Origin of the sequence: Niabella beijingensis (assembly GCF_020034665.1) — a bacterium.
Classification (GTDB): domain Bacteria; phylum Bacteroidota; class Bacteroidia; order Chitinophagales; family Chitinophagaceae; genus Niabella; species Niabella beijingensis.
Genome location: NZ_JAIQDI010000001.1, coordinates 3,567,394 through 3,625,064, shown reverse-complemented (window position 1 = coordinate 3,625,064; position 57,671 = coordinate 3,567,394). Strand labels below are relative to the sequence as shown.

Sequence of the window (57,671 nt, the reverse complement as noted above, 5' to 3'; positions counted from 1 at the left end):
CATTTAAACAGACTAAAAACATTTTTATCGCGATAAAATGAGACATTCAGATATCCCTTTAAGATCGCGTCTATTTTTCTGGACATAAGACAGGTTATAACCACATTCTCCCCATTGTTCATTACGATTTCGGCGTAATAATAATATTCCACTGCCATCATTGGAATACCGTTATCCATGTTTGCCGACTTACAGACGATGATCTTTGAAATATCTTTACCCGTGTAAACCTGCTCCCTACTCGATCGTAAAACAATGATCTGATCAGGCTTCAATTCAATCGCTTCTCCTTTATTTTTTAAATAATAGAGGATATGAAGATACACGGCAGGCAGCGTGGTTAACAAATAATAAAGAATGAATATACTCCAAAGGGTTGCGTCCGCATTAAAACAGATCCCTATCAGGAATACCAGGATCCCGGTAATTAATATAAATCCGCATGTACTAAAATGCGTTTTAGGAGTTTGTCGGAGTTTCACTTTCTGCTATCCTTTCTGTTTTTATACTGCGTTAAATTTAAAGTAAAAAAAGTACGCTGCCTAAACCAATGTCATGTGTTCAACTCCTGCCTGCTTTTTACTACTTTTGAATTCTCCAATCCATTTCTGTATGATAAAAAAATATATGCTATATGGCCTGATTTGCTGCTCAGTGCTCCGCATTCATGCCCAAACCATTATCCACAAAGACCCCGTAATCGAAAAAATGGTGCAAGAGGTTTCTGCCGACTCGTTAAAATCATACATTACCGCACTGATGCAATTCAACACCCGCCATACTTTGAGCAGGCTTTCTGAAAACAAAGAAGGCATCGGTGCAGCACAGCAATGGGTGCTTCATAAATTCCGGCAATTTGCCGGCGACGGGAAAAGGCTCTCTTCTTTTATCGATACCATCACCTACAATCCCGATGGCAAACGGGTAGACAACTCCTTTGTGTTGGGGAACGTGGTGGCGGTTTTAAAAGGGACCGATCCGCAGGACCACCGGGTATTTATGATCACCGGCCACCTCGACAGCCGGCGCAGCGATGTAATGGACCGGACGGGTAGTGCACCCGGAGCCAATGATGATGGCAGCGGGGTAGCAGCTGTAATAGAGTGCGCCAGGATCATGAGCCGGCAGCCTTTCCCGGCAACAGTGGTTTTTGTGGCTACCTCCGGTGAAGAGCAGGGACTGCTGGGTGCCAGGTTCCTGGCCAGCAGTTTGCAGGAAAAAAAGTGGCAGCTGGAAGCGTTGCTCAACAATGATATCATCGGGAGCAATAACAGCAACGAAACCCGGGTGATCAACAATACCCAGGTACGCGTTTTCAGCGAAGGCATCCCTTTGGGTACGGATCCCGCGAGATTTGCAAAGATCCGGTCTCTTGGCCTGGAAAATGATGGTGCCCCGCGGCAACTGGCGCGCTACTTCAAAGAAGTGGGTGAACGTTATGTAGACAACATGACGGTAAAGCTTGTTTACCGCAACGACCGGTTCCTCCGCAATGGCGACCACAGTCCGTTTGTTGAGAAGGGTTATACCGCCGTGCGCATCACTGAAATGAATGAGAACTTTGAACACCAGCACCAGGACCTGCGAACCGAGAACGGTACGCAATATGGCGACCTGCCGGAATTTATGGACTTTGAGTACCTGAGAAAAAATACGGCACTCAATCTGGTTACACTGGCCAACCTTGCAAAAGCACCGCTGGTGCCAAAGAACGTCATATACGTTACAAAAGGGCTGGAAAATTCCACTACGGTAAAATGGGATCCTGTTGCTAACGGCTCCGGCTACTATCTGTTGCTGCGGGAAACCAGCAGTGCCCGGTGGGAAAAAAAGATCTTTACCACCAGCACCGCCATCACTATCCCTTACTCAAAAGACAATTATTTCTTCGCCATTCAATCCGTCAGCCAGAACGGTAATGAAAGTCTGCCGGTATTGCCCGGTGTGCCTGCGGCCAAATAAAAGGGCTGTATCAAAAGCCTGTGCAATCGGCGGGACAGAAAAGAAAACACCGCTTTTTTTAATCTGTAATCCGGTCATTGCTCCTCTGCGGGATTATCCAAAAAGCAGCTGGAATTATTAATCCATATAAAGAAAATCACACCAATACATTCAGCAGCAATACACCCAGCAGTCCGGCCACTCCGATAATGGATTCCATAACAGTCCAGGTTTTAAACGTATCAGCAACGCTAAGCCCCAGGTATTCCTTGAACATCCAGAAGCCGGTGTCATTCACATGAGAACACATGAGACTGCCCGCGCCAATGGAAAGCACCATCAGCTCCGGTTTTACATGCAGCGTAGCGATCAGCGGCTGTACGATACCTGCTGCGGTAAGACCCGCAACTGTAGCGGACCCTACCGCAATACGGATAAGTGTGGCCACCAGCCAGCCCAGCAGCAGGGGCGTCATGGAGGATTGCATAAAGAACAGCGAAATGGCGTCTCCCGTTTTACTCTGGATCAGCACTTCCTTTAATGCCCCGCCTGCGGCCACGATAAGGATGATCGAAGCAACCGCCGGAACAGCACCACCTGTCCGGTCCATCAACGTTTTTACAGGGATCTTCCGGAACAGTCCTAAAAACAACAGGGCACAGATAATAGCAATGAACATGGCGATCGCCGGCTCACCGGCAAAAAGTATCAGGGCGCCCAAACGGCTTTTTTCCATATGAAGCAGGGTGCAAATAGTGGCAGCAGCCATTAACAATACCGGGATCAGCGCCGTGAAAAGACTGATACCAAAACCCGGCAGGGGAACATCCATGGCCTGCTCACTGCCTACCATACCCGCAGGCGGCGTCGCTTTTATTTTTTTTAAAAGCCCCGGGAAGCATATACCGGCGAGGATAAGGGTCGGGATTGCGATGCAGATACCGTAGACCAATGTTCTGCCAAGATCCGCCTTAAAAAGGGCCGCGATAGCCGTAGGACCGGGATGGGGCGGTAAAAAACCGTGCGTAATGGAAAGTGGTGCCGCCATTGCTATTGCCAGCGGTACCAACGGGGCGCCGGTTTGCCGGGCAATGATGAACACAAGCGGTATCAGCACCACGAAACCTGCATTATAAAACAACGCCAGCCCTACAGCAAAACCAGTGACCGCCAGTGCGATCTTCGCCCTTGCCGGGCCAAAGAAACGGAGCAGTCCGCCGCAGATCTGTTGCGTGGCACCGGTTTCCGTAAGCAGTGCCCCCAGCAACACCCCAAACCCCAGCACTAATAATACAGATCCCATCGTATCCCCTACTCCCTTGTTCAGGGCAAGGGCCAGCTGCACAGGCTCCATCCCGTTACAAAGACCGATCAAGAGCGTCACCAGGATCAGGGAGATGAATGCATTAAGTTTAACAACAGTGATCAGCAGCAACAACAACAGGATTCCAAATACGAGAATTATCAGGGCCATGGCAAGTATTTTACCGAAAATACGCTAAAATATTTTTCCCGGGATACGACACCGGTGGTACAGGATACGACAGAAGCCGGACAAGATCTCATTTTGCTGTTCAGCACCTGCAGTCAGACAGCTGCTTTGTTTTATCCAATCAAGAAAAACCGGATATATCCGTCCATCAGAACCATTTATAAAAAGCCGTTGCGGGTAAGCACTGCATTGACCTGATCAAGTTCCTCTTTAAGATCCGACAAGGGGATCGCATAACAATCAGCTTCGTCTTTCGCCGGTTCTTCCAGCGCCGCGAACTGGCTTTCCAACAGTTTTACAGGCATAAAATGCCCTTTACGTGTTGCCAATAGCTGATGTATCTGTTCAAAAGTTCCTTTAAGATAGATAAACACCATTACAGCGCTGTTGTGCCGCAATACATCCCTGTAGCGCTTTCTCAGTGCAGAACAGGCAGCTACGGCAGTAACACCTTCTTCATTGATCTCTGCCATTTCATTACCGATCCGCTCCAGCCACTCCCAGCGGTCTTCGTCTGTGAGCGGAATGCCATTCCGCATTTTCTCGATGTTACCGGGAGGATGCAGGTCATCCCCGTCTATAAAGCGGTATCCCCTTGCTGCGGCCAGCGCCTTTCCTACCGTTGTTTTACCACTCCCTGAAACACCCATTATAATGATACGCTGATCCTGCATACCGCTAAGTTACGCCACCACTCCGAAAATCCGCTTCCGGGTACATAGACGCGATCATTTAAATACGGTTCTTTTCTTCTTCAGCGCTCTGTTCTACTTTTTTATCTTTTATTTTTTTACCGGCATTCAGGATATAGTTCACCGAGATACCAACAGCACGGGTAGGCCGCTTCTGGTAAAAATCGATCCGGACACCGTTAAAAGTAGTTAGGGATTTTTCCCGGAACGTATTGAATATATCGGTAAGCATTACCCGCACACGCAGTTTGTTATCAAAGAATTTTTTGCCTGCGGACACATCGGTTATAAACAAAGAGGCATTTTTTGTATTGCCTGCCACATACGGGGAACTGTAAATAGCGGAAAGTGTAAAATCAATATTGCTTTTCAGCGTAAAAACCTGATAGGTATTCAGGTTCAGGGTCGTTTGAGCAAGCTCAAAATCATTGATGATATAGGCCGTATAAAAAACACCGGCATAAGTATTAGCGGTCCACCATTTTGTGATTTTTACCGGGGCATATAATGAAGCCCCATACGTTACCCGGTGATCAAAGTTCCGCGTCTGGTACTCGATCACTCCATTTTCCTGCGGGTTGGCAAATTCGGCAATGATATTACTGGTACGTTGGTACTGAAGGCTGGCCATATAACCTTTCCAGAAATTATACCCCAGTTTAAAATTATTCGAATATTCAGGCAGCAGGTCGGGGTTACCAACCACCACACTGTAATCGCCGATGCGCAGCCGGAAGGGATTCAGGTCGCCGAACTGTGGCCTTCGGATCCTGCGGCTATAACTAAAGGAGAGGGAAGCCGGAACAGATTTACGGTTCAGATTCTGTAATATAAATGCAGAGGGGAACAGGTTGAGGTATCTCCGGGAAAATTGCTGGCCGGATGTAACATTATTTCCTTTCATATAGGTCTCTTCTGCCCTTACACCCAGCTTGATACTGGTGCGTTGTACAGAGCGCTCTGCTGCCGCATATCCCATTAACAGATTCTCATCATAGATAAACTGATTACTTGCCGCCGGATCTGCCGTCCAGCCCTGATCGCCCGGGTATTCAGTTGTAACGGTGTTGTCCCTTCGCGTTGCTACATATTTCACTCCGGTCTGCAACTTGATACGGGAACTGAATTGTTTTACATAGTCCGCCTGGCCACTGTAAATTTCCGTACTGCTGGGGTACTGGTTCCGGTAAACGGTATCGCGAAGCGGATCTGTGTAAGCAGATGTAACATCCATGTCCTCTGTCTTCTTTCCTCTTACATAATCTGCCAGCAGTTTAAACATCGAGCCCAGCGTGTCCAGTTTATAACTATAGTTAAGGGTTGCCGTTGTTAATGCCGGGATGCGCCGCCAGTTGGTCACTGAATAACCGGTTACAGGAATGCCGGCACTGTCCTTTAAAACGATGCCGGTCTTAAAATACCGCCGCAGGTTCACCAGGGTGGAGCCTCCCTGAAAGCTCACGGATTGCTTATCGGAAATATCATATACAAGTCCTGCCAGGTAACTGCTTTGCCGGTTCCTGTTGATACGATCGGTTACGCCATCATAAGAAGAACCATCCTTATAATCATTAATGGTACGCGCATAATATACCTGTTCCTCCTTTGAAAGAAATCCGTTCCCGAAAAGGTATAACTTTTTTATTTTATACTGTGCTGTAATACCGGAAGACATGTACGGTTTTCCTTTCTGTGGCTTGTAAACCACCGAGGCCTGACCGGTAAAACCCTCGTCCCTGGCCTTTTTCAGAACAATATGTATGATCCCCCCGGTGCCGGAAGCTTCATATTCTGCGGGAGGGTTAGCGATCACTTCGATTTTTTTGATATTTTCCGACCGGATGGTACGGAGGTATTCTGCCAGATCAGCTGCGGACATCCGCTGTGTCACATCATTGATCATAACGGTTACCGTCCCGGTACCATTTATTCGGATTGCCCCGTTGGGGTCTACCCATATACCTGGTGTTTTTTGCAACACTTCCAGTGCATTATTCCCATCCGCCAGCGGTGAACCCTCCACATTGACAATGTACCGGTCGGCGCGCCGTTCCACAAAAGGCCTCGCTGCTTCCACGGTTACCATACGCATTGCTGTTTTATCGTTTTGCAGTACCAGGGGCGGTATTTGCAGGGTATCTGAAAACTGAAACGTAGTTACCGAAGGCAGGTATCCTATGGATGATGCCTGCAATTTATAAACCATCCCTTCTTCAAATGTATACCGGACACTGAAGCTGCCGTCCTTCTCCCCCGAAGTACCTGAAACATTTTTGTCCTCCTCCAGCAGCATGATAGATGCATAGGGCACGGGCCGGTCATCTGCATCCACGATCCGCCCTTTCAGTTCCCTGGTACGCGTCCGGGCTGCCCGGTTCTGTTCCCTTAACTCTGTACTTCCGATCACGATCATACCGGCATCGCGATTGGCATAGAACAATCCGTTCGGTTGCAGCAGGCTGTCCAGAATCTGCCCAACCGGTTGCTGGCTGACATCAATATTCACCTTTATTGAATCCTGGACGATTTCATCACTGTAAATGATATTATAACCGCTGCGCTGCTGAATTGCATCGAGTACGGATTTGAGTGGCTGATCGAATGCAGTGATCGAGATCTTTTTATCCTGTGGGTATGCAGTTGCCGCCAGCACAGTTATGATAACAATAAAGAGGCCCCTCCTTAACAACTTCATGAAGTTTAATTACACTTTATACGCCGGTTTTTCAGAATTGTTACAAACCACTGTTTACCGGATCTTCACTTTTTTATTTTCGATTTTATAGCTGAAGGGATATGCCAGCCGGAGCGCCTCCAGCCCTTCAGTCAGACTCTCATTGATCAGCATACCGCTGAACCGTTTCGCTTTCAGCGTTTCATTTTCTATTGCTATCGTTACTCCATATTTTTTTTCAAGCTGCAATGCGATCGCCTCCAGTTTTTCCTTTTTAAACACCAGCGAATCGTCTTTCCAGTGCATCTGCCGAACGAGGGCCTGATCAACGGAGTCGATACTAAAATGTACAGCGCCTGAACCTGTATTAGGCGCCAGCAACCACTGATTCGGCTTCAATAAAACCTTATCGGTTTGCTCACCTCTTCTTGATACTTCGATAGCACCTCTCAGCAAAACCACTTTCACGTCCGGATTGGTTTTGTAAGCATTCACATTAAACGCCGTTCCTTTTACCTCCACCACCAGGGGGCCGGCCAGCACCTGTAGCGGCACTTTCTTATTCTCGGTCACATCAAAAAAAGCCTCCCCCTGCAGGATGATCTTCCGTTTCTCATCACCAAAGTCCGTATTGTATTCCAGCAGGGAATGATAGTTCAGCGTTACCTGCGTTCCATCGGGCAACGTCGTATACAATTTTTCATTGGTGGTTTGCAATACGATCATCGGGTCATCTTTTAATGGTTTGAAATAATAACGGATCGCCAGTCCTATACCTGCTGCCAGGATCAATACAGCCGCTATCCTGAAAAAAGGCGGCTGTAAAAAAGAAGGCCGTCTGGTCTTCAGCTCCGGCGCCGTTTCGATGCGCGCCCAGATCGCCTTTAGTTTTCCTTCCATCCCTTCTACGGCGATGCGCTGCCGGCTGCTGTTTCCAATCGCTTCAGCAAGCTGGCGGTACCGGTCATTCTCTTTCACACAAATCAGAAACTGTGCTTCCTCATCCGGCGAAAGTTCATTTCTCATCTTTTTCGATAACAAGGTTAAAAATGTTTCCCTGTCCATATTATTATTGCTTCATTTAAAAGGACAAAAAATTGGTTGGTTCTACTTACCGGTTCTAAAAAAATAATGAAAAAAGTTTTTCCCGCAGATGGCCGTCGCGTTGCGGATGGTATCCCAGATAATCACTCAACGCCGCCGCGAGGCTTTTAACCGCCTTGTAAAGCTGGCTCTCAACGGTCCGCACTGAGACCGATAGGATCGCCGCCACTTCTTTTGCTTTCAGCCCCTCTTCCCGGATCAGCCGGAAGATCAGCTGCCGTTGTACGGGCAACCGGTCAATAGCATTACTGATCATCACCTCCAGTTCTTTGTACTCGGCACCGTCACTCCGGCAACCTTCCGGAAGCTCTGCGGTATCCGGACCGGTTCTTATTGTTTTTGAAGATCGCCGCAGGAAGTTCAGGCATCCATTTTTGACAGCAACAAAAAGATATACCTCCGGTGCTTTAACGGCAGCAAGCCGCTCACGCTTCTGCCAGATATTTACGAATACCGTAGAAACCACTTCTTCGGCAGGTTCGGGTTGTTTGGTGTACTGCACTGCAAACTGCACCAGCCGTTCGTAGAAGTCGTAAAACAGCCGGTTAAAAGCCTCCTTTTGTCCCAGGCTTATTTCCCGGAACAAAAGCTGAATAGATGATTGTTGCATGCGTATATACAGACACTAAAAATAGAGCATATACTTACTGGACGATAACTATTATTTCAAACCATCCGCTGACTGAGCTGTTTGTTGTTTTTTAGTACAAATGATCCGGGTGGTTATGGAGACCTGCCCTTTCCGTTCAGGGCCTCCAAATGTCAGCTGTTGAAACGCAGTTCTGTCAGGGAGCCGGCACTGGTCAGATCGGTCCTTTTTATATAATAATAGCAGACCGGCGCTGTTGTACACAATCCAGGTATCCTTCAAAATAAACAGGGATACTGTCTTCAACACCATTTTTCAACCGGTTACGCACCTGGTTAAATGCCAGGATCCCGCTTTCAAATTCCGGCTGCCCGGTAATCAGTATCGGCTGGTTCAGTTTCTGGTACCAGTAATAGGTACCACCAACATTACTGCGGGCTACTTCAAAAAGATAGGCCCCCGCTCCTTCGATGATCTTTTGCTGCTGGGAACTGGTCATTTCGCCATAAAATCCGCTCGCATCATTCAGCAGGTCTTCCAGTATGGCCAGGCTTTTGACAGAATAATCGAGCCCCGGGTACCGTGGCGCATATTTTCGGAGAAAGGCTGCAGCCTGCTCCCGGAGCTCCTTTTCCTGGCCGGTAAGGCCGGTATCTGGTGTTTTTATGGCAGGGTCCTTTTTATTTGTGCCATTAAAAAAATCAAAAAAACGCATAGGTTGAAGTTTATGCCCGCTGAATAAAGTCAGGTAATAAAAGTAGCAATAAATTTCAGAAAAACGGCTTTCCTCTGATCCGGTTTTTTCCCGTTGAACGATTTCTGGCAGAAGAAAAAACACCCTGAATCACTTTTAAAGTGACTTGTTTTTTATTGAAAAAAATAATAAAAAATACACATATTGTTAAAAAATTTCAATTTTTTTATCGATTCGGGTGGCTATTGTCTAAATAAGAAGATTTTTTATTAATTTACACAGCTCGATTGCCCACTCTGTATTGAAAAGCCAAACTTATTTATTAAAAATCGTTTGTTAAAAACATGACAGAAAAAAAAGGATTATACGACCCTTCGTTTGAACGTGATGCCTGTGGTATTGGTTTTGTTGCCAACATAAAAGGCAATAAGAACCACCAGACCATTTCGGATGCGCTTACGGTCCTGGAGAACATGGATCACAGGGGCGCCTGCGGCTACGAGCCCAATACAGGGGACGGTGCGGGGATAATGATTCAGATCCCGCATGAACTTTTTTATGACGAGTGTCTTCAGATGGGTATCTCCCTTCCGGCAGTTGAAGAGTACGCAGTAGGCATGGTCTTTTTCCCGAAAGAGGTAAAAGCCCGGGAAGAATGCCGCGATATTTTTACCCGCGCGGCGGAAAAAATGCACATGAAGGTCATCCGCTGGCGCAATGTGCCGGTGAATCCGGATGGCATTGGTTCTTCCGCACTTTCTGTAGAACCGGACATTGAGCAGGTATTCCTTCAGCGGCCGGACAATATCAAGACAGCCGAAGAGTTTGAGCGCAAGCTTTTTGTGCTGCGCAAATATGCCACACACCTGACCACCAATGCGGTAAAAAAGGATCCGATCGGTTTTTATATCAGCTCGCTTTCCTGCAGAACAGTCATTTATAAAGGACAGTTTACCAGTTTCCAGGTACGTACTTATTATAAAGATCTTACAGACAACAGGACGGTAAGTGCTTTCGGGCTGGTACACTCCCGCTTTGCTACTAATACCTTCCCATCCTGGCGACTGGCACAGCCGTTCCGCTTTATTGCCCATAATGGTGAAATCAATACCCTGCAGGGAAACCTGAACTGGTTACGCTCCAGCGAGAACAGTTTTGATTCGCCCCTGTTCACACAGGAAGAGATGGATATGCTGGTGCCTATTGTAAGCAATGACCAGAGTGACTCTGCTTGTCTGGACAATATGATCGAACTACTGGCCCTTACCGGCCGTTCCCTGCCGCATGTAATGATGATGCTGATCCCCGAAGCATGGGATGGCAATGAGGATATGGACCCTGTTAAAAAAGCTTTTTACGAGTTTCATGCCTGTCTGATGGAGCCCTGGGACGGCCCGGCTTCCATTTCCTTTACCGACGGCAAGATCATTGGTGCTACGCTCGACCGGAACGGTTTACGTCCCTCTCGCTATTGTGTTACCAGCGACGGAAGGGTGATTATGGCCTCAGAAACCGGTGCACTCCCTGTGGATCAAAGTCTTGTAATCGAAAAAGGGCGCCTGCAGCCGGGTAAGATGTTTGTGGTGGATATGGAACAGGGACGGATCATCAGCGATGAGGAACTGAAACAGGAGATCTGTTCTCAAAAACCTTATGGCGACTGGCTGAATAAGCACAAGATCCGACTGAATGAACTGCCCGAACCAAGGGTGATGTTCACCAATCTGAGCGAAGACCAGATTTTCCGGTATCAGAAATCATTCGGGTATACTTCGGAAGATGTTGAAAATATTATTGCGCCCATGGCTGTTACGGGCAAGGAGCCCATCGGTGCCATGGGTGTGGATACCCCGCTGGCGGTACTGAGCGATCAGCCCCAGCACCTGAGCTCTTATTTCAAACAGCTGTTTGCACAGGTAACCAATCCGCCCATCGACCCGATCCGGGAACGCATGGTTATGTCGCTGGCCACATTTGTTGGCGACAACGGAAGCCTGCTGGTAGAAGATGAAATGGATTGCCATGTGGTAGCGCTCAAGCAGCCGGTGCTGAATAATTTCGAATTAGAGACCTTACGGAGCATCGATACCGGCACCTTCCAGGCCAAGACCCTCCAATGTTATTTCAGGGCAGATGGGAAACCGGGCTCCCTGGAAAAAGGGCTTGACCGTATCTGCTCTTATGCAGAAGACGCGGTGAATGACGGCTTTGAGGTATTGGTGCTCCAGGACCGGGCTATCGACAGTCAGCACGCCCCGATCCCCTCACTGCTGGCTATAGCAGCGGTGCATCATCATCTTATCCGGAGAGGTCTCCGGGGCAAGGTAGGCCTGGTGGTGGAAGCCGGAGATGTTTGGGAAGTACATCATTTTGCCTGCTTGCTGGGCTTTGGTGCCACTGCCATCAACCCATACCTGGCATTCTCCACGATCCGTAATCTGAAAGAAAGCGGAAAACTGAAGACCACTCTTTCCGTTGATGAATTAAATAAGAATTATATCAAAGCGGTTAGCGACGGTTTACTAAAGGTCTTTTCCAAAATGGGGATCTCCACCCTGCAATCTTACCAGGGAGCACAGATCTTTGAGATCATTGGTCTGAACCAGGCCGTAGTAAGAAAATACTTTACGGGAACTACTTCCCGGATCGAAGGAATGGGACTGGATGAAATTGCACGCGAGGCGGTGACCAAACATCATTTTGGATTCAGCCAGAAACCTTCACCCGTAGACCAGTTGCCCACCGGTGGTTTCTACCAGTGGAAACGGAAAGGGGAAGCACATCTTTTCAATCCGCAGACGATTCACCTGTTGCAGTATTCAACAAAAATGAATGACTACAACATTTTTAAGAAATATACGAAGCTGGTAAATGATCAGACCACAAAGGCGATCACGCTCCGGGGACTGCTCGATTTCAAACGGACACGGAAACCGATCTCCATTGACGAGGTAGAGCCCGCAGCGGATATTTATAAACGCTTTGCCACAGGAGCCATGAGCTTTGGTTCCATCAGCTGGGAAGCGCATACGACGCTGGCTGTTGCCATGAACCGCCTGGGTGGTAAAAGCAATACCGGTGAAGGTGGTGAAGATGAAGCACGTTACACACCGCTTGAAAATGGCGACAGCATGCGCAGTGCCATCAAACAGGTGGCCAGTGCCCGTTTTGGGGTAACCAGTCTTTACCTGACTGAAGCCGATGAACTGCAGATCAAAATGGCCCAGGGTGCCAAGCCCGGTGAAGGCGGACAGCTTCCCGGTGATAAAGTGGATGACTGGATCGGCAAGACCCGTCATGCGACACCGGGAGTAGGGTTGATCTCACCTCCCCCGCACCATGATATTTACTCTATTGAAGACCTGGCGCAGCTGATATTCGATCTGAAGAATGCCAACCGGCATGCCCGCATCAATGTAAAGCTGGTGAGCAAGGCCGGAGTAGGTACTATTGCCGCAGGAGTTACCAAGGCCAAGGCCGATGTGGTGCTGATTGCGGGTCATGACGGAGGTACCGGTGCATCGCCGATGAGCTCGATCCGGCACGCCGGATTACCCTGGGAACTGGGTGTGGCTGAAGCACAGCAAACCCTGGTTAAAAATAAACTGAGAAGCCGCGTAGTGCTGCAGACCGACGGCCAGATGCGCACCGGGCGGGATATTGTTATTGCCGCGATGCTGGGCGCTGAGGAATGGGGTGTGGCAACTGCTGCATTGATCGTGGAAGGCTGTATCATGATGCGTAAATGCCATCTGAACACCTGTCCTGTTGGTGTGGCTACACAGGATCCCGAATTGAGAAAACGGTTTACCGGAAACCCGGATCATGTGGTAAATTTCTTTAAGTTCCTTACGGAAGACATGCGCGAGGTAATGGCAGAACTGGGCTACCGGACCGTAGAAGAAATGATCGGACAATCAAATGATCTGAAAGTACGCGAAGGAATCACCCACTGGAAATATAAAAATCTTGATTTATCACCCATCCTTTACCGGCAGAAAGAAGAAGAGGGTATTGGCCTGTATCATTCTGAGGAGCAGGATCATGGTATTAAATCGGTGCTTGACTGGAAATTTGTGGAAGCCGCAAAACCGGCAATTGAAAACGGAACCGCGATCAAAGCAGCTTTTGATATTGTAAATACAGATCGTGCAGCAGGAACCATCCTCTCGCACGAGATCACCAAAAAATACCGTTCAGAAGGTCTGCCGGAAGATACGGTACATCTTAAGCTGAAAGGAACCGCAGGACAGAGTTTTGGCGCTTTCTGCAACAAAGGTATTACACTTGAACTGGAAGGCGACGCCAATGATTATTTTGGTAAAGGGCTTAGTGGTGCAAAACTGATCACCTATCCGGATGCCAAAGCAGGCTTTGTGGCCGAGGAAAACAGCATCATTGGCAATGTGGCATTTTATGGTGCCACCAGCGGTGAAGGCTTTATCCGCGGCAAAGCCGGCGAACGTTTTGCAGTTCGGAACTCCGGTGCTACTGTAGTGGTAGAAGGCGTTGGTGATCACGGCTGTGAATACATGACAGGAGGCCGGGCAGTTATCCTCGGCAATACCGGCCGCAATTTTGCTGCTGGTATGAGCGGGGGTCTCGCATATGTATATGATGCCAGCCAGAAATTTGCGGATAATTGCAATAAAGAAATGGTGGAGCTGGACCCTGTAAATGATGTGGATGCTCAATTCCTGAACCAGTATATCACCAGGCATTACCAGTACACCAGCAGCCCGGTGGCCAAATTCATTCTGGATGATTTTGAAAACCAGCTGAAGAACTTTGTAAAGGTGTTCCCTTCGGAATACAAAAAAGTTTTACTGGCAAAAGAAGAGCAAAAACAATTGGCATAACTGTAGAAATTTTAAATCTCATCCCGATAGCTATCGGGACTCAAATATCAAATTGAATGGGTAAACCAACAGGATTTTTAGAGTTTTCGAGAGAAACTCCCCAAAAGAAAGCAGTAACAGAGCGTGTTCAGCACTATAAAGAATTTGTTGAATTATTTCCTGAAGATAAACTAAACAACCAGGCCGCAAGATGTATGGACTGTGGTGTTCCTTTTTGCCACAGTGGTTGTCCGCTGGGTAATGTGATCCCGGAATTCAATGATGCCGTTTATCGTAAAGAATACAAGGAGGCATACGATATTTTAAGTTCGACCAATAATTTTCCGGAGTTCACCGGGAGGATATGCCCCGCACCCTGTGAATCGGCCTGTGTGCTGGGCATCAATCAGCCGCCGATCGCTATTGAAGAGATCGAAAAGCACATCATTGAAATCGCGTTTGATCGCGGTTTTGTTTCCAAAAAAGGCCCCAATATCCGTACTGGTAAAAAAGTAGCGGTAGTGGGCAGCGGCCCCTCTGGTCTTGCTGCAGCTGCTCAGTTGAACTATGCAGGACATAATGTAACAGTTTTTGAGCGGGATGAGAAACCCGGTGGGCTCCTCCGGTATGGCATTCCGGATTTCAAACTGGAGAAATGGGTGATCGACCGTCGTATCGAAGTAATGCAGGAAGAAGGTATTGAGTTCCGTTGCCACTCCAACGTGGGTAAGAATGTAAGTGTTCATGACCTGCTGCGCAATTATGATGCAGTGGTCTTGTGCGGTGGTAGCACAGTTCCCCGTAATCTTCCCATTCCGGGCCGCGAATTAAAAGGGGTGCATTTCGCCATGGATTTCCTGAAACAGAATAATAAACGCGTGGACGGAAAGGATTTTCTGGCGCACAGCGACATAGAAAGCAATATTTTAACAGGGGAAGTACTGGCGACAGGAAAGAATGTTGTGGTAATCGGAGGAGGTGATACCGGAAGCGATTGTGTAGGAACCAGCAACCGGCACAGAGCGGTTTCCGTAACACAATTTGAGTTATTACCCATGCCCCCTACAGAACGGACAGATATCATGCCCTGGCCCTCCTACCCCATGCTGCTGAAAACAACTACCAGTCATGAGGAAGGTGCCAACCGTCATTGGTCCATTGCCACCAAGGAATTTAAAGGCGATGACAATGGAAATCTTAAATCACTTGTTGTTGTTGATCTGGAATGGAAGACCCCTGAACCCGGAAAGCCTGCCCAGTTTACAGAGATCCCAGGCTCGGAGCGTGAAATGCCTTGTGAACTGGCATTACTGGCAATGGGATTTGTACACCCCCAACACCAGGGGCTGCTGGAAGAACTGGATACAGAGTTGGACAACAGGGGAAATGTAAAAGCCACCGAACAGGAATACAAGACCAATATACCCAAAGTATTTACTGCCGGTGATATGAGAAGGGGCCAAAGCCTGGTTGTATGGGCGATCAGTGAAGGGCGCGAATGCGCCCGGAAAGTAGACGAATTCCTGATGGGCCATTCCATTCTGGAGTCTAAGGAACAATCCGTTTTGATGTCTTTTGAATAAAAGCAGTTTATAAATAGATAAAGCCGGCTCGATTGGGCCGGCTTTTATTTTTGCCAGATTTATTGTAAAAAGATGGGGCAACTATTGGCGCTCACCAGATATGCAGCCTGCGCCGTTATAGAGCTTTTTACCGTATATTTTGTTGCCAGACTTCTCCTGGCCCCTGAAAGGCCCTCGAGGAATGAATACGCACCATGCAGTTCAATGAACCGAAATTGTTATGCCAATAAAAGGTATTCGATCTGTTGCGTTGATGGTGTTATTCTACTTAATGTCCCATCTGCTTAAAGCACCATCAGCAGCCTTTGCAGCCTTGCTGTAACGGCTCCCAGCACCTCGAAAATCGAGGATCATTAATTTAAGGGGGAGTGGACACATAACAAAAACCCCTCCCAAGCGGGAGGGGTTTATATTTGTTATAGCAAAAAGTTACTATTTTTTGCGAAGATTCGGATGAGGAGGAGCCACAGTGTTGGGTCCATCTTCACCAGGAGCTGCTGCACGGATATCTACAGTGTCGCAGTCGCCACCTTCCTGACCAGAAGAGAAGATAAATCTGTCTCCGCTGATGCCTTCTTTTTCCTGTAAGTGAGTGATCACTTTATTTACGTGATCCCAGCTTAACTGCTGTTGACGTTTTGTAGCAGCGCAGTAGCCAACCACAACAACTTTACAGTTCGGGTTTGCTCTCAGCTTGGAAGCTACAGTAGCTAAAGTAGCAGTAGCATCGTCAGACAGTTTGTTAGAGTTTGCATTGAAATGTACGCTGGGCAGAGCACCTAATTGTGTAGCACAGTCGTCATTTTTAACAACACCACACTCAGGGCCAGGGCAGGGACATTTACCAACACCATCTGCATCAACCGGCTGACAAATAGTTGGAGTGATCAGTTCTTTATCTTTACAATCAGGAACGCCATCACCATCTGTATCGCGGCTTACACCATGTGTATCAACCGGGCAACCAGCAGGAGTTTGCTCTTGGTCGAATTGGTCAGTTACACCGTCTCCATCAGAATCAGGAAGAACGATTTCAGGTACACGACGCAGTTCACCGTAAGCATAGTTCAGCGGGTTCAACCAGTACAGGGGCTCAACTCTTTTGGATTTGTTACCCAGGTTAAAGTTCAGACCTACAGTCAGGTAGTTGAAGAAATCTTTGTCGGAAGACAACACACCTGTAGTTCCTGGGACACCTTGCTCTGTCCAGCGCTGGCCATCTAACAGGTCAGAAGCTTTCAGATTAAAGATTACGCGATCTTCAATTGCCAGGTTTACACGGGGAGAAAGTCTGAAGGCGATACCAGCACCTGCTGTTGCAGAAGGAGTGATATAACCAGCAAATGTTTTGCTCCATTTTACACTTGGATCTCTTTCAGCAGGAGACTCATAAGAATCGTCAAACAGATCTTTTAAACGATCCAGTTCATCTTTTTTGTTCGGCTGATCTTGAGTTCCACCAGAGAAGGAATAGGGACTGTTACCATTCAGCGCGTTCACAGTAGTTCTAAAAGTATTAACACCACCACCGATCAGTGCATAGATCGTAGCACCAGTCTGCGCTTTATAGAAACGAATATTGCCTAAATTAAACAGCGCCTGTAAAGAAAGATCCTGAGATTTTGTGCGATAGTTGTTATAGATACGATCAGTGTACCCTGCTGCTGCCCACGGATTTCCAGTACCAGCTCCGGGTCGATAGCTATTCGGGCTGGAAGGTCTCCAGTTCAGGCCAGCAGCGCTACCATAAACATACTCTAATCTCAAAGACATTACATGTCCCAGAGACTTACGGATATGTCCACCAAAACCATAAGATTTTAAAAAGCGTGCATCTACATCACCGTTTACAGTGAAAGATCCACCTTTAATACCGATTTCCCACATGTCTTTCGGTTTAGCGGGATAATCGCTTGTACCAACCATGAAATCATTATGCTGTTGCAGTTTTTTGCCAGAATAATAATTCGAGTCAGTAACAGAATAAGTACCGTACAGCGGATGAGGCGCTGTGTACGGATGCGAAGGGCTTACCTGGGCAAACCCTGTAGACGCAATCAGGCAGCCTAGACCTGCCAATAATGTGTACTTTTTGCTTGTCATAACTAAGGATTAAGATTTAAAAACGATTTCCTAAAATGAATAGCAAATTTAGAGCCATTTCTTAAATAAACAAATTTTTAACCAAAAAAAATAATAATTTTTTCACTGTTTCTTCTTTATTTTCAATTAAAAATGAGTGCTTTAAATCCTCCTTATTTGGCGGATTTAGCCTTATTTTGCCCCTAATTATGTGTTGACAATGAAGCTTCCCACATCCCTTATAAAAGTTGAGTTAGAAAACTTCGAAGAGCGTTTTAACCAGTCTGTCAAGAGCAATACGCCCCTTTTGGACCGGATTATGCGCTATATTGTTAAAAGGAAAGGTAAACAATTACGGCCGATGTTTGTTTTTTTGTCCGCCAAACTGTTCGGCCCTACCACTGAGGCGACCTACAGAGCCGCCTCCCTCGTGGAGATCCTGCATACAGGATCGCTCGTACATGATGATGTGGTGGACGATTCCTATGAAAGAAGGGGCTTTTTTTCGACCTACGCATTATGGAAAAACAAGGCCTCCGTGCTGGTTGGCGATTATCTTTTTGCAACCGGGCTCCTGTTATCACTGGAACATGGCGACTACCGGATGCTCCGGATCATGTCCGATGCCATCCAGAAAATGGCTGAAGGTGAATTGCTGCAGCTGGAAAAAGCCCGGTCGCTCAACCTGAAAGAAGCGATCTACTACGATATCATCAAAAATAAGACGGCCTCCCTCCTCGCTTCCGCCTGCAGCGCCGGCACCTGGTCGGTCACGGAAGATGAGGAATCCACTGAGAAAGCAAGACTTTTCGGTGAAAAAACGGGAATTGCCTTTCAGATAAAGGATGACCTCTTTGACTATGCCAGCGAAGATGTAGGAAAACCTACAGGCAATGATATTAAGGAAAAGAAAATGACACTCCCCCTGATCTATACCCTTAATAACACGGATAAGAGCACCCGGCAAAAAATCATTAATATTGTGAAAAATAATAATAATGACAAACAAAAAGTGCAGTGGATTCTAAATGTGGTAAAAGAAACCGGCGGAATTGACTATGCAACCGCTAAAATGAATGCATATAAAAATGAAGCCCTGGCCATTTTAGAGACCTGCCCTGACAATGAATACCGGAACGGTCTGATCGATCTGGTAAATTACGTAACCGAACGAAAATACTAAAGCAGATGTTGCTGCTTCGAACCCGGAGCAAACAGAAGCCTTTCTGGCATGAAGAAACGTTGGAACATACAGCAACCAAACGAAAATGAAGTCGCAGCCCTGCAGGAAGCGCTCAAAATCAATCCTGTGCTTTGTAAAATCCTGGTACAACGGAACATTAAAACCTTCAATGAGGCTAAGGATTTTTTCCGTCCGCAGCTCCAGCATATCCATAGTCCCTGGCTGATGAAGGACATGCAAAATGCCACGGACCGGATACTCCGGGCATTTGAAAATAAGGAGAGGATACTCGTTTTTGGCGACTATGATGTAGATGGCACCACCTCAGTAGCGCTCCTCTACCGCTTTCTGAAAACACAGCACAACCTGGTTGATTTCTACATCCCCCACCGGTATAGGGAGGGATATGGTGTCAGTAAAGCAGGAATCGATCATGCCAAAGAAAACGGATGTACCCTTATCATTGCACTGGATTGCGGGATAAAATCGGTTGATCTCGTGGCTTACGCTAATACCCTTCGTATCGATTTTGTGATCTGCGACCATCACCTGCCGGATGAGATCATACCCCAAGCCGTGGCAATTTTAAATCCCAAACAAAAAGATTGTCCTTATCCTTATAAAGAACTTTGCGGCTGCGGCGTGGGTTATAAGCTGGTTACAGCACTTTGCGAAAAACTGGGATTGCCTTCCGGATTTCCGTATCAATACCTGGACCTGGTAGCTACCGCTATTGCTGCCGACATCGTTCCCATAACCGGGGAAAACCGGATCCTTGCGTATTACGGTCTGGAAACCGTCAACCGTCTGCCGAATACCGGTATCAAAGCCCTGGCCTTTCTGAGTGAAACACGGTTTCCCCTATATATCCATAATCTCGTATTTATGATCGCGCCCAGGGTCAATGCAGCCGGTCGTATGGATGATGCACGTAAAGCGGTACAGCTTTTTGTGGCAGCTACTTATGAGGAAGCACTCTCCTATGCAGAGTTATTGCATAGCGATAACAGCGAGCGTAAGGAGGCCGATTCCAGCATCACCGAAGAAGCATTGAAGCTCATTGTACAGAACAGCGAATGGCGCTCGCGTAAATCTACTGTCGTATATCAGCCACACTGGCATAAAGGAGTGGTGGGCATTGTTGCTTCGCGACTCATCGAGCATCACTACCGCCCTACCGTGGTGCTGACGGAAAGCGGGGACTACGTGGCAGGAAGTGCCAGAAGTGTTCCCGGGTTCAACCTGTATGAGGCCATCCATGCCTGTCGTGAATACCTGATCGGCTACGGAGGCCACTTTGCAGCTGCGGGTCTCACCCTAAACAAAGCCAATATTGAGCTGTTTCGCGAAAAGTTTGAAGAAGTAGTTGCCTCAAGTATTCCCGAAGAACTGCTGGTACCGGAGATCCTGATCGATGCTGAAATCACCTTCCCCGAAATTACCCCGGCTTTTTATGGTATTGTCCGGCAAATGGAGCCATTCGGCCCCGGTAATATGACACCCGTTTTTATTGCCCGGAATGTAACCGACAGTGGCTTCAGCCGTATCGTCAAAGAAAACCACCTGCGCTTTGTGGTACAGCAAAAAGGCATTCAGCTCACCGGGATTGGCTTTAACATGGCGTCAAAATTCCCCCTCCTCCAAAGCCGGCAGCCTTTTGACCTCGTGTTCAAAATAGAGGAAAATGAATGGCAGGGACAGAAAAACCTGCAGCTAAAAGTAGAAGATATACGGCCATCAGAAGAATATTGAGGTGTTTAATATTTACAATTCATTAATAATCAATGATGAGAAGTGTAATAATAAGGCCCCGACAATCTTTCCAGGTTGAGAATGTCTCATCCCGCCCCGTTGACTGCTGGTAAAAACAGGTGGCCGCCTAAATAAGCCGTGATAAAATCAGAAATTTCCTATCTTTGCAGCCCCTTAGGAAAACCCTGAGGTTATTTATTTTTTATTAAAAAACAATTTGGGTAATGAACAATTATGAATTGATGGTGATTTTTACCCCGGTTTTAAGCGAAGATGAGTTCAAAGCTGCGCAGAAAAAGTTTGCCACCCTGGTAACTGAAGCAGGCGGAACCATCGTGCATGAAAATCCCTGGGGACTGAAATCACTGGCGTACCCGATCCAGAAAAAAACCACTGGTTTATACTGGGTTCTGGAATACACTGCGCCATCCGACTTCAATGAAAAGCTGAAAATCCAGCTTTTACGTGACGAGAATGTACTTCGTCACCTCTGCACTAAACTCGATAAATTCGCCGTTGAGTATAATGCAAAAAAGAATAGTGGCGTAAAAACAGGAACCGAAAAAGCAGTGGAGGCTTAATATTATGGCAAAGAATGAAATCAAATATCTGACGGCCATTAAGACCGACAAACGCGTTAAGAAGTTTTGTCGTTTTAAAAAATATGGCATCCGCTATGTGGACTACAAAGACATTGAGTTTTTGAAAAAGTTCCTGAACGAGCAAGGTAAACTGTTACCCCGCCGTTTAACCGGAAACAGCCTGAAATTCCAGCGTCGTGTTTCTGATGCGGTTAAGAAAGCCCGTCAAATGGCTTTATTACCCTACGTAACAGATCTTTTAAAATAGCCCTGACCGGATCATGTGCAATGATCCGTAAGTCAAGCAATTAGTAACCATCCCTAACTCCCGTTTTTCGGGAAGACAGTCACAATCATCGATTGGGCGCCGGGAGCTAAAAAAATAACAATGGAAGTAATTCTGATCCAGGATGTGGATAATCTGGGTGCTATCAACGAGGTAGTAACCGTAAAAAACGGGTATGCCCGTAATTATCTGATCCCCCGTAAATTAGCTGTAGAAAACAGCAACAGCAACAAAAAACAGCTGGAAGAGCGGTTGAAACAGGCCCGCAAAAAAGAAGAAGCAATGCTGGCCGAGATCAATAGCGTTATCGCTAAATTAAACGCTGCTCCTTTAAAACTGGGTGCAAAAACCGGAACCAGTGGTAAGATCTTCGGAAGTGTGACCAACCTGCAATTAAGCCGCGCCATCCGCGAGCAAAAAGGTTATGAGATCGATCGCAAGAAGATCCACATTTCTGATGATATTAAAGAACTGGGTACCTATAAAGCGACGATTGATTTCGGCGCAGGTCACAGTACAGCGGTTGAATTTGAAGTTGTAGCAGAATAATACCTGTTTTTTAAAGTTTTATAAAAAAACACACCATTTTGGTGTGTTTTTTTTGTTATTTCCCCCAAAAAAAAATTTGATGGCAAAGAAATTAGCCTATATTTGATATAGAATACAGTGTTCTTTCAGTAAAAAGCTTCAGAATATTTTTAATGTTCATTGAATTTGGTACTGTTTTAGCACTCTTTTATTTTTTTAAATTCAAATAAAATGAACATTTACGTAGGAAACCTAAGCTGGAACCTGAAAGACCAGGATCTGCAAAACTTATTCGCTCCTTATGGGGAAGTAACATCTGCAAAAATTGTAGCTGATAAGTTTACAAACAGAAGCAAAGGCTTCGGGTTTGTAGAAATGGCTTCTGATGAAGAAGCAAAAGCTGCCATCGATGCATTAAACGGCACTGAGGTTGATGGCCGGAACATTGTTGTGAACGAAAGCCGTCCGAAAGAAGGTGGCTCAAGCAGCGGTGGCTTTAAGAAAAGAAGCTTTGGCCAGGGCGGCGGCGGATACAACAAAGGCGGTGGCGGATACCGCGATCGGTACTAATTTATTTTCGTAACGATACGAAAGCCCCTTACAGGGGCTTTTTTTATTGGGATCAGTGAATGAATGGTCTTATAAAAGCAACAATCCGCTTATACAAAAGCAAACGGTGATCTTTGAGGGATCACCGTTTGTCATCTATTCAAAGGTTAATGGTTATCTAAAACCAGCTTCCGACAAAAGCTTCGTTCACTTTATCTTTTTGATTGGCCAGCTTCAATCTTCTCCGGTACACTTTTTTGCCCTGTATAAACCGGGAAATGATCATCATAATAAAGAAGATGAAGATGAATGGCGGTATTCCCATAAACGAAACCCATTTTCCACCATAAGTATTCCGCATCGGCCTCCGGAGCCTTTCGGCTATCAGATACATGCTTGGCACCAGCACCAGGGTCATAAAGAAGGCAAATGCCAGACCGAAAATGATGGTCCATGATAGTGGTTTCCAGAAAGCTGCGTTATCGCCTCCAAAGAAAATATGAGGATTGAGGCTGGAGAACAGGGTAACAAAATTGAGGTTAAACCCTACCGCCAGTGGAATCAATGCCAGGATGGCGGCCAATGCCGTCAGCAGTACCGGGATGATACGCGTTTTACCCGCCTGTATCACTGCTTCACGGGTCTTTAATCCCCGCGCCCGCAACTCGTCGGCAAACTCGATTACCAGGATCCCGTTTTTAATTACGATACCCGCAAGTCCCAGGATACCAACCCCTGTCATTACCACAGAAACGGTCATTCCTGTTAATGAGAAGCCCAGCAGCACACCGATAACGCTGAAGATGATCTCTGTAAGAATGATCACTGCCTTACTTACGGAATTGAATTGTAATACCAGGATGGCCAGGATGATGGCCAGGGCGATCACCAGGGCCTTACCCAGGAATGCTCCTGTTTCGGCCTGCTGTTCCCCCTCACCGGTCTGTTTGATCGTAACGCCGTCTTCTACCCCTTTAAAGTTAGCGATATGACGTGTCAGTTCCTGGTTAACCGCAGTGGGCGTATAGCCTTGTGTAAGCAATACATTCGACCGCAGGGTGATCATACGTTTCTGATTCTTACGCTGCACACTACCAAGCGTATTCGTATAATCCACCTTAACCAGGGAGGCGATGGGCACCTGTTTGAACTGACCGGAAGACATATCCATAAATGCCACTTTCATGTTCAGCAGATCCACGAGGTTTTTCCGTTGCAGTTCATTGTTGCGTACCTGGATCTTATATTCATCCTCCCCTTCTTTTATTTTACTCGCTTCAAAGCCAAAGAGCGCCGTACGGATCTGTTGTCCGATCTGAGCGGAGGACACCCCTTCTGTCAGGGCCCGCTGCCGGTCAACCGTAAGCGAGATCTCCGGACTCTTGAGGTCAATGTCCATTTTCAATTCCTCCACACCAGGAGTATTGATACTGTCGAGATAATTCTTCAGATTTACTGCGGTCTTTATCAGGTTATCAAAATCCTCACTGGCCACTTCTATATTCACCGGCGGATCAGTGGGCGGGCCATTGGCTTCTTTATCTACCGATATCTCTGCACCGGGAATGCCTTTCATTACCGCCCGGATGCTATCCAGGTAGGGTGCAGAGCTTTGGCCATGCCGTTTTTCAAACTCCACAAAAGATACCTGTATACGCCCCAGCTCACTCCGGGTGCTTCTGTCGCCGCTGTTCGGATCTGCTGCACCCACAGCAACGTTTGTAATTACACTCTCCACAATAGGATTGGTCTTGTTTTTGGCAGGATCCATTTCCAGTACCTTAAACACCTTCTGCTCCAGCTGCCTTGTAATACTGTCAGTATATTCCACCCTTGTACCCGTAGGCAGTTTGAGGTATACATAGATCTGGTTCGGATCCGCACCGGGAAAGAATACCGGTGATTTTCCGACAGCCCCAAACAGTACCAGTGAGAAAAAGAACATACCCACCGCACCCAGCAGCAACCATACCGGCCGCCAGCCGTGCAGGGCCCAGCGCAGCAGGGTTTCATAATGCCCCATGATCCAGGGCAGCACCCTGTTCTGAAAACTATGTATCCAGCCATCGAAGAAATAACGATTGAGTATTACAAGAATTACAATAAATAAAATGATATTTCCCAGGAAGGGCGCACCGGCTAGATCCAGCAAAATGCCTAATCCGATAGCGATCCAGAAAAAAGGCTTTTTAAATAATGCTGATTTGGGCTCTTTGTTTTCATGCTCTTCGTGGTTCATGAAATCCACAGCGAACACCGGGTTCATAATAAAGGCCACGATCAGCGAGGCCGTCAGCGTAAAGATGAGCATCAGCGGCAGGTACACCATGAACTTACCGATAATACCCGGCCAGAACAACAGCGGGAAGAAGGGCGCCAGCGTGGTAAGTGTACCCGCCAGAACGGGATACCATACTTCTCCGGCAGCCATACGGGCAGCCACAGTACTGCTGACCTTCCCTTTGCCTTCCACAAAGATCCGGTGCGTGTTCTCGATCACCACTATCGCATCATCCACAATGATCCCCAACCCAAATAACAGCGCAAAGAGTACGATAAAGTTCAGGGTGATATCCGACCCCACAACCAGACTTCCGAAAGGAAGGAAGATAAACGCCACAAACATACTCAGCGGCACACTCAATGCCACGAAAAATGCGTTGGTGACCCCCATAAAGAACATAAGGATCATTAATACGAGGATAAACCCGATGACAATAGAGTTTACCAGGTCATTAAAAGAAGTACGGGTGCTGTTACTGGAATCACCTGTTACACGTACATCCAGATCCTTCGGCAGGTAATTGGCCTTGGCTTCTTCCGCGATCTTTTTTACTGCATCACTGGTCTCGATAAGGTTCTCCCCGCTTCTTTTAATGATGTTCAGCGTGATCACATTTTTCCCGTCCAGCCGCGCATAGCTGTCCCGGTCTTTGATCGTATCTTTAATAACCGCAATATCCTTCAGATAAATGGCAGCACCTTTAGTATTCCGTACCAGCACCTGCTCAATATCTTCCTTGGTTTTGAACTGTCCTTTTAATTGAAGGTTCCGCTGCATATTACCCACATCCAGCTGTCCGCCGGATATATCCATGTTTTCATATTTGATCGCATCGGAAATATTCGTAAAAGTGATCCCGGCAGCCTGCATACGCGCATTGTCCACATTCACCTGGAACTCCCGCTCCGGTGCACCCACAAGATCTACCCGGTTGATCTGCGGCAGCTCTTCCAGCTTGTCCTGCAGGTCATCCGCAAACTTTTTCAACCGCTGCGCGTCGTAATCGCCACTCAGGTTCACATACATGATCGGCACCTCCGAGAAACTGATTTCCATTGCGGTCGGCTCCTGCGTAAGATCTGTCGGCAGATCCTGTTTGGCCTTATCCATGGCATCCTTCACCTTCTGGACCGCCACATCCACTTTTACATCGGTCCCAAATTCAACCGTGATCGCCGAATAATCCTGCACAGAGGTACTGGTAACCTTTGTTATTTTGGCCCCCGTGATCCCCTTGATCTGTTTTTCGATCGGCTGCGTCACCAGGTTCTCCATGTCCTTGGGCGAGTTTCCCACATAGATCGTGGAAATGTATACGGTAGGGATCACAATATCCGGGAACTGTTCTTTAGGTAATGTTACAAACAACATTACCCCCCAGCCGGATACCACCAATATTAATAAGTATATAAAAGTCCGGCTCCGGATCGCCCAGGACGTCGGGCCGAACTCTTTAAATTTTTCTTTAAAATTCTCTAATGCTGACATAACATTTTTTTATGCGTTATCGTATCGCGCCTGTAAAGCAATTATTTTCCGGTAGTGATCAACTGGCCTTCATACAGGCTCTGGAAGCCTTCTGTGATCAGTTGGTCGCCTGCGTTCAATCCGCTCTTCACTTCCAGGCGATCGCCATACAGCTCACCGACAACTATTGTTTTTTTCCGGGCCACCAGTTTACCTTTTTCGTTCACCGCCAACAGCACATATTTTCCTTTATCATCCGTTTGCAGTGTGTTAACAGGAATAGTAATGGCATCTGGCCGGCTGTAGTCCATGATCTGCACGCGGGCGATCTGATTTGCTTTGATGGCCGGATCACTGGGGATCGCCACTTCCATATTAAAGGTCCGCGATACCGGGTCTACCAGACGGCTGATCACTGAAGCCTTCCCTGTGATTTGTTTATTGCCGGCATCCGGCAGCGTCACCACTACCTGGGATCCGGTCTTAACGCGGTCGATGTACGATTCCGGTACTTTTACAACGATTCGCAGATTTGATGTATTTACAATGGATACCTGGGGAGATGTGCCGGCCATTCCCGCAAAGGCCTCGCCAACCCTCACATTCAGCTGATCTACCACTCCGCTTATATCTGCTGTAACATTGGTAAAGGAAAGCTGCTCCTGAGCTTGTGCAACCTGCGCTTCCGCTGCCCGCAACTGGCTGGTAAGGGCCTCTACATTGGTTTTGGCCTGAAGCACCTGCATTTCGGTACCAATATTGCTGGCCCAGAGATTTTTCTGCCGCTCATAGGTTGTCTGTGCCAGCTTCAGTTGAGCCTTTATCTGGCCGGTCTGCTGCTGTGCCGCATTTACCTGCTGGCGGTAGATAGCATCATCCAGTTTGAGCAGGGCCTGTCCTTTGCGCACCTGGTCGCCCTGTTTTACATATATTGCTCTTACAACACCGCCCTGGATCTTGGGAGCTACATAAGCACTATTTCTTGCATCAACCGATCCCTGAAGGTCGATATAATGATTGAAGGCATCTGTACCGATGGGCGCTACAGCCACCAGCTTCGATTTCAATGTTGTTGAATCCAGCTTGCCTAATTCTTCCTCTAATTTGGCCAGCTCATCATTGTTCTTTTTTTGCTCGGCTTTCAGTTTCTCGATCTTTGCCTTGAGGTCACCTATCCGCCCTTTTTCCTTCCCGCCTCCGCAAGAATAAAGCATCACTGCAAAAGCAGTTATTGTTAATGTGGTTTTTAAAACGCTGCGCATAAAATATAGTATTAAATAGTTTGGACTTTAAAATTTACCGGTTGCCTTCAGGTAATCTACCTTGGCAACTACTGCATTATAGAGGGCATTGTAATAATTGGTTTGAGCTGTCTGCAACTGCACCCTTGCATTGTCGATTTCGATCTGACTGCCGGTACCTACTTCATATTTTTTCTTGGTCTGGTTGTACACATTTTCTGCCAGTACCATATTTTGTTTTTGATAATCCATATCGGTCAGCGCCGACTTAAAGGTATTCATTGCAGAATCCCTTTGCATATCGATGCTCAGTTTGAGCGCCTCCACCTGGTTTTCTGTTTGCTGCAATTTTATTTTTGCTTGCGCAATTTTGGCATTGGTGGCAAAGCCGCTGAATATAGGAATCGATAACTTTAATGTTGCTGCACTAACCGGGAACCAGTAGGCACTTGAGCTATACATGTCCCCGAACCGGTTAGCCTGTGTCATCTGGTTCCAATATCCATTCAATGACAGCGTTGGAATTTTACTTCTCTTATAACGCTGTACATCATATTCATTCAGTTTTACTCCCAATAATGCCGCCTGATAATCTCTTCGCCGGCTGTAGTCAAACGTTCCATCTTCTAAAATATCTTCTTTCAAACTTTCATCTGTAAGCGTATCTGTAAGCACCAGCTGTTCGCGAACGGGCATTCCCATCAACACTTTTAATCCCAGGTATCCGTTATTAACAGAGTTAAGTACCTGGTTCTTCTGAGACCGGAGGTTTGCCAATTGCACATCCAGTTTATCAATATCCAGTTTTTCTGCAAACCCGTTATCATACATGATTTTCGTATCATTCCTGTTTTTCTGAACGAGGGCCAGGTTTGAATCGATCAGTGCTACCTGTGTTTTGCTCACCACCAGCTGGTAGTACACCTTGGCAATTGTCTGCCGGATTTGTTCTTCAGTAACCTCCGCCGTTTTTGCTTTATAATCGATCAGTGTCTTTCTCGCCTGCAAACCGGTAAAAACCTGACCGTCAAAAAGGATCTGGCTGATTGACACGCCGCCCATGCTGCTCCATTTTACACCAAAAGACAAACGGGTATCCTCTGTTGTGGGAGGTGTGCCGGGCATAAAAACGGTTCCCGCCGGGATAATGGAAACGGGTAATTTGAAATTATCTACAACCTCACCGCTCGCGTTGATCTGCGGATAAGCGCTGCCGGTCACCTCACGGTTTACCTGTTCCTGTAACTTGATATCCAGCAGGGCATTTTTTACCTGCACATTATGTTTCTGCCCGTAATCCAGCGCCTGCTGTAATGTAAAGTAATGGGTGCTGTCCTGTGCCCTTCCGCTGCCTGCCATCACCAGCCCAACGATGGTTAATACCATCAGCCTAATCTTTTGCATCTGAACTATTTTTTGGTTTATGTTTTTTATATTTTTCGATCAATTTCTGCCCTTTGGGGGTCGCCATTCCGTAAAGGAAAAAGTAAAATATCTCCAGCTGAACCCGGAACAAGCCTTCCTTCACCCTGCCATAAAACTCCGGCATAAAAAGAATGTCGATGCTGCCAACCCGGAACTGGGCGATGATATCGATATTCAGATCCTCCCGGTAAAGCCCCTCTTCGATCCCGCGTTTGATATTATTAACAATAATATCATAAATGAACTCGCTCTTATATTCAACAAACCGTTTATAGGCCTTGGGATGATACTTTTTCAGATCATTCATTAATACAGGGTTCATATTGCGGAACAATTCCGATGTCTGGTCAATGGCCAAAAAGCCCTCCTGTATGGCATTTTCCGACAACCGGTGAAACTTTTTGCATTGCGTACAGTTCTCAATCAATGCCACTTCGATCGCTTCCGCTACCAGATGGTCCTTGTCGGTATAGTACTGATAAATGGTTTTCTTGCTGCTGCCAACGGCCGCCGCAATATCGTCCATGCTTACACTGCGGGTACCGTACTGCATAAACAGCTGCAGGGCTTCACTCCGTATATGAACCTTATTTTCGTTTTCGGCTTCCATTTGCGATGCGAAACTATGGAAACTTTTTGAACTCTTAAAGTTTCCATAGTTTTTTTCAAAAAACTTAACCGAAGTTATTATACGACTCTTTTCCGGCGCTGTCCATACCGGCAAACGGTATTTTTTTACCGGTGAACCGCCGGAAAAAACAACTCAGACGGGCAACCTGTTGAAAAACATTCTATTTTTGCCGGAAATCATGGCCACGGCGAATTATAAAAAGGAAGACAGTATCATAAAGCGGTTGTTCCGCTATTTTCTCCAGGGACTCATTATCCTGGCTCCCATTACGATTACGATCTATATACTTTACCAGCTTTTTAACTGGGTAGACAACCTGTTGCGGCCCGTAATGGTGATACCGGGACTGGGGTTTCTGACCATCCTCCTCTTCGTGATCTTTATCGGCTGGATCAGCTCTTCCCTGATCATGGAAGCCGTCATTAACTTTTTTGACCACTGGCTGGAACGTACTCCCGGCATCAAGCTGCTCTATACCTCGATCAAGGATTTTTTCAAAGCCTTTGCGGGCGATAAAAAGAAATTTACCAAACCGGTATTGGCCAACATCTTTAATGAAGATATCTGGATCGTGGGATTTATCACCGATGAGGAAATGGAAAAATTCAACCTGGGCGTCAATATGATCGGCGTTTATGTACCCCAGGCCTATAACTTTGCCGGGCAGCTTTATATCCTTCCGAGGGAACGCGTTCGTATGATCGAGGACATTACCCCCGGCGATGCCATGAAGTATACTGTTACCGGTGGCGTGGTGGAAATGGAGAAACCGGGTACAGCTCCGCATTGATCCAAAAAAATTACACAATCGATTAAAACAAACAACTATAATCACATTATGTCAGTTATCAAACCCTTTCCGGCACTGCGCCCCGATAAAGCAGTAGCCGCCAAAGTTGCGTCCCGTCCTTATGATGTATTAAACAGTGAAGAAGCCCGGGAAGAAGTTAAAAACAATCCCGAATCTTTTCTACACATTACAAAAGCAGAAGTGGATCTTGCCCCGGATGTTCCGCTGCACAGCAGCACCGTGTATGAAAAAGCCAAGGAAAACCTCGCAGCTTTTCAACAAAAGGGCCTGCTTTTTAAAGAAGACAAACCCTGTTATTATATCTATCAGCTGATTATGGACGGAAGAAGCCAAACCGGGCTGGTAGCGGCATCTGCAGTTTCGGATTATGAAAACGGCCTGATAAAAAAGCATGAGTTCACCCGGCCGGAGAAAGAACAGGACCGCATTAACCATATGAGCACCATCGAAGCACAAACCGGCAAGGTGTTTCTTGCCTATAATAATGTAGCCGAACTGGACGCCCTGATCGATCAATGGAAAAAAGAGCATGCTCCTGAATATGATTTTACTGCTGAAGACGGCATCCGGCATACTGTCTGGGTGGTAAATGACGACGCTGTAATTGAGCAGATCACTACTTTATTCCGAGAAAAAGTTCCAGCCACCTATATTGCCGACGGTCATCACCGCGCAGCCTCTGCCGCCAAGGTTCACAAAGCGTTGCCCAACAGTGCAGAAGCGGCTTATTTCCTCACCGTTATCTTCCCGGCGGCGGAACTTGCTATATTGGATTACAACCGCGTGATCAAAGACCTTAACGGACATACTACGGAAAATTTTATAGCGGCGCTCCATGAAGACTTTGAAGTGACCGCCTCCGAAACTGCCGTAAAGCCCGGCCGGCTGCACGAGTTCGGAATGTACCTCGACGGGAAATGGTATTTGCTGAGGAGCCGGCCGGGTACCTTTACAGAAGATCCCATCGGCATCCTGGATGTATCCATACTGGCCGAAAATGTACTGGACAAGTTACTGGGAATAAAAGATCAGCGCACTGATAAGCGCATCGATTTTGTTGGCGGCATCCGGGGTATCCAGGAGCTGGAAAAACGTGTGAACAGCGGCGAAATGAACGTGGCATTCAGCCTGTACCCTGTTACCATCCAGCAGCTGTTTGACATTGCTGACAGCGGCGAAGTAATGCCTCCGAAAAGCACCTGGTTTGAGCCTAAGCTCAGGGACGGCTTACTGACGCATTTATTGTAGCAGCTGACTGCCTACACACTGATTTAAGATACCGCCCTGCATCCCGCACCGGCGGTATTTTTGTAGACACCGATAGCACAGGGATCTTTCGCAGAAAAAGGCTATGATGCCCAATTTGTTAGGAAAAATAAAAATTATGGCGCTACCACCCTTTGTTCTATTTTTACGTCCTCTATTCGGTGGTTCGGCTTATTTTTTGCTAAATAACCAGAAAGCATTTAAACAGGCTGTTAATCAGTTATTTAAAAATATAAAAAAATGAAGAAGATTTTTACCGCGGGCCTTTTTTTAATGGGAACCGTTATGGCGTTTGGTCAGGATGAGATTGCTTCCATGCGCGAAAATGCAAGAAAATTCATGTTGTCGGGTGATATGGATAACGCAGTACTGGTATTGAACAAGGCTGCCCAGACCGATAAAAACAACATCGATGTTCAAAAGGACCTGGCCCTGGCCTACTATTATAAAAAGGACTATGCCAAGGGACTGGAGATCATCAAACCGGTAATAGCTTCAGAGAATGCAGATGTAGCTGCTTACCAGCTGGCAGGAACACTTTACCGCGGCACCGATAACGGCAAAGAAGCGGAAAAGATCTATAAAACAGCTATCGAAAAATTCCCGAAACAGGGACCGCTTTACAGCGAGTACGGCGAAGTGCTGGAAATAATGAAAAACGGAACAGCGGCCATCTCCATGTGGGAAAAAGGAATGGAAATGGCCCCCTCCTACAGCGGTAACTACTATAATGCAGCTGTTTATTACTACAAACAGCCGGAAGGGAAAATATGGGCCATCCTCTACGGTGAGATCTATGCCAATATGGAAAGCCTGAACCCAAAATCCGGTAACATAAAAAAAATGGTGCTGGATGCCTATAAGGAATTGTTCTCCGGAAATCTTTCCCAAACTGCATCAAACACGAAAAATGAATTTGCCAAAGCAGTACTGGAAACCTTTGCACGCCAATCGGGCATCACCGCGCAGGGACTGACGCCGGAAACCCTCGCCATGATCCGCACCCGTTTTGTGCTGGACTGGATCAACAATTACAACAAAAAATATCCTTACCGCTTATTTGAATACCACCAGCAATTAATGAAGGATGGCATTTTTGATGCGTACAACCAGTGGATGTTCGGTCCTGTAAACAATCAGTCGGCTTTTGAAACCTGGGCCAGCAATAATAAAACGCTTTACGATAAATTTACCGAGTTTCATAAATCCCGCGTGTTTAAAATGCCGGCGGGGCAGGTTTATTCCAACCGGAAATAAGACTTTTACTTTCAACATTGAACCACTTCACTACCGGAGTGGTTTTTTATTTACCGGATTTTTCTTAAATTGTATATTAGAACTAAATGATAGCTAATGAATTTCCCTGCTTACAGATTGTTTGATGCGATTGCCCACCAATTGAAACATTTTCCCAAGCCGGATATGCTGAATGCAAAGATCAACGGCAGTTGGAAATCTTATTCAACAAAGGAGGTCCGTGCCATTGTTGACCAGCTATCGTTGGGATTGCTCCAAAAAGGGGTCCATGGGAAAAATACATCCGCCGAGGAAAGTGACAAAATCGCCATCATCAGCCAGAACCGGCCGGAATGGGTATTTACGGACCTGGCAGTACAGCAGACCGGGGCCATTCTTATCCCGATTTACCCTACCACCAATCCTCATGAACTGGAGTTTATCCTGAATGAATCGGAGGCCAAATTCATTTTTGTAAGCAACCGGGAGCTACTGGATAAAGTGCGCTCTGTTAAAAGTAATTTTTTGCGGGGCATTTATTCATTTGATGAAATTGAAGGAACACCGCATTATTCGGCATTGTTTGTCCCGGTAACGGAGGAACAGGAGGCTACCCTGACAATAGCAAGGGAGCAGTACAGTCCGCAGCATACCGCCACCATTATCTATACCTCCGGTACCACCGGTACTCCAAAGGGAGTTATGCTGAGTCATGAAAACATTGTCAGCAACATTTATTATTCAAAGGCCAGCTTTCCTTTTCCGGATCAGCCGCAGACCCGCACGCTGAGTTTTCTGCCGCTGAATCATATTTTTGAAAAGATGATCACCTACCTGTACCTGTTCAGCGGTATCAGCATCTATTATGCCGAGAGCATGGAAACCATTGCCGATAATCTAAGAGAAATCAAACCGGATGGTTTCACTACGGTACCCCGGCTGCTGGAAAAAGTGTATGAAAAGATCATGCTCAAAGGAAAGGAGCTGACCGGGATCAAAAAGAAATTATTCTACTGGAGTGTAAATCTCGGTACCCAATACGATAACCGGGCCGGTAAGGGCGCTTTTTACAAATGGCAGCTGGGGATCGCCCGCAAGCTGGTGTTCAGCAAATGGCGCGAAGCCCTGGGCGGACGCATCCGTTTTATTATCACCGGCGGTGCGGCGGCACCAGAGCGGCTGCTCCGCATTTTTAATGCGGCAGGCATTCCTGTTTATGAAGGTTACGGCCCAACAGAGCACAGTCCGGTCATTTGTGTCAACCGGGAAGAAACCGGAGGCACTTATTATGGCACAGTAGGCCCTCCCATTGAAGGCATTGAAGTAAAAATAGCGGAAGATGGAGAGATCCTTGCCAGAAGCGCCTGTGTAATGCAGGGGTACTATAAACATCCCGAACTAACAGATGAAGTTGTAAAGGACGGCTGGCTCTATACGGGTGATATCGGCGTTTGGGTGGAAGACCGTTTTTTAAAAATCACCGACCGTAAAAAGGAGTTGTTCAAAACCAGCGGCGGAAAATATGTGGCCCCGCAGCCTATCGAAAACAAAATGAAAGAAAGCAAATTCATCGAGCAGATCATGGTAGTGGGCAATGACAAAAAATTTGTAAGTGCGCTGATCGTTCCCTCGTTTCATGCGGTGAAAGACTGGATGCAGGAGCAGAAACTGGAGATCGGCAGCAATGAGGCCATTGTGAAGGATCCTAAGGTACATGAGCTCTTCCGGTCGGTCATCGATCACCACAATGTCAATTTTAATCACATCGAGCAGATCAAAAAATTTGAATTGCTGCCAAATGAGTGGAGCGTGGATACCGGTGAAATGACCCCGAAACTGAGCCTGAAGCGGAAAGTGATCCTGGAAAAGTTCAAAAAGGAAATTGAGGGCATCTACACTTAGTTTCATTATCGACCGATTACCGGCAATACCAGCATTCCTGCTGCCCCGTCTATTGCGTTATGCAGCTTCAAAACCCGAAGCAGTTCTCCCATAACTAACGATAACCGTAAGTCAATAAAATAAAAAACTCCCGGAACCTGCCGGGAGTTTTTATTTATACTGTATCCTGATTTTACAGATCCGTGATCGGCTTATATTTTGGCACCAGGGATTTCATAATGATCCAGGATAATACATACGCAATGGCACAAAATCCAAAGATGATAGCGTACCCGGTTTCTATGTGTCCCAGCGCTTTATAATAGTCAAATAATTTTCCGCTTATCAGCGAAACGACCACACCGCCGATCCCTCCGGCCATTCCACCAATACCCGTTACAGAAGCTACCGTTTTCTTGGGGAACATATCTGAAACGGTTGTAAAGATATTGGCACTCCAGGCTTGGTGAGCAGACGCACCGATACCGATCAGCAATACGGGCACCCAATAACTGATGTGTCCAAGGGGTTGTGCCAGTAACACCAGCAAGGGGAATAATGCAATCAGGATCATGGCACGCATCCGTCCGTCGTATGCATGGTATCCCTTTTTGATGAAATACATCGGGAACCAGCCGCCGCCAATGCTGCCCACCATCGTCATGCTGTATAATACAAAAAGGGGAAGAGCCAATGCCTGTCCTGTTAAGCCGTATTGTGCTTCCAGGTATTTGGGCAGCCAGAACAGATAAAACCACCATACCCCGTCTGTAAGGAATTTTCCGATAGCAAACGACCAGGTCTGCTTATAACCCAGCAATTTAAACCAGGGTACTTTTGCACCGGGAACTGCAGCGGACTGATTGGTATTTTCATCCACATCGCTTTGAATATAGGCCAGCTCCTCCTGCGACAACCGCTTCTGCTTTTCCGGGATATCATAATAATAAAACCAGAACAGGAGCCAGAGAAAGCCAATAGCACCGATGATAATAAAAGTAGATTCCCAGCCCCAGTGTCCTGCTATCCAGGGAACGGTTAACGGTGCCAGTATCGCCCCCAGATTTGTTCCTGAATTAAAGATGCCCGTTGCAAGGGAACGTTCCTTTTTGGGAAAATATTCGGCCGTGGCCTTGATCGCAGCCGGAAAGTTTCCGGCCTCACCAAAACCCAGTACCGCCCGGGCGATCATAAACCCGATAATGGACACCGGAACTGCCGCGATACCAAACCAGCTTAATACCGTGTTGGCGGCATGACCGATATTTACTGCTTCCGCATGCATGATCGCACCAACCGACCAGATGATCAACGCCCAGGCATAGCCCCATTTTGTTCCTAATTTATCTACGATACGTCCTGCAAACAGCATGGACAATGCATATACAAACTGAAATACCGCGGTTATATTTCCATAGTCACTGTTTGTCCATCCAAACTTATGTGTCAGTTCCGGTGCTAACAAACTCAGCACCTGCCGGTCCAGGTAGTTCACCGTCGTGGCAAAGAACAGCAGTCCGCAGATCGTCCATCTGTATTTTCCTATGGCTTTTTGCATCATTATTTACTTTTTATTGATTGGATCGTATTTAAAACTGCGGCTGTGGCCTGCTCAATAGCGGCGTAATCTTTATCCGCCATCAGTGATTTGCTCACCAGTTTGCTTCCCATACCTACCGCACACACACCGGCTTTAAACCAGCTTTCGATATTTTCCTTTGTGGTATCCACACCACCTGTAGGCATAAACAGTAATTTGGGGAAAATATCCCTGATCGTTCCCAGGTATTTTGGCCCCAGCATATCCCCCGGGAACAATTTTATAAACTTCACACCTGCATTCTCAGCAGCGATGATCTCGGTGGGTGTCATACAACCGGGCGCGTAGAAAATATTTTTTTCCGCCGCAAACGCCGCGATCTCCGGAACAAAACCAGGGCTTACAAAAAAATCGGCACCTGCTTCAAGATAGCTTTCTGCATCCTCCCGGTTCTTTACAGTGCCAATTCCCAGCAGTAGGCCCTGCATTTCGCTGTCGCGGATTGCAACCAGTTTTTTAAAATTATTGTATGCAGCTTCTCCACGGTTGGTGTATTCTACCGCGCGCACGCCCGCCCGGTGTAAGGCACGCAGCACTTCAATACTTACGCTTTCATCCGCGTTAAAATACAGGGGCAGCATACCCTGTTCAATAATGGTATTAATTGTTTGTTGTACGGCCATTTTCTACTTATGCTTTTATTTTTATTACTAATTTTTTAATCACCGCATCTCCGATCATCGGTGCATGCACATCCTCAGGAAAAAAGACAACAAACTGCCCGGAATTCAATGTAAAAAACAGATCCGGTGCGTCCTTATAGAATTGCACATCTTTCTCAGGATTGTAGTCACCATTCGGCGTATGGCAGTTTTGACGCGGCTTCCAGCCGATCCGTTCCACACCGCTGATCACATACTGAATATCGATAAACTGATTGTGGCATTCAAACTTTTCCAGCGATGCCTCCTGTGTTTTTCCGGGTGCTTCAGAAACGATCGCCTTCACTGCGTCCGCCTCCACGATATAAGTACCGGCGACTGCCTGTTCCAGATCCGTCTGGCGTATATAATCAAATGCTTTTTTAAATAATGAATGCAGCGTTTCATATTTTGCGGCATTCTGAATCGTATCAATAACCATACTGTTTTTTATTTAATCGTTGTTTTTCCCAGGCCGGTGCCCGATTTCAGATAGACCGTCTTTCCGCTTCTGGCTGAAGTGCGGGCGGCATCCAGGATCTCCACTACCGTAACATTTACCGGCAGTTCATACAGATCATCGGGGTCCTGTTTCAGGGTTCCCCTTATCACACCTGCAAAAACCGCAAAAGGATCTTCAAACGGCGGCGGCCGGCGCGCCAGTTTTTGCGTGGTTTCCGGCTCTTTTGCATTCAGGCGGCTCCTGACCGTTGTAGCATCTACCGCTATGGCATATCCCTTTGTTCCGTAAACTTCCATATCCTTACGGCTGAAGGTCCAGCTCCAGGAAGCCTGGATCACACACTGCAGTTCCGGGTATTGCAGGATAATGGTTGCTTCATCTTCTACTTTCGGATATCGGTCCGGCCGGTTCTGATGGGTCACTGCCGTTACAGAAACCGGACGTTGTCCTTCCATCAGCCAGGTCATGAGATTGGCGCCATAACAGCCAAAATCCGTCAGCGCCCCGCCTCCGTTCTTTACCGGGTCGGTAAGCCAGGAAACAAAATGACGGTTCATCGCCCAGGGCCCTTCATGCCCATCATTTACGATCACTTTCCGGAGCTGCCCCAGCCGGCCATCTTTATAACAATCCCTAACATACTGATTGCTTGCGTACCAGGAGGTCTCAAAATTCGTCAATACTTTTATCCCGTACTGCTTTGCCAGGCGCTCTATTTCCAGGGCATCCTTATACGTGGTAGCCAAAGGTTTTTCCACCATTACAGGTATGCGGCGCGGCGCACCTGCCCGTACTGCCGTTATATGCTCGTTAACCGGGCCAAATGCCATTACGCCTTCCGGCTTTACTTCATCAAGCATTTTTCCCAGATCGGAATAGAAGAGCGTTTCCGGCAGTTTATAACGCTCCCGGAACTCCCGGATACGGTCTGCATTGGTTTCATAAATACCAACAATTTCGATATCCGCGTTGTGCTTGCTGTTATAGATCCAGTCACTATGCCCGTGTGTGATCCCCGCTATAGCAAGCCGAACGGGCTGTTGTGCCGCAGCATTCAAAACAGACAGCATGCTCAATGCAACAAAAAGCAGTAATCGCTGTATCGTCTTAGCAGTATTCATAAACACCGGGCATCATCGCTGTACGCGGCCGCTGGCATCTCCTTTCATCAGCCCCTGAACATCGCTTAGTGTAGCATGATTCAGATCGCCGGGTATGGTATGTTTTAATGCAGAAGCCGCTACGCCGAATTCTGCTGCATCCGCCATACTCATACCGGTAATCAGGCCATAGATCAGACCACTGGCAAAACTATCGCCGCTTCCTACACGGTCTACGATGCGTACATTGTATTTTTTGGTATGATAAAAATCTGTTCCATCGGAAACCAGCGCGCTCCAGCCATTATCACTGGCGCTGTAGCTCTCCCTGAGAGAAGAGGCGATGTATTTAAAATTGAATTTCTCTTTCATCTGGCGGATCACATCTTTGTAACCTTCCAGGTTCAGTTCTCCTTTTGTAATATCGGTATCCTTCGCTTTGAAGCCCAGTGTGGTTTCGGCATCTTCCTCATTGCCGATACAAACGTCTACATATTTACACAGCTCACTCATCACTTCACGTGCCTTCTCTTTGCTCCAAAGTTTTTTGCGGTAGTTCAGGTCGATACTTGTTGTAATTCCTTTTGCCTTTGCTGCTTTGAGCGCAGCCTCCGTCAGTGCTGCAGCCTTATCGCTCAGCGCAGGTGTGATCCCTGTAGTATGGAACCAATCTGCCCCCTCCAGAAGCTTATCAAAATCAAACTCATTCACATCTGCATCGGCAATGGCCGCACCTGCCCGGTCGTAAATCACCTGGGAAGCCCGCATGGATGCGCCGGTTTCCAGGAAGTAGATCCCCAGCCGGTCGCCGCCACGTGCTACAAAATCGGTATTCACTCCATAACGGCGCAGGTGGTTGATGGCCGCCTGCCCTATAGCATTATCCGGTACTTTTGAAACAAAATACCCATTGAGTCCATAATTGGAAAGCGCCACTGCTACATTGGCCTCACCGCCGCCGTAGGTAACATCAAAAGAATCCGACTGAACAAAACGCTCAAAACCCGGTGTGGATAAGCGAAGCATGATCTCGCCGAGCGTAACAACTTTTTTAGACATAATATTATTTGAGATTTTCTGATTTGTAAGTTGAGAATTGCGTCCCGATAGTTATCGGGATGAGATTTGAGACCTACAACAATGTTTTTATCGGCGCAGGATCCATGTCCGTATACTGTTTGTTCTCACCGGCCATCCCCCAGATAAATCCATAGTTGGAAGTGCCGCAACCAAAGTGCATGCTCCAGGGAGGAGAAATAACCGCCTCCTGGTTTTTCATGATAATGTGGCGGGTCTGCTGTGGTTCACCCATCATATGAAACAGACGCTGGTCTTCCGGCAGATCGAAATAAAAATAGATCTCCGTTCTGCGGGTGTGTGTGTGCGGCGGAACAGAGTTCCATACGCTGCCCGTCTCCAAAACCGTCAGTCCCATCACCAGCTGGCAGCTTTGGATACCTTCTTCATGGATGTATTTGTAGATCGTCCGTTTGTTCGATGTAGTGATATCACCCAGTGTTACCGGAGCAGCCTGCTCCTTGGTGTATTTGGTGGTGGGATATTCCTGATGTGCCGGTGCCGACAGGAGGTAAAAAACAGCAGGATCTTTTTTTCCGTTGCTGCTGAAATTTACTTTTTTGGCACCACGGCCTACATACAGACAATCCAGTTTTTCAAGAGAAAATTTCTTTCCGTCAACAGAAACCGTACCTTTTCCACCTACATTGATGATACCCAGTTCCCGGCGTTGCAGGAAGAAATCAGCTTTCAGCTCCTCTTCATTTTTCAGCACTACTGTTTTTGCTACCGGTTTTACTCCGCCAACAATCAGGCGATCATAAAAACTATATACCAATGTTAACTTGTCTGCCTGCATCAGGTCTTCAACAAGAAAACTTTCCCTTAATTGCTCGGATGTCATTCCTTTTGTTTCCTGCGGACTGTGTTCGTATCTTATGTTCATTGTTATTGAGATTTGAGTCCCGATAATCATCGGGATGAGATTTGAGATTTGGAATTTTAACTGTTACCGGCCCATCCAGCCGCCGTCAACAGTAAGGATCGTACCCTGTACATAGCTTCCTGCTTCTGATGCCAGAAAAACAGCCGGACCGGCAAAATCTTCAGGTGTTCCCCAGCGTCCTGCGGGGATCCGGTCCAGGATGGCTTTGCTCCGGTCGGCATCTTCCCGGAGGGCCTGTGTATTATCTGTTGCAATATAACCGGGTGCAATGCCATTTACATTCACACCTTTTGAGGCCCATTCGTTGGCAAGTGCTTTTACCAGACTGCTTAAAGCGCCTTTACTTGCCGCATATCCGGGCACATTGATACCACCCTGAAAACTCAACAGTGAGCAGGTAAAAATAATCTTACCGGATCCCTGTTCGATCATGCGCTTTCCGAATTCCCTTGCAAGCACAAAAGGCGTATCCAGATTAATGGCCAGTACACTATCCCAGTATTCGTCGGGGTGTTCCGCAGCCGGCTTCCGCATGATGGTTCCGGCGTTATTGATCAGGATATCGATCCGCTCATTCTCCGACAATACCTGTTTTATGAATTCATACACATTGTTCCTGTCCGCAGCATCCAGTTTATAATGTTTAAAACTGCGGCCCAGTTTTTTTACTTCAGTTTCTATTTCCGATCCGGCTTCCACACTACGGGAAGCTACAATAATATCGGCACCTGCTTTTGCCAGGCCCAGGGCCATCCCCTTTCCGATCCCTTTATTTCCTCCGGTTACTAACGCCGTTTTACCGGTTAAATCAAAATACGAATTACTCATTTTCTTTATTTCACATTAAATCCAAAATACGCATTGGCATTATTAAAACAGATATCCTCTATGATCTTGCCGATCCAGTTGATATCCGCGGGAAGTTCGCCATTTTCGATATCGTTTCCAAACAAATTGCACAGTATTCTACGGAAGTATTCGTGCCGCGGAAAGGAGAGAAAGCTCCTGGAATCCGTCAGCATTCCAACAAAACGGCTGATCAGTCCCATGTTGGAAAGGGTATTCATCTGGTCGATCATACCGTCCTTCTGATCCAGGAACCACCATCCGGATCCCCACTGCACCTTACCGGCCACCGTACCATCGTTAAAATTTCCGGTCATGGTGGCGAACAGCTCATTATCGGAGGGATTGAGGTTATAAAGAATGGTCTTTGCCAGCCGGTCGTTTTTATCAAGGCCGTTCAGGAATTTTGACAACGACCTGCCCTGGGTGAAATCACCGATGGAGTCCCATCCCGTATCCGGTCCTAATTTTTCCAGCAGGCGGGTGTTGTTATTACGCAGCGCGCCCAAATGATATTGCTGTACCCATCCTTTTTCATGATCCCATTCTGCGAACCAAACGAGCATTGCAGAACGGAACTGTTCCTGTTCTTCCGGCGAAAGTGCTGTTCCTTTTAAGATCTTGTCAAACAGTACACGTACTGCTGCTTCGGTATAATCAGCGGCCTGGATGTATTCCAGCCCGTGATCCGATACGGAGCAGCCCATTTCAGCAAAGAAATCATGCCGGCTTTTCAACGCCTGTAAGAATGTATCCAGGTTTTTTATCTCGGTATCTGAAGCTGCTTCCAGCCGGGCAACATAGGCTGCAAACGTTTCCGGTGAAGAAACATTCATAGCATTATCCGGCCGGAACGCAGGAAGCACGGGTATTTCAAACCCGTCTGCTTTGATCGTTTTATGAAATTCCAGCGAGTCCACGGGATCATCCGTGGTACAAACCACCTTTACATTCATTTTACGCAGCAGGCTTCTTACACTATAATCGGGGCTGCTGATCTTTGACGAAGTAGTTTCATAAATGCGGGCTCCATTGCTGCCATCCAACGCTTCCTGTACATCGAAATACCGCTGCAACTCCAGGTGGGTCCAGTGATACAGGGGATTCCGCATGGTATAAGGCACTGTTTCGGCCCATTTTAAAAATTTCTCCTCATCAGATGCGCTTCCGGTAATAAAAGCTTCATTTATACCGTTGGTACGCATGGCACGCCATTTATAATGATCGCCATACAGCCATGCCTGTGTGATGTTCTTAAACCGGGCATCCTCTGCTATCTGCTGCGGCGGCAGGTGGCAATGATAATCGATGATCGGCATCTTTTTAGCGTATTCATGATACAGCTGTTCTGCCGTTTTTGTATCCAGTAAAAAATTGTCGTCTAAAAAATGTTTCACAACCTATTTGTTAATCGTTAATTACTTTTATAAGGCGCATGTGTTACCCAGGCACCGGTCCGGAGCGCTGACGTTATAGTGATACACCCCGTTTCCATGGAATAAAGTCGTCCTGGTTCAGCTGCACCGCTTTGGGTATCACTTCACCGCTCGCCGCCTTTATGCAATATTCCAGTATTTCCTCTCCCATTTGTTCGATGGTTTTTTCGCCATCAATGATGCCTCCCGCATTGATATCAATTATATCTCCCATCCTTTTCGTAAGAGCAGTATTGGTGGCGATCTTAACAGTGGGACAAACAGGATTACCCGTAGGCGTGCCCAATCCGGTGGTGAACAGGATCAAAGTGGCTCCGGATGCGGCTTTACCGGTTGTAGCTTCTACATCATTACCGGGTGTACATACCAGGCTCAGACCCGGTTTTGTGGCCGGCTCTGTATAATCCAGCACATCCACCACAGGGGAAGTACCCCCTTTTTTAGCAGCGCCGGTACTCTTGATCGCATCTGTGATCAATCCGTCCTTTATATTTCCCGGAGAAGGGTTCATAAAAAATCCGGAGCCAACGCTGAGGGCCTGGTCATTATACGTGGTCATCAGGTGAATGAATTTCCGGGCGGCCGCTTCATCGATCGTACGATCGATCAGTTGCTGTTCTGCTCCGCACAATTCCGGGAATTCAGCCAGCAGGATCTTTGCTCCCAATGCCGCCAGCAGGTCGCTGGTATATCCTACAGCAGGATTGGCGCTGATGCCGCTAAAGCCATCGCTTCCGCCGCACTTCACCCCTACCGTAAGTGCCGTCAGGGGAGCCGGACTGCGCTCCATTTTATTGGCTTCGATTAATCCTTCAAATGTTTTCCGGATGGCGTCTGACACCAGTTGTTCTTCACTTTGCGATTGTTGTTGTTCAAACACCAGGACGGGTTTATCGAAAGAAGGATTTCGTTGTTTAATATCTTCCAGTAATTGTTTTGTCTGCAGGTTCTGGCATCCCAGGCTGAGAATGGTGATCCCCGCTACATTCGGATGGTCTGCATAAGCGGCCAGCAGCTTACTTAGAACACCGGCGTCCTGCCGGGTACCCCCGCAACCACCCTGGTGGTTCAAGAATTTAATACCATCGATATTTTTAAACAACCGCGTCCCTTTGCGGTCTTCACCTTCCGGAAGTGCATTTAACGTTACACTGGAAAGATCTTCGTTATTTTTAAATGCTTCCACCAGATGATGGGCATACCTTTTGTATTTATCGGTTACCGCATAACCAAGTTCATTGTGCAGTGCTTCCCGGATCACATCCAGGTTGCGGTTCTCACAAAAAACGGTGGGCATAAACAGCCAGTAATTGGCGGTTCCCACTCTTCCGTCGCTGCGGTGATACCCGTTAAAGGTCCGGTCTTTGAATTTAGAAACATCCGGAGCCGTCCACTGGTAGTGATAGGGCCGGTATTCAAAAGGATCTGCCGCATGCTTTGTGTTCGTGGTGGTCATGCGTCCGCCCTTCGGAATAAATTCCTGTGCCTTGCCCACCAATACACCGTACATGATGATTTCATCACCCGTCTGTAGGTCATGTGTGAAAAATTTATGTTTTGCCTGAATGTCATCCTGTAATTCAAAGTCCTCGCCGCCGTATTGAACCACCTGACCTTTTTTCAGATCTTTAAGCGCTACAATAACATTATCCTTTGGATGAACCTTTAAAACGATCTCCGCCATTTTTTATCCCTTTATTAATTTTTTTAAAGCGGTTTGCGCTCCGCTTTCTGTTAAACGATTCAATTGCTCTTTTACATCTGCCGCAAAGCCCGGAATGTGTGTCAGGTCTTCATTCCACAAGCCGGTATCTTCCAAAACGCGTTGTACCAGGTCATCCGTAGTTGCTGACTCCTGCCATTTCTGCGAAAGAATACCTGCTTTGTCATCATTCAGCACATACGTTTTTCCATTGACCGTTCCGGTATACTGTGTTCCCTCTTTTTCGCTTTTCATAAAAAGCAGGTAGGCGGCAAATCCCAGCGCTATTGCAGACGGCCCCTGCTGTGCTTTGCTGTAAAAATTCTTAATCAACGGTACATCGCGCATCAGCATTTTCGATGTGTACGCAAAACTAATGCTCAACCATTTATGATCTAAAAAAGGGTTTTTAAACCGCTCGATCACCGAGTCGGCAAACCTGCAGGCTTCCTCATAAGTGATCTTAACCCCTGTAACACCGGTAGCTAATTCGTCTTTGGAAAGCTTTGTAACAAATCCATTAAACGCTGCATCGCCCATAGCTTCTTTCACCGTTTCAAAACCCGCCAGATAAGCCAGGCCGCAAGACAATGTATGCGTACCGTTCAGCAACCGTAATTTTAATTCCCGGAACTTTTCAATATCCGGTGCTATAACGACGCCGGGGTCCGCCTGTGCAAAGGACAAAACCTCCGATACCCGGGGGCTGTCGGCTTCAATGGCCCAGAGGCGGAATACTTCGCTCATGATCATCAGTTCGTCGGTATACCCCAGCCAGGCAGCCGTCTGCTCCAGATCACTGCCGCCCAGTTTACCGGGAACGATCCGGTCCACTAAAGAATTGCAGAAAGAATTCGCGTCGTTTATCCAATTGATAAAAGCAGCTTCCAGCTGATTCTGTTCTGCCAACTGCAGCACGATCTCTTTCAGTTTACGCCCGTTCTCAATAATCAGTTCTGTGGGCACAATCACCAGTCCCTTATCCGCGGCTCCCCCGAACGTCTTAAACCGCTCGTACAATACCGCCAGTAATTTTCCGGGAAAGGATGCCGGTGGTTCATCCGTAATTCTGTCCTCACTCATTACAATCCCTACTTCCGTAGTATTGGATATCACTACTTCCAGTTCCGGGCTTTTTGCAAATTCCAGGATCTGCTGCCACTGTGTTTTGGCAGACAGCACCCGGCTGATGGAGCTGTTGACGATGTATTCATTGATTTCCTTTCCATCTTCAAGCCCTCTTACACAGATCGTATACAATCCATTCTGTGTCTCAAAGGCATCGGCTCCGCCGGTATCTGTGGATTTCACCACCACGATCCTTCCGTTAAATAGCTGCTCCCTGTTTGCTTTATCAATAAAATAATCGGGCAGTCCCCGTAATAATACGCCGGTTCCAAATTGGAGGACCTTCTCCGGAAGCTCCAGCTGCGCCGGCGTGGGAACCACCAGCGCCGGGTCCTGTTTTAAAGATGTTAGTGTTGCTTTAGATAATTGCATTTGTGCTATTGCTTTTTATTTTTTTACTGCCGTTTTTAAAAGCCAGGTCACCCAATCTTCAGCCGCCTTTACATTCTCATATTGCAGCGGGAGCTTCCTGCCATCTACATACTCATTGTAAATCCAGGGATCTCCCAGGGCGAATATAGTTCCTTTGCCGTACCGGGCTACCGCCATCACAGTTACATCGTTTGATTTTAACACGGATGATGCATTTTTGTAAAGATTCAAAGAACTTATTTCTTTTAGATAAACATTTTTGGCATTTTTAAAAATTATATTACCTGCGGGTATGTTTACACGCCCCATCTCATAATTATTGTTCTTAACCATAAGCAGATTATCCTTGTTGAACCGGATACCGAACTTTTCCGCAAGGATGTTAAAGTGTTCCAGGTCGCAGTTGCCGGCATCATTGGCCAGCAGTGCCAATACGCCTCCGTTCTTTACCCATTCCGCTATCTGCGCGGCATGCTGCCCGTTGTTCATATAATTTGGGCGGGCGGTTTCTTTATCGGTATCAGGATCCACAATAATGTAAACCGATGCCTGGCGCAGGCCGGCGGCAGAAGGGGCTGCGGTCAGTGTCTGAAGTTTTGCGCCCTGGCGTTCAAACAGGTTGCCCAAAAAGGAGTAGCCGCCATTGGAACGGTCGTTCCAGGTATAGTGCCAGCGCTCCTGCTGTCCGCCGGCACCTTTACGCCATTCATTATTGAAATAGTTATCGAGCAGAATTGTTTTTCCTGCCCCCGCGGCGAGCCCGGGTATCATCTCGATTTCATTAGCCGCCAGGATAAAAGCGCCCATGCCCTTGGGATCGTTCTGTACCACTTTTTCCTTCATGTAATATTCGAAGCTCCCATCGCGGTAAGGCTTCCCTCCAAGACCGGAAACCGAAACCGTACCATCCAAACAAAGCATTCCGTCCTTCTTCGTCAACTTGTATTTTACCAGCCCGTCAAATGCTTTTTTTGCTGCCTCCCGGTACGTGTCCGCGATATAACCCTTCCGGGCGCCCTTTGCCAATGTATAGGCCAGCATAGCTGTTGCCGAGGATTCTGTATAGTTGGGCGAACGTTCCGGAAGATCCACGATATCATACCACATGCCGGTCTTTTTATCCTGCACTTTTATTACTGCTGCAGCCAGCCGGTTCAGGATGGCGATCAGTTCTTTTTTCCCGGGATGATCTTCAGGAAAATAATCCAATGCATCCACCAGTGCCATTCCGTACCAGCCCAGTGCCCGTCCCCAAAAATGCGGGGATACCCCTGTTTGACGGTTGGCCCATTGCTCTTGCCGGGTTTCGTCATACCCATGATACAGCAGTCCTGTTTTGGGATCACGTGCATTCTTTTCCATTAACACAAACTGACGGGTCACATCATTGAAAATGGAATCCACTCCAAAAACCGATGCATATTCTGCATAAAACGGCTGGCCCATATAAAGACCATCCAGCCACATCTGCCAGGGATACACTTTTTTGTGCCAAAACCCACCCTCATGCGTGCGAGGGTGGGTGTTTAATTGTTCTCTTAACTTTAGTACAGCTTTTTTATATTTTTCTTTTCCGGTCACCCGAAAAAGGGTCAATAATAATTTTCCGTTGTTGACATGGTCGATGTTATAGGTATCGGCCTGGTAATCTTTAATGCTTCCGTCCTCCTGCACATAATAATCCATACTGTGCTGGATATAACTGAACCAACGCGGATCGCCGGTAGCCAGCCAGATGCCTTCGATCCCTTTTAAGATAACCCCCTGATCATAGCTCCATCTGGCGGGCCGCCCGGGAACTACCGAAAAAGAGTCGGGCCAGATGTGCATGGCCGTAAGCGCCAATTGCTGCGAATAGGGTTGGGCGTTTACAGCAGACTGAAACACCAGCCCCATCAACGCTATTAAAAAAAATCTTTTCATTTATCCAAAACTGTTTTTATTTAAAAGAAACAACTGCCTCCGTAGCGCCCAGCGATGCTTCCAGTTTTTTTTCGGCTTCCTTGTAACTGGTATTCCGGAACTGCAGCCCATCGTTATTGCTGCCGCTTATGCGAAGCAGCAGTTCCGCTTTCCTGCCATAATCCAGCCGGTCAAATTGTATCTGCTTCCCGTTGATCACATCGATCACCGGTTGTGTAACGGCTGTATAAACTTTTACATTCTGAAACCGGATATCCGCCGCTTCCTGAATGTCTATTCCTTTTTTTGACTGGAATACGGCATTACGAATGCGGATACCGCGTACCGGCATCTCCGGAAGTCCCCGTAAAAACACCGCCTTTTCCGCCCCGTTCACATAAACATTGCTGATCTCAATATTACGGAACTGCGGGGTGGTTTCGTTTACCGGCAGCCGCTCTACTTTGGGAAGGGTCCTTTTCTCTCCTTCAAGCGGAACGGGGTCCTTCGCCATATAATACATATCAAACAGGATGGCGTCACCGGGTATATCCTTCATGTAAATATCCTTGATAAAAATATGCTCCACAACACCACCTCTTCCCCTGGTCGTTTTAAACCGCAATCCGATATCCGAACCGATAAAACTACAATTGCTTACATATACATTGTTAACGCCTCCGCTCATTTCGCTGCCTACTACAAATCCTCCGTGAGATGCATACACCGTGCAGTTGCGGATGATCACATCTTTCGTCGGCATCCCCCGCTGGCGCCCGTCGGCATCCCGGCCGCTTTTCATACAAAGCGCATCATCTCCTACATCGAACACGCTGTTTTCGATCAGCACATTGCTGCAGCTCTCCAGGTCGATGCCATCCCCGTTCTGCGCATACCAGGGGTTTTTAACAGACAGGTCCCGCACGGTAATATTCCTGCTCATCAGGGGATGCAGGCACCAGGCGGGCGAATTCTGAAAGGTTACCCCTTCCAGTAACACGCCATCACAGGAAGTGAGCACGAGCAGGTTGGGACGGAAAAAATCTTTTACCGACGCATAAAACGCGGCATCCTTATCCGGTGAAATACGTCCCGGGTCTTTTAATGCTTCCCCTTTCGCATAACTTTCCGAAGGCATCCAAAGACGTCCGTCGGTACTCAGCACACCACCGGACGCTACCCGTTTCATCCATTGCGATTCGGTCAGTTTATCTTTTTTTACCGCGCGCCAGGCATCTCCGTTGCCGTCGATGATCCCTTTTCCGGTTATCGCGATATCCGTGGCATTTTCTGCAGAGATCGGCGCCTGGTTCCGCATCTGGGGGAACCCTTCCCAATTGGCTTTTACCAGCGGATAACGGGACTTATCCTTTGTAAACAAAAGCGTTGCCCCTGCTGCAAGGTTCAGGTTTACCGCCGACTTTAATACCAGCGGACCGGTAAGCCAGAGGCCTGCCGGCACCTGTACCGTTCCCCCTCCCTTACCTGAGCAGGCATCAATGGCGTCCTGGATGCTTTTTGTATTTAAAAAAAAGCCATCGGGAACAGCTCCGAAATCAGTGATGGGATAAACAGCATTGCCAAACCGGGGCTCCCGCACCTCCGGCAACTTCCAGTCAGACTGGGCATTCGGATATGTTCCGACCAAAATCAACAAAAAGAAGATACTATATTTCAACATCCGGCAATACTGTTTCAATTGAAGGCAGGCTTCGCTGAGGCGCCAAGTTAAGTCTAAATCACTGGGGCTGGAAGTGATCGGTGCTTTTTATTTACGCAAACGTTATCAGGAAAACCCTGGGTTTCAGCCTGCAGGCACTGCTTATATGCCAGCCGTACCCGCATAAAAAAGCCCCGCAAAAAATGCGGGGCCCGATATACAAAAATGCAAAGTTTACCAGTCCTGTTTTGCCAAACCGGCTTTAATAGCAGCCAATGCCTTTTCTTCTCCAAGGAGAGAAGTTAACTTATTGCCTTTTCCGTCGTGTCCTTTCGCAATATAGCCGCCCTTAGATGTACGGGAAATTACAGCATCCTGAATCGGTACATTTTTTTCTTTTGTTTTCACGTTGTAAGCGGTAAGAGTTGCATCTGCCATAATGAATAATTTTTGATTTGAAAACTTGAAATTAAGGGTTTTTATCTAAACGGCCTCCTAATATTAGGCACCAAAAGACTTACTAAAACTAGTTTTTTAGTTATATTTATATTGTAAACGATCAAAAAACAACCAGAAAAATGCATAAACAAATCATTTTCAGCATCCTGTGTCTAATACCGGTTATTGTTCCTGCCCAGGCTTCCTATAACCGCGACCGCCTGCAACAATTTTTCCAGAACCAGGAATATGAACAATCGTTAGCGTATTTAAAGACGGTCCCTGCACCGGATAACGAGCAATACCTGTTTGACCTGGGCTATGCCTGCTATATGAACGAGGATTTTAAACAGGCCCGATCTGTTTTTACCGCCCTTTATCAAAAAAACGGCAGCCTGCCGGCACCACAGATCTATCTCGCATCCATCCATAATATGAACAGGGAGCCGGACAGCGCACTTTTCTACTATAAGAACCTGACCCGCCTGTTTCCGGAACAATACAAATACTGGCAGGCGGCAGCAGCAGCCTGGTATTTGCTGAAAAAAAACGACTCGGCCATTGCCTGCATCCGGAAAAGCTATGAACTGAAACCAACAGCCGGAAAAGTGGTATACGATTATTGCACCTACCTCAGCGGAGCAAAGCAAAAGAACCAGGCAGAGCAGCTTATCGACCAATTCCTCCGGTTTGATACCACTTATGCTCCCATCATCGGGAAAAAAGTAAACCTGAGTTTTACCGCTGGACGCTATAGCGAAGCCGTTGCCTGGGGTGAACGACTGCGGAGCCGCGATGTGGCGCCTGCTGAACTTCTGTCATCCTATATCAACCTTCTTTTCAGCTACCTGAATTTAAAACGACCGGATAGTGTGATAAGTGTGTACAACTGGCTGCTGTTACAGGATGCAAATAATGAGTCGGCTGCATATGGTGCTGCGCTTGCGTTTGCCATGAAGAAAGAATATGCCGTCAGCGATTCGCTGCTTACCGAATGCATCGGCTTCAACATCCAGGAGATGGCGGCTACCTATTACCGGGCAAAGGCCGGCAATGCCGTTGCCGTGCAAAACTATACCCGGGCTGTTGCATTGTATGATACTTCTTATTATCTCTTTAAAGATCTGCTGGACCTGTACCAGGCGGGCAGCGTATTGCACCGCTTCTTAAAAAACAATACCCGGGCTACCGCTTACTATAAAAGATTTTTGCAGGTCTGCCCTCATCCCAAAACCGATGAGGAGGCCACCATTACGCGTTACATTAAAGAATTTTTAAGCCCTCAAAAAAAATAAGTCATTCCATATAAAGCGGTTATCTTTATCGAAATTTTTAAACTATGAGAAAAATATGCTTCGCCTTTTTAAGTGTTATCGTGCTGGCTTCCTGCGGAGGCGGCCAGAAACAGGCTGTTGAATACAACAATGGTCTGGTGATGATCCAAAGAGAACTGGCTATGAAAATAAACCAGACAGAACAGCAGGTGGCCACTTCCACCGACAGCAGCAGCGCCGTTGCTGCATTGACGGATGCCGTAAACTATCTTGGCACAGAGCAAAAGAAGCTGGATGACCTTAAATTCAGCGGAGATGATTTTGGCATGAAGGCAGCACTTTCAAAAGCCTTTGCCTTTATGAAAAAGACCTACTCGGATGATTACAGAAAGATCCTTTCCCTGCGGTTCAGCCAGGATCCGGCAGCAGCCCAAAAAATAGCGGAAGCAGCAAAGACCATTCAGCAGGAAGGTGTGGGTCTCGACAAAAAATTCCTCGAGGCACAGCAGCAATTTGCGAAAAAACACAACATCATGTTATTGCAGAAATAACAGGAGCTGTTTGATTTAAATACAGTATAAAAAAGGGGCGGAAAATTCCGCCCCTTTTTTTATTTCGTTCCTGCGAACATCAGATATCCAGCTTCGCATATTTGGCGTTGCTTTCAATAAATTCCCGCCGTGGTGCTACTTCATCCCCCATCAGCATACTGAACACACGATCGGCCTCTGCGGCGCTTTCAATGGTCACCTGCTTTAAGGTCCTGCGGTCCGGATCCATCGTGGTTTCCCACAACTGTTCTGCATTCATCTCTCCCAGACCTTTATAACGCTGGATGTTTACCGAATCTTCTTTCCCGGCTCCGATTTTTTCCACCAGTGCCTTACGCTGTTCCTCGTTATAGGCATAGGCCGATTCCCTGCCCTTTTTTACCAAGTAAAGCGGAGGCTGTGCCAGGTATACATAACCCTGCTCTACCAGCTCTTTCATATACCGGTAAACGAAGGTGAGGATCAGGGTGGCGATGTGACTGCCGTCGACATCGGCATCCGTCATAATGATCAGCTTGTGATACCGGAGTTTTGCAAGATTCAGCGCTTTCGGGTCTTCAGGGGTCCCCACTGTTACCCCCAGCGCTGTATAGATATTACGGATCTCTTCATTCTCGTAGATCTTATGCTCCATCGCTTTTTCCACGTTCAGGATCTTACCCCTTAATGGCAGGATGGCCTGAAAGCTCCTGTCACGCCCCTGTTTGGCGGTACCACCTGCGGAGTCTCCCTCCACCAGGTACAGCTCACAACGCTCCGGGTCCCGGTCGGAACAATCCGCCAGCTTACCCGGCAGTCCGCCGCCGCTCAGCACCGTCTTACGCTGCACCAGATCCCGTGCCTTACGCGCGGCAATACGGGCCTGTGCGGCCAGGATCACTTTATTGATGATGTTCTTTGCATCCTTGGGGTTCTCTTCCAGATAGGTTTGCAATACGCGCGCTACGGTGGTTTGTACCACCCCGCTCACCTCACTGTTACCCAGCTTGGTCTTTGTCTGTCCCTCAAATTGCGGTTCGGGCACTTTAACCGAGATGATGGCACTGAGTCCTTCCCGGAAATCATCCCCATCGATGGTTACTTTGGCCTTTTCAAAAAGCCCTTCCTTATCACCGTAGGTCTTAAAGATACGGGTAAGCGCCTGCCGGAACCCGGTGACGTGCGTACCACCTTCGATCGTATTGATATTGTTTACGTAGGAGAAGATATGCTCACTAAAGGAATCATTATAGGTAAGCGCCACTTCCACGGCCACATGCGTGTTTTCATCATGCCCTTCCACATATAACACTTTCGGGATCAGCGGTGTCCTTCCACCATTTTTGTCCAGCATTTCCACAAACTCGGTGATTCCTCCCTCGCTGTAGAAAATCTTTGAAATGTCATTGCCCGCTTCGTCCTTTTCCCTTTTATCGGTCAGGGTGATACTGATCTTTTTATTCAGGAACGACAGCTCACGCAAACGGCCTTCAAGGATATCACGCTTGTATTCGATCGAGGTAAAAATCGTGGCATCCGGCCAGAAATGCTGGATGGTACCGTGTTTGTCGGTAGTACCGATCTCCCGTACCGGATAATCGGGCACCCCAATGTGGTATTCCTGTTCAAATATTTTTCCTTCACGATGCACTACGGAATGCATCCGGGTACTCAGTGCGTTCACACAACTTACCCCCACACCGTGCAGACCGCCGGATACCTTATAAGTATTTTTATCAAACTTACCCCCGGCATGCAGTATGGTCATAGCAACCTGCAACGCACTTACTCCCTGTTTTTGATTGATACCTGTGGGGATACCCCGCCCGTCATCTTCCACGGAAATGGAGTTGTCTTCATGAATGGTTACAATAATGTTTTTGCAATACCCTGCCAGGGCTTCATCAATCGAGTTATCCACCACTTCATAAACCAGATGGTGCAGCCCTTTTACACCAATATCGCCGATATACATGGCAGGACGTTTCCGTACCGCTTCCAGCCCCTCTAAAACCTGTATGCTGTCCGCGCCATAGGCGGGAGAGGGAACCGCTTCAACATCCTTTATTTCTTCGCTCATATAGTACTAAAATTTTTAATATCTGTTCTTTGTATAGTCTACAAATTTACGAAAAAATGGCCGTTTTAACCGCGTCAAACAAGCGAATGTTAATAGAATGTGGGCTGTATTATAAGATCGGGGGCCGCCTGATTAAAATATGATGGTAATTGTTGCATTTCAGGGGCAAAACTCGTTTTATTGAAAAAATACCATCATGAAATCTGCATTTATTTTTACCCTGCTGCTGCTGAGTCTCTCCTGTTCCAAGTCCTCTGTAGATAAAACCTCCGACGCCTTTGAATTTGGTACTTTTTACAGTATGTGTATTGGTAATGAGTGTCATACCACATATAGCATCCGCGGAAACAAGCTTTACAGAACAACGGTAAATGTCAGCTCCAAGAATAAGGTTACCGTTAAATTGAGCGACAGCAAGTACCAGACCGCCCTGGTGCTTAAAACCGGTTTTCCGGATGCCATGCTGGCAAAGCCGAATACCACATATGGCTGTCCCGACTGTGCCGATGGCGGCGGCACTTTTGTAAGGATCATAAAAAACAGCGATACCCTGTACTGGAATTATGATAATACCATCCAGAATGACCGGGATCCGGCATTTGCTTATTTCCGGTCTATCTGGCCGGTGATGGCAGAGCTGAAAAAATAATTGTGCTGTTTAGGATCTAGCTGGCCTCTGTATACTGTTTGAAGTTATCCAGGATCGCCTGCCATCCTGCCTGTTGCATTTCCACCGGATTGGTGGTCTCTGCATCGAATGTTTCGGTAACAGCGGTACTGTTGCCCTTGCCGGAAAAGAGAACTTCTACCTTGCGGCCGTCGCCCATGGTATAGGCGATCCGTTCATTGACTTTCACCTCATCATATACACCGCCAAAATCAAATCCCATGCTGCCGTCACGGGCTTCCATCCGGGAGGAGAAACTGCCGCCTGTCCACAGGTCATTTTCGGCACGCGGTGTATGCCAGTCGTCGGAAGCACTGTTCCATTTTTTGATATGCTCCGGTTCCGTCCAGTATTCCCATACTTTTTCCACCGGCATATTGATCGTTGCGGCCACTGTTATGCTTGTTGATTCCATCGTTATTTTTTTATTTTAAAGATAATGTATTTGTTGTTCTACCCGATGCTGTATTGCATTCCCGCGTTCCGTACATGCTGTGCCGCCGACCGGCGGAGCTTGTGATAATAATGATAGGAAGCTGCCAGGATACCGAGGGCCACCAGGGGAAATATCGTTTGCCCGCCAAAGCCATCTACTACGGTGTGTGAAACTGCAGCGCTTATAAAGTTAAACGTAAACCCTGCATAGGCCCATTCCTTAACACGTCCTTTAAAGAAGGGCAGGGCCAGCAGCAATGCACCGGTTACCTTGAAAACGGTCAGCAGTACCCGGAAATAATCCGGATAACCCAGGTGACTGATGCCCTGCTTTGCAAGTTCTGTATGAGAGGTCAGGGCCGGGATAACGCCGTCCAACAATACGATCAGTCCTGTAAATGTCCAGTAAAGGATTTTTGTCTTTTTCATTTTTTATCGTTTTTATTTTTTTTAAAGATCTGTTGCAATCACAATGCAAACATACCATCACACCGGAATGAATCCGCTGTATAAAAACGACATTTAAAAAGGCAATTTGCGGCAGGAAGTGCCGGGATTGGAGCATTGAGCATCGGGTTGCCGGATCAGTTTTCAGCTATCAGCCTTTAGCGATCAGTTCCGAAACTTCAGGGGAGCATCCGGTATCCAACTACTAAACGTCAAGATCCAAATATCAAAAGCCAAATACCAAGATCCAGTGCTCAGCGTACGGATCCCCGGGACATAACAAGTACAACGAAGGAACATTAAATCGGGAACGCCGAAAGCAATTAACGCTTTACGATCTGTGCCACCAGGTCTGCTTCAGTAGCTACTTTGCCGCCTACGTATACGGTACCCCGCATTTCGCAGATACCGCGGCGGATGGGAGCGGTGAGTTCCATTTTCAGGATCATGGTATCGCCCGGCCGTACCATTTGTTTAAACTTACAATTATCGATCTTCAGAAAATAGGTATCGTATTGTCCCTCGCCAGCCAGGTTGATCGCAAGTATCCCGCCGCACTGTGCCAGGGCTTCTATCTGCAATACACCAGGCATTACGGGGTTCTGGGGAAAATGTCCCTGGAAGAACCACTCATTGAAAGTAACATTCTTTACCCCTACAATGCGCTCGTCGGTCAGCTCAATGATCTTATCCACCAGCAAAAAAGGAAACCGATGGGGTAATGTTTTTTCGATATACTGAAGATCGTACACCGGAGGTACAGCGGGATCGTAATGGGGTACTCCCTTCAGGTGTTTGTTGGCCTTGATGTGTTTTTTGATCAGGCGGGCAAATTGCACATTGGAACTGTGTCCCGGGCGGTTGGCGATCACTCTTCCCTTTACCGGGTACCCGATCAGCGCCAGGTCACCCACGATGTCCAGGAGCTTATGCCGGGCCGGCTCATTGGGAAAACGCAGTTCCAGGTTATTTAAATAGCCTTCGCTTTTAACTTCGATATCGTCTTTGTTGAATATTTTTTTCAGGCGGCTCAGTTCTTCATCCCCTATCGGTTTATCTACCACCACGATCGCGTTGTTCACATCCCCCCCTTTGATCAGGTTGTGCTGCAGCAGCATCTCCAGCTCATGCAAAAAGCAGAAAGTACGGGAACTGGAGATCTTCTCTTTAAAATTCCGCATGGTCTTTAACTCCGCATGCTGGGTGCCCAGTACCGGTGAATTAAAATCGATCAGTGTGGTGATCTGGTATTCCCGTGCTGGCATGATCACCATTTCCACACGTTTTTCCTCATCGGTGAGGTATAGGTTTTCATCAATAGAATACCACAATTTGGCTGCGTCCTGCTCTTCCACCCCTGCTTCCTCAATAATATCGATAAATGCCATGGCGCTGCCGTCCTTGATCGGGATCTCCGGCCCGTTGATCTCGAGCAGCACATTATCCACCCCCATCCCTACCAGTGCGGCTAACAGGTGTTCTACAGTGCTCACTTTTGCACCGTTTGCCTCCAGGGTCGTACCCCGGCTGGTATCGGTCACCAGGTCGCAATCCGCCTTAATAATGGGTTTATTCGGCAGATCAACCCGTTGAAACTGAATGCCAAAGCCCGCATTTGCCGGCTTCAGTGTAAGATCTGCCAGCACACCGGTATGCAAGCCGGTTCCGCTGATGCTAACAGATTGTTTCAGCGTATGTTGTTTGTCGGGGTTGAACTGATTATCCATGTATCTGATTTTGTGGGCGCAAATATATCTATAAAATCAATGGGCTGCAATAATGAACGCTAGTAATCCCGGAAAGGTCCGGAAGCGGATCAGCTTTCATTTTTCAGACGGGCAAGCGCTTCCTCCAGCTCTTTCATCCGTTTTTCAAGGTCCGGAAGCCTGCGGTTCAGTGCCTGGCTCCTCAGCGCAGATGTATAGTCATAGGCCGGTGAGCCGGTCACCGCTTTACCGGGTTCGATATTTTTACTTACACCGCTTTGCGCGTTGATCTTGGCTCCGTCGCCAATGTGCAGGTGGCCTACGATGCCCACCTGACCGCCGATCATTACCCCTTTGCCCACCTTGGTGCTGCCGCTGATCCCCGCCTGTGCCGCCACCACCGTGCTGTTCCCGATCTCTACATTGTGGGCGATCTGGATCAGGTTGTCCAGTTTGGCACCGGACCGGATG

Annotated in this window: 46 protein-coding genes (2 of these 46 only partly in view); 16 read left to right on the top strand and 30 right to left on the bottom strand. The window is 47.3% G+C overall.

What is annotated here, in order from left to right:
• Positions 1-482 carry the 5' portion of a PH domain-containing protein gene (locus K7B07_RS15230; RefSeq protein ID WP_223711041.1) on the bottom strand. It extends 31 nt beyond the left edge of the window, so 482 of the gene's 513 nt are visible here — the first part of the coding sequence; the start codon lies at positions 480-482; its stop codon lies off the left edge, out of view.
• Between the two features lie 130 nt (positions 483-612).
• On the opposite strand from K7B07_RS15230, the gene K7B07_RS15225 reads away from it, so the two are divergent.
• A complete protein-coding gene (locus K7B07_RS15225; protein WP_223711040.1) occupies positions 613-1,962 on the top strand; it encodes a M20/M25/M40 family metallo-hydrolase in 1,350 nt (449 codons plus the stop codon).
• 136 nt (positions 1,963-2,098) lie between these two features.
• Here the strand turns inward: K7B07_RS15225 and K7B07_RS15220 are convergent, their stop codons facing one another.
• From K7B07_RS15220 to K7B07_RS15195, 6 genes are all read right to left on the bottom strand, one after another.
• Complete coding sequence (locus K7B07_RS15220; RefSeq protein ID WP_223711038.1) at positions 2,099-3,415, bottom strand: gluconate:H+ symporter; 1,317 nt, start codon at positions 3,413-3,415, stop codon at positions 2,099-2,101.
• A gap of 176 nt (positions 3,416-3,591) precedes the next feature.
• The gene (locus tag K7B07_RS15215) at positions 3,592-4,107 is read right to left on the bottom strand and encodes a gluconokinase (RefSeq protein WP_223711037.1); all 516 of its coding nucleotides are present in this window, start codon (positions 4,105-4,107) and stop codon (positions 3,592-3,594) included.
• Between the two features lie 58 nt (positions 4,108-4,165).
• Positions 4,166-6,820, bottom strand: a complete 2,655-nt coding sequence (locus K7B07_RS15210) for an outer membrane beta-barrel protein (protein WP_223711035.1) — start codon at positions 6,818-6,820, stop codon at positions 4,166-4,168.
• Positions 6,821-6,874: 54 nt separating this feature from the next.
• Positions 6,875-7,825, bottom strand: coding sequence for a FecR family protein (locus K7B07_RS15205; RefSeq protein ID WP_223711033.1), 951 nt, complete (start codon positions 7,823-7,825; stop codon positions 6,875-6,877).
• A gap of 94 nt (positions 7,826-7,919) precedes the next feature.
• Positions 7,920-8,513: an RNA polymerase sigma-70 factor gene (locus K7B07_RS15200; protein WP_223711031.1), complete on the bottom strand. Its 594-nt coding sequence runs from the start codon at positions 8,511-8,513 to the stop codon at positions 7,920-7,922.
• A 208-nt stretch (positions 8,514-8,721) separates the two neighbouring features.
• On the bottom strand, positions 8,722-9,207 hold the full coding sequence (locus K7B07_RS15195; RefSeq protein WP_223711029.1) for a hypothetical protein: 486 nt from the start codon (positions 9,205-9,207) through the stop codon (positions 8,722-8,724).
• 323 nt (positions 9,208-9,530) lie between these two features.
• On the opposite strand from K7B07_RS15195, the gene gltB reads away from it, so the two are divergent.
• Both gltB and K7B07_RS15185 read left to right on the top strand, forming a co-directional pair.
• Positions 9,531-14,045, top strand: coding sequence for a glutamate synthase large subunit (gene gltB / locus K7B07_RS15190; RefSeq protein ID WP_223711027.1), 4,515 nt, complete (start codon positions 9,531-9,533; stop codon positions 14,043-14,045).
• A gap of 56 nt (positions 14,046-14,101) precedes the next feature.
• Positions 14,102-15,607: a glutamate synthase subunit beta gene (locus K7B07_RS15185; RefSeq protein ID WP_223711025.1), complete on the top strand. Its 1,506-nt coding sequence runs from the start codon at positions 14,102-14,104 to the stop codon at positions 15,605-15,607.
• A 432-nt stretch (positions 15,608-16,039) separates the two neighbouring features.
• On the opposite strand, the gene K7B07_RS15180 is transcribed toward K7B07_RS15185, so the two are convergent.
• Positions 16,040-17,710 carry an OmpA family protein gene (locus K7B07_RS15180; protein WP_223711023.1) on the bottom strand — a complete coding sequence of 557 codons (1,671 nt, stop codon included), beginning with the start codon at positions 17,708-17,710 and terminating at the stop codon, positions 16,040-16,042.
• A gap of 199 nt (positions 17,711-17,909) precedes the next feature.
• On the opposite strand from K7B07_RS15180, the gene K7B07_RS15175 reads away from it, so the two are divergent.
• The 6 genes from K7B07_RS15175 (at position 17,910) to K7B07_RS15150 (ending at position 22,589) form a co-directional block, all read left to right on the top strand.
• Positions 17,910-18,872 carry a polyprenyl synthetase family protein gene (locus tag K7B07_RS15175; protein WP_223711021.1) on the top strand — a complete coding sequence of 321 codons (963 nt, stop codon included), beginning with the start codon at positions 17,910-17,912 and terminating at the stop codon, positions 18,870-18,872.
• A 48-nt stretch (positions 18,873-18,920) separates the two neighbouring features.
• Positions 18,921-20,624 (top strand): single-stranded-DNA-specific exonuclease RecJ, encoded by a 1,704-nt coding sequence (gene recJ, locus K7B07_RS15170; protein WP_223711019.1) that lies wholly within the window; start codon positions 18,921-18,923, stop codon positions 20,622-20,624.
• 224 nt (positions 20,625-20,848) lie between these two features.
• Positions 20,849-21,205: a 30S ribosomal protein S6 gene (rpsF, locus tag K7B07_RS15165; RefSeq protein WP_223711017.1), complete on the top strand. Its 357-nt coding sequence runs from the start codon at positions 20,849-20,851 to the stop codon at positions 21,203-21,205.
• Positions 21,206-21,209: 4 nt separating this feature from the next.
• Positions 21,210-21,473 carry a 30S ribosomal protein S18 gene (rpsR, locus tag K7B07_RS15160; protein WP_114792984.1) on the top strand — a complete coding sequence of 88 codons (264 nt, stop codon included), beginning with the start codon at positions 21,210-21,212 and terminating at the stop codon, positions 21,471-21,473.
• Positions 21,474-21,593: 120 nt separating this feature from the next.
• Entirely contained in the window at positions 21,594-22,040 is a 447-nt protein-coding gene (rplI, locus tag K7B07_RS15155) for a 50S ribosomal protein L9 (protein ID WP_223711015.1), read from the top strand.
• Between the two features lie 210 nt (positions 22,041-22,250).
• Complete coding sequence (locus tag K7B07_RS15150) at positions 22,251-22,589, top strand: RNA recognition motif domain-containing protein (RefSeq protein WP_223711013.1); 339 nt, start codon at positions 22,251-22,253, stop codon at positions 22,587-22,589.
• A 157-nt stretch (positions 22,590-22,746) separates the two neighbouring features.
• Here K7B07_RS15150 and K7B07_RS15145 read toward each other — a convergent pair whose 3' ends face one another.
• Genes K7B07_RS15145 through K7B07_RS15130 form a run of 4 tightly spaced genes read right to left on the bottom strand, consistent with a single transcriptional unit; the run spans position 22,747 to position 29,595 of the window.
• The gene (locus K7B07_RS15145) at positions 22,747-26,340 is read right to left on the bottom strand and encodes an efflux RND transporter permease subunit (protein ID WP_223711011.1); all 3,594 of its coding nucleotides are present in this window, start codon (positions 26,338-26,340) and stop codon (positions 22,747-22,749) included.
• A gap of 41 nt (positions 26,341-26,381) precedes the next feature.
• Positions 26,382-27,581 (bottom strand): efflux RND transporter periplasmic adaptor subunit, encoded by a 1,200-nt coding sequence (locus tag K7B07_RS15140; protein WP_223711010.1) that lies wholly within the window; start codon positions 27,579-27,581, stop codon positions 26,382-26,384.
• A 27-nt stretch (positions 27,582-27,608) separates the two neighbouring features.
• A complete protein-coding gene (locus tag K7B07_RS15135) occupies positions 27,609-28,964 on the bottom strand; it encodes a TolC family protein (protein WP_223711009.1) in 1,356 nt (451 codons plus the stop codon).
• Complete coding sequence (locus K7B07_RS15130) at positions 28,951-29,595, bottom strand: TetR/AcrR family transcriptional regulator (protein WP_223711007.1); 645 nt, start codon at positions 29,593-29,595, stop codon at positions 28,951-28,953. Before K7B07_RS15130 ends, K7B07_RS15135 begins: the two co-directional genes overlap by 14 nt.
• 187 nt (positions 29,596-29,782) lie before the next feature.
• Between K7B07_RS15130 and K7B07_RS15125 the strand changes: the two genes are divergently transcribed.
• The 4 genes from K7B07_RS15125 to K7B07_RS15110 all read left to right on the top strand — a co-directional run bounded on the left by K7B07_RS15125 (position 29,783) and on the right by K7B07_RS15110 (position 34,831).
• On the top strand, positions 29,783-30,406 hold the full coding sequence (locus K7B07_RS15125) for a DUF502 domain-containing protein (RefSeq protein ID WP_223711006.1): 624 nt from the start codon (positions 29,783-29,785) through the stop codon (positions 30,404-30,406).
• A gap of 48 nt (positions 30,407-30,454) precedes the next feature.
• Entirely contained in the window at positions 30,455-31,675 is a 1,221-nt protein-coding gene (locus tag K7B07_RS15120; RefSeq protein ID WP_223711004.1) for a DUF1015 domain-containing protein, read from the top strand.
• Positions 31,676-31,933: 258 nt separating this feature from the next.
• Complete coding sequence (locus tag K7B07_RS15115) at positions 31,934-32,950, top strand: tetratricopeptide repeat protein (protein ID WP_223711002.1); 1,017 nt, start codon at positions 31,934-31,936, stop codon at positions 32,948-32,950.
• Positions 32,951-33,046: 96 nt separating this feature from the next.
• Complete coding sequence (locus K7B07_RS15110; protein ID WP_223711000.1) at positions 33,047-34,831, top strand: AMP-dependent synthetase/ligase; 1,785 nt, start codon at positions 33,047-33,049, stop codon at positions 34,829-34,831.
• Positions 34,832-35,003: 172 nt separating this feature from the next.
• Here the strand turns inward: K7B07_RS15110 and K7B07_RS15105 are convergent, their stop codons facing one another.
• The 13 genes from K7B07_RS15105 to K7B07_RS15045 form a co-directional block, all read right to left on the bottom strand.
• Entirely contained in the window at positions 35,004-36,371 is a 1,368-nt protein-coding gene (locus K7B07_RS15105) for an MFS transporter (RefSeq protein WP_223710998.1), read from the bottom strand.
• On the bottom strand, positions 36,371-37,033 hold the full coding sequence (locus K7B07_RS15100; RefSeq protein ID WP_223710996.1) for a bifunctional 4-hydroxy-2-oxoglutarate aldolase/2-dehydro-3-deoxy-phosphogluconate aldolase: 663 nt from the start codon (positions 37,031-37,033) through the stop codon (positions 36,371-36,373). The genes K7B07_RS15105 and K7B07_RS15100 overlap by 1 nt, the downstream gene beginning before the upstream one ends.
• 7 nt (positions 37,034-37,040) lie before the next feature.
• Positions 37,041-37,493, bottom strand: coding sequence for a NanQ anomerase/TabA/YiaL family protein (locus tag K7B07_RS15095; RefSeq protein ID WP_223710994.1), 453 nt, complete (start codon positions 37,491-37,493; stop codon positions 37,041-37,043).
• An 8-nt stretch (positions 37,494-37,501) separates the two neighbouring features.
• A complete protein-coding gene (locus tag K7B07_RS15090) occupies positions 37,502-38,635 on the bottom strand; it encodes a Gfo/Idh/MocA family protein (RefSeq protein WP_223710992.1) in 1,134 nt (377 codons plus the stop codon).
• A 12-nt stretch (positions 38,636-38,647) separates the two neighbouring features.
• Entirely contained in the window at positions 38,648-39,673 is a 1,026-nt protein-coding gene (locus K7B07_RS15085) for a sugar kinase (RefSeq protein WP_223710990.1), read from the bottom strand.
• A 73-nt stretch (positions 39,674-39,746) separates the two neighbouring features.
• The gene (gene kduI / locus K7B07_RS15080; protein ID WP_223710989.1) at positions 39,747-40,577 is read right to left on the bottom strand and encodes a 5-dehydro-4-deoxy-D-glucuronate isomerase; all 831 of its coding nucleotides are present in this window, start codon (positions 40,575-40,577) and stop codon (positions 39,747-39,749) included.
• A gap of 63 nt (positions 40,578-40,640) precedes the next feature.
• A complete protein-coding gene (locus tag K7B07_RS15075; protein WP_223710987.1) occupies positions 40,641-41,405 on the bottom strand; it encodes an SDR family oxidoreductase in 765 nt (254 codons plus the stop codon).
• A gap of 5 nt (positions 41,406-41,410) precedes the next feature.
• A complete protein-coding gene (gene uxaC / locus K7B07_RS15070; RefSeq protein WP_223710985.1) occupies positions 41,411-42,820 on the bottom strand; it encodes a glucuronate isomerase in 1,410 nt (469 codons plus the stop codon).
• Between the two features lie 73 nt (positions 42,821-42,893).
• Positions 42,894-44,543: a UxaA family hydrolase gene (locus tag K7B07_RS15065; RefSeq protein ID WP_223710983.1), complete on the bottom strand. Its 1,650-nt coding sequence runs from the start codon at positions 44,541-44,543 to the stop codon at positions 42,894-42,896.
• 3 nt (positions 44,544-44,546) lie between these two features.
• Entirely contained in the window at positions 44,547-46,061 is a 1,515-nt protein-coding gene (locus K7B07_RS15060; RefSeq protein ID WP_223710981.1) for a tagaturonate reductase, read from the bottom strand.
• Positions 46,062-46,076: 15 nt separating this feature from the next.
• Entirely contained in the window at positions 46,077-47,984 is a 1,908-nt protein-coding gene (locus K7B07_RS15055) for a glycoside hydrolase family 88 protein (protein ID WP_223710979.1), read from the bottom strand.
• Positions 47,985-48,000: 16 nt separating this feature from the next.
• Complete coding sequence (locus tag K7B07_RS15050) at positions 48,001-49,644, bottom strand: glycoside hydrolase family 28 protein (protein WP_223710977.1); 1,644 nt, start codon at positions 49,642-49,644, stop codon at positions 48,001-48,003.
• 213 nt (positions 49,645-49,857) lie between these two features.
• Complete coding sequence (locus K7B07_RS15045; protein WP_223710975.1) at positions 49,858-50,061, bottom strand: hypothetical protein; 204 nt, start codon at positions 50,059-50,061, stop codon at positions 49,858-49,860.
• 140 nt (positions 50,062-50,201) lie between these two features.
• On the opposite strand from K7B07_RS15045, the gene K7B07_RS15040 reads away from it, so the two are divergent.
• Together K7B07_RS15040 and K7B07_RS15035 are read left to right on the top strand one after the other, a co-directional pair.
• Complete coding sequence (locus K7B07_RS15040; protein WP_223710973.1) at positions 50,202-51,356, top strand: tetratricopeptide repeat protein; 1,155 nt, start codon at positions 50,202-50,204, stop codon at positions 51,354-51,356.
• A gap of 44 nt (positions 51,357-51,400) precedes the next feature.
• Entirely contained in the window at positions 51,401-51,886 is a 486-nt protein-coding gene (locus K7B07_RS15035) for an LIC11966 family surface protein (RefSeq protein WP_223710971.1), read from the top strand.
• Between the two features lie 79 nt (positions 51,887-51,965).
• Here the strand turns inward: K7B07_RS15035 and gyrB are convergent, their stop codons facing one another.
• Positions 51,966-53,945, bottom strand: a complete 1,980-nt coding sequence (gyrB, locus tag K7B07_RS15030) for a DNA topoisomerase (ATP-hydrolyzing) subunit B (protein WP_223710969.1) — start codon at positions 53,943-53,945, stop codon at positions 51,966-51,968.
• Between the two features lie 196 nt (positions 53,946-54,141).
• Here gyrB and K7B07_RS15025 point away from each other — a divergent pair, with 196 nt between their 5' ends.
• Entirely contained in the window at positions 54,142-54,594 is a 453-nt protein-coding gene (locus K7B07_RS15025; protein WP_223710968.1) for a hypothetical protein, read from the top strand.
• A 16-nt stretch (positions 54,595-54,610) separates the two neighbouring features.
• Here K7B07_RS15025 and K7B07_RS15020 read toward each other — a convergent pair whose 3' ends face one another.
• From K7B07_RS15020 to lpxD, 4 genes are all read right to left on the bottom strand, one after another.
• Positions 54,611-55,027: an SRPBCC family protein gene (locus tag K7B07_RS15020; RefSeq protein ID WP_223710966.1), complete on the bottom strand. Its 417-nt coding sequence runs from the start codon at positions 55,025-55,027 to the stop codon at positions 54,611-54,613.
• Positions 55,028-55,065: 38 nt separating this feature from the next.
• Positions 55,066-55,476 (bottom strand): DoxX family protein, encoded by a 411-nt coding sequence (locus K7B07_RS15015; protein WP_223710964.1) that lies wholly within the window; start codon positions 55,474-55,476, stop codon positions 55,066-55,068.
• A gap of 341 nt (positions 55,477-55,817) precedes the next feature.
• Positions 55,818-57,221: a bifunctional UDP-3-O-[3-hydroxymyristoyl] N-acetylglucosamine deacetylase/3-hydroxyacyl-ACP dehydratase gene (locus K7B07_RS15010; protein WP_223710963.1), complete on the bottom strand. Its 1,404-nt coding sequence runs from the start codon at positions 57,219-57,221 to the stop codon at positions 55,818-55,820.
• A gap of 89 nt (positions 57,222-57,310) precedes the next feature.
• Positions 57,311-57,671, bottom strand: partial view of a UDP-3-O-(3-hydroxymyristoyl)glucosamine N-acyltransferase gene (gene lpxD / locus K7B07_RS15005; RefSeq protein ID WP_223710961.1) — the 3' end only. Its footprint extends 680 nt past the window's final position; the window shows 361 of its 1,041 coding nt (coding positions 681-1,041); its start codon lies off the right edge, out of view; it ends in the stop codon at positions 57,311-57,313.

Coding starts and splice junctions, on each gene's coding strand:
- K7B07_RS15225 (WP_223711040.1), top strand. CDS start 613: ATGATAAAAAAATATATGCTATATGGCCTGATTTGCTGCTCAGTGCTC.
- K7B07_RS15175 (WP_223711021.1), top strand. CDS start 17,910: ATGAAGCTTCCCACATCCCTTATAAAAGTTGAGTTAGAAAACTTCGAA.
- K7B07_RS15140 (WP_223711010.1), bottom strand. CDS start 27,581: ATGCGCAGCGTTTTAAAAACCACATTAACAATAACTGCTTTTGCAGTG.
- K7B07_RS15100 (WP_223710996.1), bottom strand. CDS start 37,033: ATGGCCGTACAACAAACAATTAATACCATTATTGAACAGGGTATGCTG.
- K7B07_RS15015 (WP_223710964.1), bottom strand. CDS start 55,476: ATGAAAAAGACAAAAATCCTTTACTGGACATTTACAGGACTGATCGTA.
- K7B07_RS15105 (WP_223710998.1), bottom strand. CDS start 36,371: ATGATGCAAAAAGCCATAGGAAAATACAGATGGACGATCTGCGGACTG.
- K7B07_RS15180 (WP_223711023.1), bottom strand. CDS start 17,710: ATGACAAGCAAAAAGTACACATTATTGGCAGGTCTAGGCTGCCTGATT.
- K7B07_RS15210 (WP_223711035.1), bottom strand. CDS start 6,820: ATGAAGTTGTTAAGGAGGGGCCTCTTTATTGTTATCATAACTGTGCTG.
- K7B07_RS15135 (WP_223711009.1), bottom strand. CDS start 28,964: ATGCAAAAGATTAGGCTGATGGTATTAACCATCGTTGGGCTGGTGATG.
- K7B07_RS15145 (WP_223711011.1), bottom strand. CDS start 26,340: ATGTCAGCATTAGAGAATTTTAAAGAAAAATTTAAAGAGTTCGGCCCG.
- K7B07_RS15025 (WP_223710968.1), top strand. CDS start 54,142: ATGAAATCTGCATTTATTTTTACCCTGCTGCTGCTGAGTCTCTCCTGT.
- K7B07_RS15185 (WP_223711025.1), top strand. CDS start 14,102: ATGGGTAAACCAACAGGATTTTTAGAGTTTTCGAGAGAAACTCCCCAA.
- rpsF (WP_223711017.1), top strand. CDS start 20,849: ATGAACAATTATGAATTGATGGTGATTTTTACCCCGGTTTTAAGCGAA.
- K7B07_RS15200 (WP_223711031.1), bottom strand. CDS start 8,513: ATGCAACAATCATCTATTCAGCTTTTGTTCCGGGAAATAAGCCTGGGA.
- K7B07_RS15035 (WP_223710971.1), top strand. CDS start 51,401: ATGAGAAAAATATGCTTCGCCTTTTTAAGTGTTATCGTGCTGGCTTCC.
- K7B07_RS15130 (WP_223711007.1), bottom strand. CDS start 29,595: ATGGAAGCCGAAAACGAAAATAAGGTTCATATACGGAGTGAAGCCCTG.
- K7B07_RS15055 (WP_223710979.1), bottom strand. CDS start 47,984: ATGAAAAGATTTTTTTTAATAGCGTTGATGGGGCTGGTGTTTCAGTCT.
- K7B07_RS15050 (WP_223710977.1), bottom strand. CDS start 49,644: ATGTTGAAATATAGTATCTTCTTTTTGTTGATTTTGGTCGGAACATAT.
- K7B07_RS15045 (WP_223710975.1), bottom strand. CDS start 50,061: ATGGCAGATGCAACTCTTACCGCTTACAACGTGAAAACAAAAGAAAAA.
- K7B07_RS15095 (WP_223710994.1), bottom strand. CDS start 37,493: ATGGTTATTGATACGATTCAGAATGCCGCAAAATATGAAACGCTGCAT.
- rpsR (WP_114792984.1), top strand. CDS start 21,210: ATGGCAAAGAATGAAATCAAATATCTGACGGCCATTAAGACCGACAAA.
- K7B07_RS15060 (WP_223710981.1), bottom strand. CDS start 46,061: ATGCAATTATCTAAAGCAACACTAACATCTTTAAAACAGGACCCGGCG.
- K7B07_RS15110 (WP_223711000.1), top strand. CDS start 33,047: ATGAATTTCCCTGCTTACAGATTGTTTGATGCGATTGCCCACCAATTG.
- K7B07_RS15195 (WP_223711029.1), bottom strand. CDS start 9,207: ATGCGTTTTTTTGATTTTTTTAATGGCACAAATAAAAAGGACCCTGCC.
- K7B07_RS15120 (WP_223711004.1), top strand. CDS start 30,455: ATGTCAGTTATCAAACCCTTTCCGGCACTGCGCCCCGATAAAGCAGTA.
- K7B07_RS15220 (WP_223711038.1), bottom strand. CDS start 3,415: ATGGCCCTGATAATTCTCGTATTTGGAATCCTGTTGTTGTTGCTGCTG.
- rplI (WP_223711015.1), top strand. CDS start 21,594: ATGGAAGTAATTCTGATCCAGGATGTGGATAATCTGGGTGCTATCAAC.
- K7B07_RS15115 (WP_223711002.1), top strand. CDS start 31,934: ATGAAGAAGATTTTTACCGCGGGCCTTTTTTTAATGGGAACCGTTATG.
- K7B07_RS15075 (WP_223710987.1), bottom strand. CDS start 41,405: ATGAGTAATTCGTATTTTGATTTAACCGGTAAAACGGCGTTAGTAACC.
- kduI (WP_223710989.1), bottom strand. CDS start 40,577: ATGAACATAAGATACGAACACAGTCCGCAGGAAACAAAAGGAATGACA.
- K7B07_RS15090 (WP_223710992.1), bottom strand. CDS start 38,635: ATGAATACTGCTAAGACGATACAGCGATTACTGCTTTTTGTTGCATTG.
- K7B07_RS15205 (WP_223711033.1), bottom strand. CDS start 7,825: ATGAGAAATGAACTTTCGCCGGATGAGGAAGCACAGTTTCTGATTTGT.
- recJ (WP_223711019.1), top strand. CDS start 18,921: ATGAAGAAACGTTGGAACATACAGCAACCAAACGAAAATGAAGTCGCA.
- K7B07_RS15010 (WP_223710963.1), bottom strand. CDS start 57,221: ATGGATAATCAGTTCAACCCCGACAAACAACATACGCTGAAACAATCT.
- K7B07_RS15020 (WP_223710966.1), bottom strand. CDS start 55,027: ATGGAATCAACAAGCATAACAGTGGCCGCAACGATCAATATGCCGGTG.
- gyrB (WP_223710969.1), bottom strand. CDS start 53,945: ATGAGCGAAGAAATAAAGGATGTTGAAGCGGTTCCCTCTCCCGCCTAT.
- K7B07_RS15040 (WP_223710973.1), top strand. CDS start 50,202: ATGCATAAACAAATCATTTTCAGCATCCTGTGTCTAATACCGGTTATT.
- K7B07_RS15065 (WP_223710983.1), bottom strand. CDS start 44,543: ATGGCGGAGATCGTTTTAAAGGTTCATCCAAAGGATAATGTTATTGTA.
- K7B07_RS15150 (WP_223711013.1), top strand. CDS start 22,251: ATGAACATTTACGTAGGAAACCTAAGCTGGAACCTGAAAGACCAGGAT.
- K7B07_RS15215 (WP_223711037.1), bottom strand. CDS start 4,107: ATGCAGGATCAGCGTATCATTATAATGGGTGTTTCAGGGAGTGGTAAA.
- gltB (WP_223711027.1), top strand. CDS start 9,531: ATGACAGAAAAAAAAGGATTATACGACCCTTCGTTTGAACGTGATGCC.
- K7B07_RS15085 (WP_223710990.1), bottom strand. CDS start 39,673: ATGTCTAAAAAAGTTGTTACGCTCGGCGAGATCATGCTTCGCTTATCC.